Genomic DNA, 54,480 nt, shown 5'->3' on the forward strand with positions numbered 1-54,480 from the left:
GCCTGCGCCTCCTTCAGCGCCTTCGTGTAGGCGATGGTGGCCTTGGCGAAGTCGGCCTGCAAGGCCGCGGCCTCGGCCTGGAGTTGCTCGAGGGAGCGGTTGACGTCGGTGACGGAGGCCGGCGGCGGCTCGGTCGCGGACGGCGACGGATCGGCATGGGCCACCGGCACGGCGACCGCCGCCAGCAGTGTGCCGAGTGCCGCGAGCCGCAGCCCCCGGCGCTTCCCCAGATCCATCCGTCCCCCATGCGAGATCGCCTCACGCGCGTGCCCAGCGTAGGCGTCGTACGGTCCGTACGGAACCCTGGTGCACACAAAGTGACCGTTCGGACGACATGAGGCGGGCCACAGTTGCCGACTCGGCGTCGGATCGGCTGGTCCGACCCACTAAAGTTCACTGCATGGCCTCGCACTTTGACGTTGTTGTCCTCGGCGCCGGTCCCGGCGGGTACGTCGCGGCGATCCGCGCCGCCCAGCTCGGGCTCAAGACCGCCATCATCGAGAAGAAGTACTGGGGCGGTGTCTGCCTGAACGTGGGCTGTATCCCCTCCAAGGCGCTGCTGCGGAACGCCGAGCTGTCGCACATCTTCCGGACGGAGGCGAAGACCTTCGGCATCAGCGGCGAGGTGACCTTCGACTTCCCGACCGCGGTGCAGCGCAGCCGCAAGGTCGCGGACGGCCGGGTCAAGGGCGTGCACTTCCTGATGAAGAAGAACAACATCACCGAGTTCGACGGCTGGGGCTCGTTCACCGACGCCAACACCCTGGACGTGACGCTGAACGACGGCTCCTCGGAGACCGTCACGTTCGGCTCCTGCATCGTGGCGACCGGCGCGACCACCAAGCTGCTGCCGGGCACCCAGCTGAGCGACCGCGTGGTGACCTACGAGGAGCAGATCCTCACCGAGGAGCTGCCGGGCTCGATCGTGATCGCCGGCGCCGGCGCGATCGGCGTCGAGTTCGCGTACGTGCTGGCGAACTACGGCGTCAAGGTGACGATCGTCGAGTTCCTGGACCGGATCGTGCCGCTGGAGGACCCGGAGGTCTCCAAGGAGCTGGCCCGGGCGTACAAGAAGCTCGGCATCGACCTGCTGACCTCGACCCGGGTCGACTCGATCGACGACTCCGGCGAGCAGGTCAAGGTCACGGTCACCGGCAAGGACGGCAACCAGCAGACGATCGAGGCCGACAAGGTCCTGCAGGCGATCGGCTTCCAGCCGCGCGTCGACGGCTACGGCCTGGACAAGATCGGCGTCCAGCTCACCGAGCGCGGCGCGATCGGCATCGACGGCTTCTGCCGGACCAACGTGCCGAACATCTTCGCGATCGGCGACGTCACCGCGAAGCTGATGCTCGCGCACGCCGCCGAGGCGATGGGCGTGATCGCGGCCGAGACGATCGCGGGTCACGAGACCATGGAGCTCGACTACGCGATGATCCCGCGGGCGACGTTCTGCCAGCCGCAGATCGCCAGCTTCGGGTACACCGAGGAAGAGGCGCGGAAGCTCGGCCACGAGGTCAAGGTCGCCAAGTTCCCGTTCACCGCGAACGGCAAGGCCCACGGCCTCGGTGACGCCAGCGGCTTCGTGAAGGTGATCAGCGACACCAAGTACGGCGAACTGCTCGGCGCGCACCTGATCGGCCCCGAGGTCACCGAGCTGCTGCCGGAGCTGACCCTGGCGCAGAAGTGGGACCTGACCACCAAGGAACTGGCCCGCAACGTGCACGCCCACCCGACGCTGAGCGAGGCCCTCCAGGAGGCCTTCCACGGCCTCGAAGGGCACATGATCAACTTCTGAGCTGGTCAACGGCTGCTCGTGCCTGGTCGGCGCGAGCAGCCGTTTTCTTGTGTCAGGCGACGGCGGTTGCCTCGAGTTCGATCAGTTGGCCGGGGATCGCGAGGCGGGTGACGCCGAGCATGGTGGTGACGGGCGCGACGCCGGCGGCAGCCAGGCGGGACGCCAGAACGCCGTAGTGCGGGAACAGCTGGTCGACGTCTGTCGTGTAGACGTTCAGGCGGACGAGGTTCGCGAGCGTCATGCCGGCTTCGGTGAGCACGGCCTCCAGGTTGTCGAGGCTGAGCGCGAGTTGCGCGGGCAGGTCGCCGTCGTGCTCGGGTTTGCCGTCGGCGTTCGTCGCGGTCTGGCCGGAGCAGTACAGGGTTCGGGTCTGGCCGGACACCAGTTCGCCCTGGTTGAAGCCCAGCTCCAGGGACCACGGGACCGGGTTGATGGCGGTTCGTTCGATCGTCATGCAGGCGAGCTTTCCGGCAAATCACGACATCCTCCGTCAGGTAATCTTCCGGGGTGCGTGCGGACCGGTTGGTCTCGCTGGTCCTGCTGTTGCGTCAGCGGGGCCGGCTGACGGCGGACGTGCTCGCCCGCGAGCTGGAGGTGTCGACGCGGACTGTGCTGCGCGACATCGAGGCGCTGTCCGCGGCGGGTGTCCCGGTGTACGCCGAACGCGGCCGTCACGGCGGATTCGCGTTGCTGCCCGGGTTCCGCACCGAGCTCACGGGGCTGAATCACGACGAGGCGCTCGCCCTGCTGACGGCTGCTGGTTCCGGGCAGGTTTTCGGTCTGAGCCAGGCGCTCGCCTCGGCCACCCGCAAGGTCGTCGACGCGCTGCCCGAAAGCCATCGCACCACCGCGAGCGAGGCGGCCCAGCGGATCCTCGTCGACCCGGAGACCGACCTGCTGTCGCGCCCGCTGGTCATCAAGGAGGTGCCGGACGCGACGATGCTCGCGGTGCGGCGCGCGGTCCTGGCCGGCCACCGGCTCCGGATCCACTACGCGGCGACCGGTCAGGACCCGCAGTGGCGGACGGTCGACCCGATCGGCCTGGTCACTGTGCGGGACAAGGGCTACCTTCTGGCTCGGCGGTCCGGGGAGGACCGCACGTACCGCCTGTCCCGGCTGCTCGCCGCCGAGGAACTCCCCGAACCGGCAGAGCGCCCGAGCAAGGTCGATCTGGACCGCGTCTGGCGCGACCGCCGCGCGCAGTTCCTGGTCGACGGACACATCACTGTTGGCGCCAGAGTCCACCCGTCGCGTCGTGAGGACCTGCTGAACGCCGCGGTTGCGGTCCGAGCCGAGGAGGCCGACCCAGACGGCTGGCTGCGCCTCGAGGTCACCTTTCAGGACTCCTGGCACGCCGAATGGGCTTTCTGGCAGCTCGGCGCCGCCGCCGAAGCCCTGGCCCCACAGTCCGTGCGCACCGCCCTGCACCGCCGGGCGACCACCATGGCCGACCTCTACAGCGGACAGTCGTCAGAGAACCCGGGACAGGCCGGGGATCCGGGTGATGAGTAGCCAGGCCAGCCCGAAGCACAGAATGACGCCTCCCGTCGCGACAGCCAGGGCCTTGAGTTCAGCCGGCAGCGGTACGGGGCGCAGAGCGATGGCAAGCATGACCAGCACGAACTGCTGCAGGACGAACGCTCCGAAGCAGGCCCGGATGACCGCCGGCCGGATCCACGGGACCGGTCGCGCGAGGCGTCGCTGCGCCAGGCCGAGCATCCAGATCGGGCCGAAGACCACCAGTGGACTCTCGATCACGGGGAACATCACTGCCGACCAGTCCCAGCCGCCGGCCCACGCCTCCTCGCCGATCCCGCTCTCGCTGACCCCGACGAGCACGAAGCCGCCGAAAGCCGCCAGGGCGACAAGCGTCACGACGCCGCTGATCCGCCGCAGCCGGTCGGGGACCGCGGTGAGCCAGTCGGCGCGCGACGCCACGATGCCGACGGCGAAGATCGCTATGCACGCCGGCCACTGGTAGAAGTTCAGGTCGAGATACCTGTTCTCGCTGTTGAACGGGAACACCAGGCGGACCAGGAAGGTGGTCACGGCAACGATCACGGACACCAGGGCGAGCTGCCGCGCGGTGATCTCGTGGACGGTGGAGCGGGTGGCGACGTGACGCCGTACGACGGTCCAGGCGGTGTAGGCGAGCGTGAAGAGGAGCAGGTCGCCGACGAACCAGAGCGTGCCGGTGTCGAGGGTCTGCTCGGCGCCGAAGTACGACGACCAGTACGAGCCGGTGTCGGTGCCGATCCAGTACTCGAGCACGTACATCGTCAGCGGCAGCAGCACCAGCACGTAGGCGGCGAAGACGACGCCGAGGCGGAGCAGGCGGTCGCGGACGTACGGGCCGGGGTGCTTGCGGGCCAGCGATGGGGGTGTCATCAGCCCGGCGACGAGGAACAGCACCGGGATCAGCAGCATCGCGAACGGCCCGCCGACCGCGAGGACGATCGCCTGGGTGATGGGGGACAGCGTCGTCTCGCGCTGGTCCGCGTACGCCCACCAGTCCAGCTCGCCGTATCCGCTGACGGCGTGGCCGATGATGATCGCGGCGATCAGGATCACCTTGAGGTTGTCGACGTACCGCAGGCGCGCGCCCGCCCAGCGCGTGACCTCCGCGTCGTGGCTGCCGGTCACGCGGCTGCTCGCCGTGCCGCGCACCTTCCTCACACCCTGAGCGTCTGGCGAGACCTGCCCGGCCACCAGTGCCGAACGTCCGCCGTACAGCCGGTCGACCTGCTCTGATCGCGGCTACCGTTCGGTGATGTCGCCGAGGACGGGTTTGACGTCGACGATCGGGGTGCCGTCGAGGGCTTCGAGGTTGCGCACCTGCAGGCGGAGCTCCTCGCGGACCAGCACAGTGACGCGGTGCAGGCCGAGCGGGTTGGGCCGGTCGGGCGAGCGCGTGCTGAAGACGCCGGTCGACGGACGGGAGGTGTCGCCGCGCGGGTGCACCTTCTGTACGTCGCGGTCGGCGCGGTCGAACCAGGTGATCAGGATGAGCTCGTCGCCGACCCCCACATCTGCCAGCGCATCTCGAACCGACGCGTCGAACACCACCCACGCATCAGGCGCCCCCTCGTCACCCTGCCGCGGCGCATCCTCCCGAGCCCGCAAGCTCGACTCCACCTGTGCGATCGGACGGAGCAGCATCTCGCCGGTCACCTCGGGTACCTGTAGACGGTCTGAAGAGGTTCGCCGGGGGTGTGGATGTGGAAGGCGAGGCCGGGGTGGGCGGTGGGGTCCACGACCGAGTCGGTGTGGGGTTCGAACGGCAGGGGAACGCTGGAGCGGATGCCAGGAGCGCCGAGGACGGGGTGGCCGGCGAAGGTAGTGACGATGGCGTTGTGGACGTGGCCCGTGAGGATCGCGGTGACGGGCTTGCCGGTGAGAACCTCGGCGAGGGCGCCGGACTCCATGAGCTTCCACTGGTCCATGACCGCATGGTGCAGCTCGAGCGGCGGGTGATGCATCGCGACGAAGAGCGGCCCGTCGAACGATTCCCGCAGTACGCCGTCCAGCCACGCGAGTGAGTCCGCGGAAAGCAGACCGTGGTCCGCGCCCGGGACGCTGCTGTCGACGAGGACGAAACGGGCGCCACCGATGTCGCGCACCTGATGAACCGGATGCCCTCCGCCGGCCGACGACACGAATGCGCCGAGTCCGGCCCGCAGCGGCGCGCTGACGTCGTGGTTGCCGGGCAGCACCAGCACCGGCACTTCGAAGTCCAGCTCACCGGCGAGTTCGGCGTACTCGGCCTCCAGCCCGTGATCGGCCAGGTCTCCGGTCACCAGCACGACGTCCACCGACGAGGACCGGATGTACGACGTCACCCGGCGCAGTCGCGACCGAGGCTCCTCGGAGCCGTCGAGATGCGGGTCACTGAGGTGCGCGATCACAAACATGGCAGCACATTAGCGGCAGAACCCCGGCGCGCGGTTCTGCCGCGGTCGGGACGCCGGTGGCCGGTGGTGAACGGGTCCTTACGCTGCGATGACGTGCCGGGTGGCGACTTGGCCGGTCAAGGCCGGTCTGGGAGATTGGGGCGCATGGCTGAACAGGTTGATGTCGTGGTGGTGGGGCTCGGGGTCGGCGGCGAGGAGACGGCCGGGCGGCTGGCGCAGGCGGGGCTGCGGGTGGTGGGCATCGAGTCCCGGCTCGTCGGCGGTGAGTGCCCGTACTACGGCTGCATCCCGAGCAAGATGATGATCCGGGCCGCGAACCTGATCGCCGAGACCCGGCGCGTCGACGGCATGGCCGGTACGTCGAGCGTGACGCCGGACTGGACGCCGGTGGCGAAGCGGATCCGTGAGGAGGCGACCGACACCTGGAACGACCAGGTCGCCGTCGACCGCCTGGTGAACAAGGGCGCGACCGTGATCAAGGACGTCGCCACGATCACCGGCCCGACCACGGTCGGCGCCGGCGGCACGGAGTACGAGGCGTCCCGCGGCATCGTGATCGCGACCGGAACGGTGCCGTCCGTCCCGCCGATCGAGGGCCTCGCCGGCACGCCGTACTGGACGAACCGCGAGGCGATCGAGGTCGAGACGCTGCCGGAGTCGATGGTCGTCCTGGGCGGCGGCGCGATCGGCATGGAGCTCACCCAGGTGTTCGCCCGGTTCGGCGTCCGGATGACGGTCGTCGAGGGCGCGCCCGAGGTGCTGTCGATGGAGGAGCCGGAGTCGGGTGTGCTGGCCCGCGAGGCGCTGGAGCGCGACGGCGTGACGTTCCTGCTCGGCGCGCAGGCCCAACAGGTCGCGTACGCCGACGGCACGTTCACCGTGACGCTAGCGGACGGCAGGACGGCGTCGGGCGAGAAGTTGCTGGTGGCAACCGGCCGGCGGGTGGCGACCGCGGGGCTCGGGCTGGACAAGCTCGGCCTGGACCCGACGGCCCGCCGGATCGAGGTCGACGAGCACGTCCGCGCGGGCGACAAGGTCTGGGCGATCGGCGACGTCACCGGTGTCGGCGTCTTCACCCACAACGCGATGTACCAGGCCGACATCGCGGTCCGCGACATCCTGCGGGAGGAGAACGCGCCGACCGCGAGCTACCACGCGATGCCGCGGGTGACCTTCACCGACCCGGAGATCGGCGCGGTCGGGATGACCGAGAAGCAGGCCCGCGACGCAGGGCTGAACGTGCGCACCGGGTCGACGCCGATCCCGGCCTCGACCCGCGGCTGGATCCACAAGGCCGGCAACGAGGGCTTCATCAAGGTCGTCATGGACGCGGACCGGGGCGTGCTGGTCGGCGCGACGAGCGCGGGCCCGACGGGCGGCGAGGTGCTGAGCGCGCTCGCGGTCGCGGTGCACGCCGCCGTACCGGTGAGCACGCTGCGTCAGATGATCCTTGCGTACCCGACGTTCCACCGTGCGATCGGGGAAGCTCTCAAGTTCTAGTTGCGAATCGGTCGCAACTGGATCAAGAATGTCGGAGTGCATGTACCTGACGGGTTCTTCGACGCGCCAACGTCCGTCGCCACCGGCCTGATCGCTGCCGGGGCGGTCGGTTTCAGCCTGCAGCGCGCGAACCGCGAGCTCCGGGAGACCGGTCCGGCGCTGGCCGGGCTGACCGCTGCGTTCGTGTTCGCGGTGCAGATGGTGAACTTTCCGGTCGGCGCCGGCACCAGCGGTCACTTGCTCGGGGGAGCGCTGGCCGCCGCGCTGGTCGGGCCGTGGACCGCCGTACTGGTGATGTCCACGGTCCTGCTCGTCCAGGGGCTGTTGTTCGCGGACGGCGGGCTGACCGCGTTGGGTACGAACATCACGTTGATGGGGCTGATCACGGTCCTGATCGGGTACTTCCTGACGAAGGCGCTGCTGAAGGTGATGCCGCGCCGGGCCGGCAGCGTCGTACCCGCGGCGACCGTCGGCGCATTGGTGTCGGTGCCCGTCGCGGCGCTGGCGTTCACCGGGCTGTACGCGATCGGCGGTGCGGTCGACATCCCGCTCGGCAAACTCGCGACCGCGATGGTCGGGTGGCACATCCTGGTCGGGATCGGCGAGGCGGTGATCACCGCCGCCGTGCTGAGCGCCGTCGTCGCGACCCGGCCGGACCTGGTGTACGCCGCCCGGCACCTGCGGCAGGACCTGGTCCTGGTCGATGCCGACGGCAACACGTCGACCGTCTCCCCGGACCGCCCGATCGCGGCGAGGCCCGCGGGCCGGTCGCTCGGCGTCGGCATCGCGGTGACGCTGGTGGTCGCCGGCGGTCTGAGTCTGTTCGCGAGCGCGCACCCGGACGGCCTGGAGTTCGTCGGGGCGAAGCTCGGGTTCGACAACGCGGCCAAGAACTCGGCAGCCGCGAGCAGCCCGCTGGCCGATTACGGCGTGCACGGGATCGGCAACGCCCAGGTCTCCGGGGCGCTGGCCGGCATCATCGGCGTGCTGGTGACGATCGTCGTCGGCCTGGCGATCGCGAAACTGGCGTCGCTGCGAGCGAACAAGGCCTCATGAGCGGAGACGGCCTGCTCGTCGCGGTGGACAGCCCGGTCCACCGTATCCCCGCGCAGGTGAAGCTGGTCGCGCTGTTCGTCTTCGTGCTCGCGGTCGTCTCCACGCCGGCGGCGATCTTCTGGGCTTTCGGCCTGTACGCCGCGATGCTCGTGGCGGCCGTGGTGGTGGCGAAGCTGCCGGTCCCGGTCGTGTCTCGGCGGCTCGCGGTGGAGACACCGTTCATCGTGTTCGCGTTGCTGCTGCCGTTCGTCGCCACCGGCCCGCGGATCGACGTCCTCGGGCTGCACCTGTCGCAGTCGGGTGTGCTCGGCGCCTGGAACGTGCTCGCGAAGGGCACGCTCGGGGTGATCGCGGCGATCCTGCTGTCGGCGACGACAGCGCCGCGCGACCTGCTCGCCGGGCTCGAGCGCCTGCGACTGCCGGCGACGCTGGTGGCGATCCTGTCGTTCATGGTCCGCTACCTGAGCGTCGTGTCCGACGATCTGCACCGGATGCGGGTCGCCCGGGAATCCCGCGGTTACACGGGCGGCCGCGCCGGGCACCTGAAGGCGGTCGCCGGGGGAGTGGGCGCCCTGTTCGTCCGGAGCTTCGAGCGCGGCGAGCGCGTCCATCTGGCGATGCGGTCGCGCGGCTACACCGGACGGATGCCGCTGCTGAGCGTCGAAGGCGCGACCAGGAGCCAGTGGCTCGAGGGGCTGACGATCTCCCTGGCAGCAGTGGCGATCGCGGTCGCGGCTAGGGTGGTGGCCTTGTGAGCGGTCCAGCGATCCAGGTCGAGCAGCTGGTCTTCGCCTATCCCGACGGGCGGCAGGCGCTGTTCGGCGTCGACTTCACCGTGGAGCCTGGCGAGCGGGTCGCGCTGCTCGGCCCGAACGGCGCCGGCAAGACCACGCTCGTGCTGCATCTCAACGGCATCCTCGGGTCGGTCGCCGGCGGCACCGGCAGCGGCCGCATCCGGATCGGCGGCACCGGCGTCCATCGCGAGCACCTGACTGCGATCCGGCGCAAGGTCGGTCTGGTCTTCCAGGACCCGGACGACCAGTTGTTCATGCCGACGGTCCGCGACGACGTCGCCTTCGGCCCGGCGAATCTGGGTCTGCGCGGTTCCGAGCTCGACGATCGCGTCCAGGAAGCCCTGGTCCAGGTCGGCATGCAAGACCACGCCGACCTTGCTCCGCACCACCTGTCGTTCGGTCAGCGTCGGCGGGTCGCGGTTGCGACGGTGCTCGCGATGCGTCCCGAAGTACTGGTGCTGGACGAGCCGTCGAGCAACCTCGATCCGGCGGCCCGGCGCGAGCTCGCCGACATCCTCGCCGGGCTCGACGTCACCTTGCTGATGATCACCCACGACCTCCCGTACGCGCTCCAGCTGTGCGAGCGAAGCCTGCTGATGGACGGCGGCCGGATCGTCGCGGACGGCAAGACCCGCGACCTGCTCGGCGACGCCGGCCTGCTGGCCGCGCACCGCCTCGAGCTGCCGTACGGTTTCAACCCCCTCTCCGTCCCCGGTCCGGAGCGTTCATGAAGATCACCGCGGTCACCGTCGAGGTCACGTCCGAGCCGAAGGCGCATCCGGTCCGCGACGCGATCCAGCTGCTCGACCGCGACGGTCTCACCCGGGTCCGGATCGACACCGACGAGGGCGTCAGCGGCGTGAGTACGACGTACTTCGGTCGCGTCGAGAGCTCACCGGCCGTGCTCGCCAAGATCGTCACCGACCAGCTGGCGCCGGCGATCATCGGAGCGGACCCGACCGTGATCCGGGGCATCCGGCAGACGCTGCAGACCCTGACCGACTACCAGGGCACAGCGGGCCTCTCGTCGTACGGGATCTCGGCGATCGACCAGGCGTTGTGGGACCTGCTCGGCAAGTCGCTCGACGTCCCGGTGTGGAAGTTGCTCGGCGCGCAGCGGACCGCGATCCCGGCGTACGCGATGGTCGGCTAGCTCGAGCTCGACGAAGCCGGTCTGGAGCGGGTATCCGCACAGGCGATGGAGCAGGGGTTCCAGGGCGTGAAGATGAAGGTGGGCGGCGGCCCGCTGACCGAGGACGTGCAGCGGATCACCGCGGTCCGGAACGTGATCGGCCCGGACGCGCCGCTGATGGTCGACGCGAACCAGGCCTTCGGGTACGCCGAGGCGCTGCGGCGCGGCCGGGTGTACGAGGAGCTGGACTGCCGGTGGTTCGAGGAGCCGCTGCCGGCCGGGGACACCGACGGTCATGTCCGGCTGGCCGAGAAGCTCGACATCCCGATCGCGACGGGTGAGAACCGCTACGGGCAAGCCGCGTTCAGGGACCTGATCGCGCGCGGCGGCGTCGGCGTCGTACAGCCCGATCTGCGGCGGGCCGGCGGGCTGACGGACTGTCTCGAGATCGGGTTGCTGGCGGCCGGCTTCGGAGTGCCGTACGCGTCGCACGGCGGCGGGGCGCACATCCATGTTCTGGCGGCGCTGCCGAACACGATCTATATGGAGAGCGGGCTGCTGCCTCCAGAGGTGCAGCTGGTCGACGGGTGCTACCCGCTGCCGGCCGGAGCGGGCCTGTCGAGCTGGTGACGGTCACCGGGAATCCACGGTGAATTTGTTACCAAGCCCTTGTGTGTTACTCGCGGGTCAGTAACAGTGACGTTGAGTACTACTGTCGCCACTTCCCGCTCATGCAAAGGCGGTCCGCCCCCATGAAGTCAGTCGTCAGTCTGCTGTCCGCCGCGGCCCTCGGCGCGGCGATGCTCCTCAGCCCGGGTGTCGCGCACGCCGCGGCGCCGAACTACGTCGCGCTCGGCGACTCGTACGCCTCCGGTGTCGGGACCCGCACCTACATCGAGAGCAGCGGCTCCTGTCAGCGCTCGACGAAGGCGTACGCCTACATCGACGCCGGCCGGCTCGGCGCGAACCTGACATTCGTCGCCTGCTCCGGCGCCAAGGTCGCCAACGTCACCTCGAGCCAATTGCCGTCGGTCACCAGCTCGACCGACATCGTCTCAGTCCAGGTCGGCGGCAACGATGCCGGGTTCTCGTCGGTGATCACCGAATGCGCGAAACCCTCCTGGCTCGGTGACTGCAACAGCGCCGTGGCGAACGCGCAGTCGATCATCAACAACACCCTGCCCGGCCGGCTGAACACGCTGTACTCGTCGATCCGGAGCCGGGCGTCGGCGGCCAAGGTCGTCGTGGTCGGGTATCCGCGGCTGTTCAACGGCACCGACTGCAACGCCGGAACCTGGTTCAGCCCCGACGAGATGACCAAGCTGAACGCGACCGCCGACCTGCTGAACTCGCGGATCTCGTCGGCGGCCGGCGCGGCCGGTTTCACGTTCGTGAACCCGACCTCGAAGTTCATCGGCCACTCGGTGTGCGGCAGTCCGGAGTGGATCAACGGCCTGTCGAACCCGGTCAGCGAGTCCTACCACCCGAACGTCACCGGCCAGGCGGCCTACGCCGACCTCGTCCAGCCCGCCCTCTGACCAGCTCCGACGTTTCCCTGGCTGACCAGGCAAATGCGGGGTTCTTCACCCTGATCCAGGGTGAAGAACCCCGCATTTCGCGGGTGAGCCAGGCAAATTGCCCTTCGAGATGCGGACACGGCCGGTTCGTGGTGTCATGCTGGGGTGGTGCGGAGGTCTGTGGACTGGCTACTGGCGGCCAGGATGCAGGCCAACTGCCTTGCGCGTCCGGTGAACGAGGCCGGCCCCGGAGGGGTGGCCGACGTCGTGCGCCGGACGGGGGGACTCCAGGCCCAGACCTGGCGGGGAGCGACGTACGCCGTCCGCGCCCGTTCGACGGCCACCACGCTCGCCGATGTGGTCCACGCTCAGGAGACCGAGCGCTCCGTGCTGCGCAGCTGGTTCATGCGCGGCACCATCCAGCTCGTGGCGACCGAGGACGCCGGCCCGTTGCTCGGTCTGCTCGGCCCGAAACTGATCAAGGACACCGAACGCCGGTTCGGCGAGCTCGGGCTGCCGGAGCGCGTCCGCGCGGAGGCGGCCGACGTACTGGAGGAGTGGCTGCTCGCCCACGGACCGAGCAACCGCGCCGAACTGGCCGACGTACTGCTGCGGGCCGGGCTGATCGCGGAGCCGAAAGGGCAGGCGGTGTATGCCCTGATCCGCTACACCGGCCTGCTCGGGCGGCTCTGCTACGGACCTGGCGAGACCTGGGTCGCGGTCCGTGACTGGCTCGGCAAACCGCTGGTCCTCGAAGGTGATCCCGAGGACCTCGCCCGCCGGTACCTGACCGCGTACGGCCCAGCCACGGCACGCGACTTCGCGACCTGGTCGGGTCTGTCGGTGCCGCTCGCCCGTCGAGCCGTCGAGGCGGTAGCCACGACCTCTTTCGAGGTCGGGACCACCCAGCTCAAAGGCCTCGACGACCTGCCCGGCTGTCAGGACGTGCGGCTGCTGGGAGAGTTCGACGCGTATCTTCTCGGCTACCAGGACCGCCATGTCGACCTGCCGAAGTCCATCTTCCCGGGCGGCGGCATGCTCCGCCCGGCCGTGCTGAAGGCCGGCCGGCCGATCGGCACCTGGGAGCACGCCACGCTCCGGACAGACCTCTTCGAACCGGCCGACCTGACGCACGAACTCGCGGACGTCGCCCGGTTCTCAGGCACCTGACACGTACCTGCGCAGGTGTTCGGCGGTCGTCGTCGGGCTGCTCTCGACCAGGTCCGCGGGCGTGCCGGTGAAGACCACCCGGCCGCCGTCGTGTCCGGCGCCGGGGCCGATGTCGATCAGCCAGTCGGCGTGCGCCATCACCGCCTGGTGGTGCTCGATGACGATGACCGTGTTGCCCTGGTCCACCAGGGTGTCGAGCATCCCCAGCAGCTTGTCCACGTCCGCGAGATGCAGCCCGGTCGTCGGCTCGTCGAGGATGTAGATCGACCCCGTCTTGGCTGTATTGGAGACGTTTCCCACCCCACCGCCCCAGTCGTTGATCGCCAGCTTCAGCCGCTGACGTTCGCCGCCGGACAGTGTCGTCAGCGGCTGCCCGAGCCCGATGTACCCGAGCCCGACCGTGGCGAGCCGGTCCAGGATCGTCCGCGCCGTACCGCTCGTGAAGAACTCCCGCGCCTCGGCGACCGTCATCCGCAGGACTTCGCTGATGTTCTTCCCGCGCAAGCGGTACTCGAGCACCTCGGCGGTGAACCGGGCGCCGTTGCAGTCCTCGCACACCGACGCGACCTCGGCCATCATCGCGAGATCGGTGTACACCAGCCCGATGCCTTTGCAGGTCGGGCAGGCGCCGACGGAGTTCGCGCTGAACAGCCCGGGCTTCACCTTGTTCGCCTTGGCGAAGGCCGAGCGGATGGGATCCAGCAGCCCCGTGTACGTCGCCGGATTGCTCCGCTTCGACCCGCGGATCGGTTCCTGCCCGGCGATGATCACACCGTCCCGCCCGGCCAGCGAGCCGTGGACGAGCGAGCTCTTCCCGGATCCCGCGACACCGGTCACCACGGTGAGGACGCCGAGCGGGATATCCACACTCACATCGCGGAGATTGTGCAGTGTCGCGTGCGCGATCGAGAGCTTTCCGGTCGGCTGTCGTACGTCGTCGCGCACGTTCACCCGATGGTCGAGATACTGTCCGGTCAGCGTGCCGGACGCGGTCAGGCCGGTCACGTCACCGGCGTAGCAGAGCCGCCCGCCGGCCAGGCCCGCGCCCGGGCCGAGGTCGACGACGTGGTCGGCGATCCGGATCGTCTCCGGTTTGTGCTCGACGACCAGCACCGTGTTGCCCTTGTCCCGCAACTGCAGCAGCAGGTCGTTCATCTGCTGGATGTCGTGCGGATGCAGGCCGACCGTCGGCTCGTCGAAGACGTACGTGACGTCGCTCAGGCTCGACCCGAGATGCCGCACCAGCTTCACCCGCTGCGCCTCGCCGCCCGACAGCGTGGACGACTCGCGGTTCAGGCTCAGGTACCCCAGGCCGATCGTCACGAAGGACTCGAGCAACTCCCGCAGCCCCTCCAGCATCGGGCCGACTCCGGAATGCTTGATGCCGGCAACGAAATCGGCGAGATCGCTGATCTGCATCGCCGAGCACTCGCCGATCGTCCGCCCGTCGACGGTCACGCTCCGGGCCGCCGCGTTCAGCCGGACGCCGCCGCACTCGCCGCACGTCTCCTGCCGGATCGCGCGTTCGGCGAACGCCCGCGCGTGGCTCTGCATCGACTGCGGGTCCTTGCTGAGATACTGCCGTTTCAGCTTGGTGACGAGCCCCTCGAAGGTCAGATTGCTCTTCCCGACGCGGATCTTCATCGGCTCCTGGTAGAGGAACTGGTGCCACGCCTCGGGCGGGTAGTCCTTGAGCGGCAGGTCCGGGTCGAACAGACCCGACTGCGCCATCAGTTGCCAGTGCCAACTGTCGACCGAGAAGCCGGGCGCCCTGATCGGGCCCTGGTTGAGGCTCTTCTCGCGGTCGACCAGTTCGTCGAGGGTGAACTCGGTGGTCCGGCCGAGCCCTTCACAGACCGGGCACATGCCTTCGGCCCGGTTGAAGCTGAACACCGACGGGGGACCGGCGTACGGCGTCACGGCGCGGCTGAAGAGCACGCGCAGCATCGTGTGGGCGTCGGTCGCTGTACCGACGGTGGAGCGGGCGTTGGCGCCGATCCGTTCCTGGTCGACGATGATCGCCGCGGACAGGTTCCGCAGCGCGTCCACGTCCGGCCGGCCGAGGCTCGGCATGAAGTTCTGCACGAACGCGGTGTAGGTCTCGTTGATCAGCCGCTGGGACTCGGCGGCGATGGTGTCGAAGACGAGTGAGGACTTGCCGGAACCGGAGACCCCGGTGAAGACGGTGAGCCGGCGTTTGGGGATGTCGAGCGAGACGCCGCTGAGGTTGTTCTCGCGGGCGCCGCGCACCTGGATGACGTCATGACTGTCAGCAGGAAGCATCCTTCAATGGTCTCATTGAACCGCCTGTACGAACTTGGAGCCGATCCCTCCGCGGGAGCCTTGGAGAAAGTCTCAACGTCGCAGCGAAGGTTGGCGGGCCACCCGGGCGACCTCGTCGAGGAGTTCCTGGAGCTGGGCCGCGAGCCGGGCGCGGGCGGTGGGGGACAGGGACGCGACCAGTTCGGACTCCCGCGTGAGGACCTGGTCGACGGTCCGCTCGATCAGGTCGTGGCCGGCTGCGGTGAGGGTGACGACGACGGCACGACTCCCGTCGTCCGCGGTCCGCCGGGTGACCAGGCCGGCGTCCTCGGCGCGCGCGACCCGCTGTGAGATCGCCCCGGCGGTGACGAGCGTCCGGCGGGCCAGCTCACGCGTGCTCAGCTCGTACGGCGTGCCGGCGCGCCGCAGCACGCTGAGCAGATCGAGCGTCGCCGGGTCCACACCGGCGTCCGCCAGCACGCGGCGGCGGTCGTCGGCGAACAGCTTGGCCAGCCGCCACAGCGGGGTGACGATCTCGATCGAGTCGGTCGGCGTACCGGGACGCTCGCGCTGCCAGGCACGTGCGATCTCGGCGGCGGGATACGCGCTGGGCGCGTCGAGAGGGTAGTTGTCGGCCACGAGACCCATGCTACGTTTAGGTCTAAACATTTAGAGCTAAACGTGAGGATTGTGTGATGAGGACGATCGTGGTGACCGGGGGAGCGACCGGGATCGGGCGGGCGACCGCGGAGCGGTTCCGGGCCGACGGCGACGACGTGGTGATCACCGGCCGGCGGGCCGACGTACTCGAGAAGACCGCCACGGATCTCGGCGCGCGGGCCGTGGTGTGCGACGCGACCGATCCGGCCCAGGTGCAGCGGCTGCTGGACGAACTGCCCGAGCGGGTCGACGTCCTGGTCAACAACGCCGGCGGCAACACCGTCTTCGGCGGCGCCGACGGCGATCTCGCCCGGCTGAAGGCCGACTGGCTCGGCAACCTGGAGGCGAACCTGATCAGCGCAGTGCTCACGACGGCCGCGCTCGGGCCGCGACTGACCACCGCTGCCGTCCACCTGGGCTCGATCGCGGGTGCGCGCGGCGCGGGTTCGTACGGCGCCTCGAAGGCGGCACTGGCGATCTGGAACGCCGACGTCGCGGCCGAGCTCGGGCCGCGGGGGGTCACCTCGAACGTCGTCGCGCCGGGTTTCACCGCCGGGACCGAGTTCTTCAAGGGCCGGCTGACCGGCGAGCGTCGCGAGACGTTGCTGCAGGCAACGTTGACCAAGCGCGAGGGCGAGGTCGCCGACATCGCCGGCACCATCCACTTCCTCGCCTCACCCGCCGCCCGCCACATCACCGCCCAGGTGTTGCACGTCAACGGCGGCGCGTACATCACCCGCTAACCCGCTCCCTGCGTGTCTCACCAGCACAGACAGCGCCGACCGCAACAAGAGCGGATATCCGGTCTTGTTGCGGGTTCTCCGCTGTCGTACCAGCGGAGAACCCCCAAGAGCAGTGGATATCCGCTCTTGTGTCGGGAGGGATGGACGAGGGGTGCAGAGCGGTGCGGAGTGACAACGTGCGCCAGATGTGACAATGGGCGACATGCGTCCCACCGTCAAAGATGTCGCCAAGCTCGCCGGGGTGTCGCCGAAGACGGTGTCGAACGTGATCAACGGCGTCGTCTTCGTGCGCCCCGAGACCCGGGCGCGGGTGGAGAGTGCGCTGGCCGAGCTCGACTACGTGCCGAACATGAGCGCCCGCGGCCTGCGCAACGGCCGCTCCGGCATGATCGCGCTGGCACTGCCCGACCTGCTCCGGCCGTACTCGGCGGAGATCGTCCACCTGGTCGTCGAGCTCGCCCACGAGCGCGGCTGGGGCGTGCAGATCGAGCAGACCGCGGCCGAGCCGAACCGTGAGTTCGAGCTGCTGTCGAAGGCCCGCGCGTACCTCGTGGACGGCCTGATCCTGAACCCGGTGAACCTCGACGACAGCGCGGTGACGTCCGCCGGTCCGCTGCCGCCGCTGGTCCTGATCGGCGACGTCGACCAGGACGTCGTCAGCCAGGTCGCGATCGACAACATCGCGGCCGCGCGGGACATGACGAACCACCTGCTGGCGCAGGGATGCCGGCGGATCGTCGCCGTCGGTACGCCGGAGATCCCGCGCGGCTCGAGCGGCGCCGGCATGCTGGGCGGATCGGCCCAGTCGCCGGGGACGGCGGCTTCGCGGCTGCGGACCACGGGTTATCGCGAGGCGCTCGAGCAGGCCGGCGTACCGCTCGATCCGGGGCTCGAGATCAGCCTCGACCGCTGGCGGCCCGAGGGCGCCGCGACCGTGGTGGGGAAGTACCTGACCGAGCACGAGTTGCCCGACGCGTTCTTCTGCTTCACCGACACTTTGGCGTCGGGGACCCTGGCGGCGCTGTGGAGCGCGGGCATCGACGTACCGAGGCAGACGCTCGTCGCCGGGTTCGACAACATCCTCGACAGCCAGTTCATGATCCCGCCGCTGACCACGATCGACTTCGACCGGCGGGCGTTCGTCGCCGCGGCCCTCGACCTGCTCGCCGAACGGATGGCGGACAAGACCGCACCGCCACGCAGGGTGATGATCCCGCACCGCATTGTCGAGCGCGCCAGTACCGCACGATAACGGATACATTTCCACAAAATCGCACATCGGAGTCTTGTGCCGGCCATTCTAACGATGTAATCATCGGTCCCGCCCCCGAAGGAGACCGAATGACTGCAGATTTCTCCCGGCGCAGCCTGCTGAAGACAGCGGCCGCGCTGGCCGGTGGCGGGTTGCTCGTCGGCTGCGCGCCCGGCGCGTCCCGCTCGACGGCCAACCTGAACTACTGGCACCTCTTGACCGGTGGTGACGGCACGGTGATGGCAGGTCTGGTGGCTGCCGTCAACGCCGCGAACCTCGGCTTTCACACCACCCAGACCGTGCTGGCCTGGGGACCGCCGTACTACACGAAACTCGCGATGGCCTCCGCCGGCGGCCGCGCTCCGGACGTAGCGATCATGCACGCGTCCCGGATCGCGGGTTACGCGCCGGGCGGCCTGCTCGAGCCGTGGGACCTGGACCTGCTCGCCGAGGCCGGCCTGCGCGAGAGCGACTTCCCGGCCCGCGTCTGGGAGAAGTGCCAGTACGACGGGAAGCTGTACGCGATCGCGCTCGACACCCACCCGTTCGTGCTCTACTACAACACCGAGCACGCCGAGAAGGCCGGTGTCACCGAGGCTCTGCACACGCTGAAGAGCCCGGAGGAGTTCACCGAGGTCGCGACCAAGCTGCAGCAGGTCACCGGCAAGCACGGCCTGTCGTACGGCTACCTCGGTGACGGCGCCCAGATGTGGCGGCTCTGGTACACGCTCTACAAGCAGACCGGCGCCGACATGACGCTGGTGCCCGGTCAGCCGGCCAAGGTGGACAAGGACGCCGCGGTCAAGACGCTCAGCTTCGTGCAGTCGTTGCTCAACGACACGATCGCCTCGCGCAGCGGCGACGGCGGCACGGCGACCAGCGAGTTCCTGCACGGCGAGAGCGGCATGTTCTTCGGCGGCGTCTGGGAGCTCCCGGTGCTGAAGGAGGCCAAGCTGCCCGTCGACGCGGTGCCGATCCCGACGATGTTCGGGACCCAGGCCGCGTACGCCGACTCGCACACGTTCGTGCTGCCGCGGCAGTCGAAGGTGTCGCCGGAACGCCGCAAGCACGTGTACACGATGGTGGCCGAACTGCTGAAGCGGTCGGTGAAGTGGGCCGGCGGCGGCCACATCCCGGCGTACCAGCCGGTCGCGACGAGCGCGGAGTACCAGGCGCTGAAGCCGCAGTCGAACTACGCGGGGATCCCGGGCTACGTGAACTACGACCCGGACGTGTGGTTCAGCGGTGCGGGCAGCGACTTCCAGAACTACTTCGCCGAGAACGTGCAGAACGTGTTCCTCGGCAGTGGTGACCCGGCGGCCGGGTTCGACGGTTTCGTCGCCCGGCTGAACAAGCTGCTCGACCGTCCGCAGCCGGTGTGAGAGGAGAGGCACAGATGTCTACTGTCATCGACACTCCGACTGCTGCGGCGGAAGAGGTCACAGCGCAGGGCAGGGCGCGGGCGAAGCGGGGCGAGACCTTCGCCGGCTGGGCCTTCGCGGCGCCGTTCGCCGTACTGTTCGGGCTCTTTCTCGTCGTACCGGCGCTGTACGGCCTGTACCTGAGCTTCACCGGCGAGACGCTGACCGGTGCGGGCAGCGGACTGGTCGGCTTCTCGAACTACGCCGACGCGTTGCGCGACCCGGACCTGTGGAAGTCGCTCGGGAACACGCTGTGGTTCACGGTGCTGAGCACGGCCCCGCTCATCGTCTTGTCACTCGCGCTCGCACTGCTCGTGAACCTCGGTCTGCCGGGGCGTTGGTTGTGGCGGCTGTCGTTCTTCCTGCCGTACCTGCTGGCATCGACCGTCGTGGTGATGTTCTGGAGCTGGATGTACAACCCGAAGCTCGGGCTGATCAACGCCGTGCTGGACAAGTTCGGCGCCGGACCCGTGGCGTGGCTGCAGGATCCGAAGGTGGCGATGATCTCGGTCGTGATCACCACGCTGTGGTGGACGATCGGGTTCAACTTCCTGCTCTACCTGGCGGCGCTGCAGAACATCCCGGAGCAGCAGTTCGAGGCCGCGGCGCTCGACGGCGCGGGCAAGTGGCGGCAGCTCTTCTCGATCGTGATCCCGCAACTTGCGCCGACCACGGCACTGCTGGTGACGTTGCAGATCCTCGCGTCGCTGAAGGTGTTCGACCAGATCTACATGCTGACCAACGGCGGTCCGGCCGGGACGACGCGGTCGATCGTGCAGTACATCTACGAGTCCGGCTTCACCGGCTACCGGTTCGGTTACTCGTCGGCCATCTCGTACCTGTTCTTCGCGCTCATCGTCCTGGTGTCGCTGGCGCAGTACAAGCTGATCAACCGCAGGAGCGCGTCGTGAGCACCTACACCTTGAGTCGTGGGATCAAACAAACGCACAAGCCGGGCGAAAATCCCTGGAGCGTGTCCAGAATGGCCGCGCTGCTGGTGCTTGCGGTGCTGGCCGTAACCTGGCTGGTCCCGTTCGGCTGGGCCGTGCTCACGTCGCTGAAGAGCGAGGCGGACGCCGGTGCGTCGCAGATCACGCTGAACCCGCCGGACGGGTTCAGCTTCGAGGCCTACCGCAAGGTGCTGTCGGCCGGCGACATCCCGTCCTGGGCGTGGAACAGCCTGATCACGTCGGTGGCGATCACGCTCATCACGGTCGCGACGTCGGCGCTGGCCGGCTACGCGTTCTCGCGGGTGAACTTCAAGGGCAAGCGATTGTTGTACGCCGCGATCATCGCAGCGATCATCATTCCGCCGCAGCTGCTGATCGTGCCGTTGTTCCGGCAGATGCTGGCGTTCAACCTGGTCGACACCTACTGGGGCATCATCCTGCCGCAGGCCTTCGCGCCCGCGATGGTGCTGATCCTCAAGCGCTTCTTCGACCAGATCCCGGTGGAACTGGAGGATGCGGCCCGGGTTGACGGCGCGGGCAGGCTGCGGGTGTTCTGGTCCGTCGTGCTGCCGTTGTCGCGGCCGATCCTCGCGGCGGTGGCGATCTTCGTATTCATCGGTGCCTGGAACAACTTCCTCTGGCCGTTCATCGTGACCACGGACGCGGACCTGATGACGCTGCCCGTCGGCCTGCAAACCGTCAAGAGCGCCTACGGCTTGCAGTACGCGCAGAACATGGCGTCCGCGATCCTGGCCGCGCTGCCGCTGGTCGTGGTGTTCCTGTTCTTCCAGCGACAGATCATCAAGGGCATCGCGACCACCGGCTTCGGTGGTCAGTAGAGCTTTCCTGGACAGGAATTCCGGCACTCGGGATTCCGGTCACGATCCCTTGAAAACGTCGTCACTCTCAGCGAGGGTTGCCTGATCACTTCCGCGTCGTTTCCGGGTGCGGGGAGGACGGGGGAGTGTGCGGTCGTGTGACGTGAACACGGCCGTATCCGCCGTCACTCGGGGTCAGTACACGATGAGAAGGGGGAAGTGTGTCAGCGATGACAAGGCTCGCCGAGCAGCGCCGTGATGTGAGGAGTCACGGCGACGCAGGTCTCGGACGGGCCGCGGTCCAACCAGCGGTGTGTACCGGCATCCACGAGGTGACCTCGTCGATCCCGTCGGTGCGGCCGCGACGCGTGGCGATGCTCAGGCTGAGCAACGGAATGACGACCACGCTGCGACTCGGCGACGGTGCGCAGGCGCCGGCGCCCGGCGCGACCGTACTCGTCCAGGGTGGCCGGGGCATGGGCGATCAGCCTGCCTCAGGTGGGGTCATCCTCGCGCCGAGGTGACCCGTCGGACGTGAACGGTCAGAGTCAGTGACTCGCCGGTCTCAGGTGTCAACGCCCAGCTGAGGCCGGCAAGTCCCTGGACGGTCAGCTCTCCGCCGGATCGGTGAACTCCCGGATCTCGATGGGGGAGTAGGGCGCCTCCGGCAGCCGCCCGGCGATCTCGGTCGCGCGCTCCAGGCTGCAGTCCACGACGTAGTAGCCGGCCAGCACTTCCTTGGCCTCGGTGAACGGCCCGTCCGTCACCGTCGGTACGCCGTCCCGGACCCGGACCACCCGCGAGTTCGCGGTGGTCAGCGGCCGGTCGTCGATGTGCTCACCGCACGCCTTCAGTTCGTCGATGAGCTTGCCGTGCTGTTGCATCACCTGGTCGATGCCCACGGCCTGCAACGTGTCCCAGGTCTGTTCGTTCCCGTAGATCAGCAACATGTATTTCATCTGCTTGCCTCCATTCACCCGGGTACGTCGGAGCCCCGGACATCATCTCGACATCCGGGGCCCACGGTAGCGACTACCAGGTCGCACCGGCAGGAGCCCGCACGGTGGTGTTCAGGCGGTTGAAGAGGTTGGTGAGGCCGATCATCAGGATGATCGCCGACAGTTCCTTCTCGTCGAAGTGGTCGGCGGCCGCGTTCCAGATCTCGTCGGTGACCGCGGTCGGGTTGTCGGCCAGCCGGGTCGCGGCCTCGGCCATCTCGAGCGCGGCCCGCTCGGCGTCGGTGAACAGGTCGGAGTCGCGCCACGCGGCGACCTGGTGCAGCCGCTCGTCGGTCTCGCCGTTCTTCAGCGCCGACTTGACGCCGCCGAACACGCAGGGCGAGCAGCCGTTGATCTGGCTGGCCCGCAGGTGCACGAGTTCGAGCGTCTTGCCGTCGGCGCCGGACTGCCCGATCGCCTTGTAGATGTTCTGGATGCCCTTGGTGGCGTCGGGCAGGACCATTGCGGGGTTGGTCATCCGTGCGTGCATGATCGCTTCTCCATCAGTTGGTTGCTTTCACTCCCTTGACGGATGCTGCGCGGCGGATGTGACAGCGAACCGCAGATCTCTTTCCAGCCGGGTCTCCACCGGTACGGCGGGATCGGAGTACTGACCTGTCAGGCAGATCGGTCCGCTGTAGCGGAGCTGGCGGAGCGTCGCGAACACGGCCGCCCAGTCGGACAGCCCGTCCTCGGCCTCGACGAAGTTCGTCTTCCAGGCCCCGTCGGTGCGGACGTAGCGGACGTTCTTCAGGTTCACGATCCCGAGCCGATCCGCACCGAGTTCGAGGGTGACCGCGGGATGGTCGCCGGCGAGCGCGTCGTGCGCCGCGTCCCATACCAGCTTGAACCGTTCGGGCAGCCCGTCGAGCAACTGCAGCACGCCCAGGGTCGACGACACGTACCGTCCGTGGTGCGGTTGCACACCGACCTGTACGTCGTACCGCTCGGTCAGGGCGACGGCCTGCTCGAGCAGTGCGCGGTTGCGGCGTACGGAGGCGGCGTACCCGTCGGGGCCGAGGTCGGCCATGATCCGGATCATCGGCACGCCGGCCTCCGCGCAGGCGGCGAACACCGGCTCGGACAGGTCGCTCGCGACGCTGATCGGTTCGATGCCCTCGGCCCGTAACTGGGCGGTGAACTTCGGCAGCTCCGCCTCGGCGCTCGCCGGCGTGACGTACGCGGCGTCCCGGACCGGAACCTCGGCGCCGGCGAACCCGAGGCTGGAGACCAGCCGGCCGAGGTCGTCACCGGGCAGCCCGATCCAGGGCTTTGTGAAGACGGACCACAGGTACGACATCAACGGCCTCCCAGGCCACTCATGGTGATTCCACGGACGAACCAGCGTTGGGTGAGGAAGAACAGAACGATCAGGGGGATGGTGGTGACGGTGGCGGCCATCAGCAGCAGGTTCCACTGGGTCCCGTTGGTGTCCTGGAACACCTGCAGGCCGACCGACGCGGTCCGGGTGGCGTCGCTGTTGGAGATCACCAACGGCCAGAGAAGGTTGTTCCACTGCCCGATGAACTTGAACACCGCCAGGGTCGCGATCGCCGGCACCGCGAGCGGCACGATCACACGCACGAACGCCTGCCACCGGTTCGCGCCGTCCAGCCGGGCGGCCTCCTCGTAGTCGCGCGGGATGCCGAGGAAGAACTGCCGGAGCAGGAACACCCCGATCGCGGTGAACGCGTGCGGCAGGATCATGCCCGGCCAGGTGTCGATGCCGTGCAGCTTCGCGACCAGCACGAACTGCGGGATCAGCGTCACCTGCGACGGGATCATCAGCGTCGCGAGATAGATGCCGAACAGCCAGCTGCGGCCGGGGAAGTCGAGGCGTGCGAACGCGTACGCCGCGAGCGCCGCAGTGACCGTTTCGAGCAGCGTCGTACCGGCGGCGAAGTAGATGGTGTTCAGCAGGTACTTGCCGAGCGGGACCAGGTCGAACGCGCGAGTCAGGTTCTCCGGGTGCCAGCTGCTCGGCCAGAACGACGGCTTCGCGGCCATCGACTCGCCGTCGGACTGGAACGCGACGAGCACCATCATCACGACCGGGATCAGCGTGACGCCGGTGATCAGGAAGCAGGTGAAGACGACCAACTTACGCCGGATCTCAGTTGTCATAGTGCACCAGCCTCTGCTGGAACAGGAACTGGCCCGCGGTGATGATCACGATGAACGCGAACAGGACGAGCGACTGCGCCGCGGCGTAGCCCTGGTCGTAGTTCTCGAAGCCGGTCCGGTAGATGTACATGACGAGGGTGGTGGTGCGGGTGCCCGGGCCGCCGTTCGTCATGATCAGCGCCTGGTCGAAGACCTGGAACGAGCCGATGACGGACGTGACGACGACGAAGAACAGGGCGGGGGAGAGCATCGGCAGCGTGATGTGCCGCAAGCTCTTCCACGGCGACGTACCGTCGACACGGCCCGCCTCGTAGAGCTGTTGCGGGATCGCCTGCAGGCCGGCCAGGAACACGACCATGCCGAAGCCGAAGCTCTTCCAGACGCTCATCAGGATCAGCGCCGGCATCGCCCAGGTGTCGGAGATCAGCCACGCAGGGCCGTTGATGCCGAACCATCCGAGCACGGCGTTCACCAGGCCGTCGTGCGGGATGTAGAGCCAGATCCAGACGAACGCGACCGCTACCGTGATCGTTGCGTACGGCAAGAGCAGGAGGCTCCGGAAGACGGCGATCCGCTGCAGGCCCTGGTTCAGCAGGAGTGCGAGCAGCAGGCTGACGAGGATGGTCAGCGGGACGCTGACCAGGGTGAAGTACGCCGTACTGCCGAGAGCGGACCAGAACGTCGGGTCGGGTCCGAGCCGGGCGAAGTTGTGCAGGCCGGCCCAGGTCGGTGCGCTGAACAGGTTCCAGTTCAGCAGCGAGATGACGCCGGCGGCGACGACCGGTCCGGCGGTGAAGATCAGGAAGCCGATCAGGCTGGGCAGGATGAACAGCCAGGCAGTGAGCGCTTCCCTGCTGCGCCATCGTGGCGTGGGTGCCTGCCGGGCCGGTGTCGGAGTGGCGGTGACAGGTGCGGTGTCTGCCGTGGAGATGGCCATGGTGATCACCCCTTCCTGGCAGTGGCTTGGCGGACGGTGTCGAGATGCTGACGCATCAGTACGTCGAGCCGCGGCGTCAGACCGGTGATGGCGTCCGGGACGGTGACCTGGCCGAGGAACGTCCGTGGAAGATCCTGACCGAGCAGCTGTTTGACCTGATTCCAGTTCGTGGTGACGTCGAACGCGTGCCCGCCCGCGACCTTGCCCGCCAGGATGTCCTGGACGATCCCGAGGTTGTCGGGCGGTGGCTGGAACGCGCTGCCGGCACTGAGCCGGGCCGGGTTGTTGCGGCCGGCTTTCGCGTAGATGTCGAGCGCGCCGGTACTGGTGAGCGTCTTGAGCAGCTTCCACGCGAGGTCGAGCTCGGCGCCCTCGCGCACCCCCGATGGAATCGCGAAGCTGGAACCCGAGACCCGCGGTGTGCTGCCGTTGGCGCCGGCCGGGAACGGGATGATGTCCCAGTCGAACTTCGCCTTCCGGGCGTTCACGACCTGCCACGGCCCGTTCTGCATGAATGCGACGTTGCCCTGCATGAAGTTGGACAGTGAGCTCTCGGTGACCAGGTTCTTGATCGGCGGCGTCACCTTGTCCTTCACGAACAGGTCGATGACGAACTGCAGCGCCTCCATCGCCTCGGGGTCGCCGAGAGCGCTGCGGTTCGAGTCGGCGCTCATCACATTGCCCCCGGCGCAGTAGATCCAGGACACCAGGTCGTCGATGGCCGGCGCGCAGGTGAAGCCGTACTGCTCACCGGGTTTCGTCAGCTGCTTGGTGAGGTCGCGGAACGTGGCCCAGGACATCGGCTCGGTCCGGGACGGTAGCGGGATGCCCTGCTTGTTCAGCAGGTCCTTGTTGTAGTACATGACGGTCGGCGCGACGTCGAAGCCGATCGCGTAGGTCTTGCCGTTGAAGCTGGAGATCTTCCGACTGGTGTCGTAGAAGTCGTCGAGCTCGAAGTCCGGGTCGGCGGCGATCAGGTCGTCGAGCTGCCGGTGCGCGCCGCGGGCGGCGTACGTCGGGATCAGCGTGCCGTTGAGCGCGGTGACCAGGCTCGCGGTGCCGCTGACGAGTTGCAGGTCGAGCTTGGTCGGGTAGCCGCTGGACGGGGTCAGCGTGGCGACCGACTGCACGCCGAGCTGGTGCTCGACGTACGTGCCGAAGTCCTCCCACACCTTCTTCTCGGCGGCGCTGCTCGACCACATCGCCCAGGTCGCCGTACCGGACGGCGGGCCGGACGAGCAGCCGGCCGCGAGCCCGAGGCCGGCCAGGCCGCTGACTTGCAGGAAGCCGCGGCGGGACAGCTTGTTCATGGTTCTCCTCACCGGTAGAGCAGGTCGATCGACTCGGCGCGGATGCGCTCCTCGTCGACCTCGACGCCCAGTCCAGGGGCGGTGGGGACCGTCGCGACGGCCTTGGTGATGTTCAGCCCCTCGACGTACAGATCGGTCAGCAGCTCCGGCCCGTTGAGCTCGGCGGGCAGGGCGAGCTCGAGCTGACTGAACACGTGCAGGGCGGCGGCGAACGCGACGCCGCAGTCGGTCAGGCCGCTAGCGAGCAGTTCCACGCCGCCGGCCAGCGCGGTCTGGGCGGTCTTCAGCGCGTTCCGCAGACCGCCCGACTTGCAGATCTTGATCACCACGAGGTCCGCGGCGTCGAGGCGGATCGCCCGGGCCAGGTCCGGAGCGGAGAAGCTCCCTTCGTCGATGGCGACCGGCAGGTCGATCAGCTCACGGAGGCGTTGCATCGCGAGTGTGTCGGTGCTCGGCACGGGCTGCTCGACGCAGTGGATCGTCCGGATGTGCTTGATCCGGCCGTGCAGCTGCTTGAGGGCGCTCGGGCGGTACGACTGGTTGGCGTCGAGCCACAGCGGTTTGCCGTCGGCAACTTCCGCCACGGTCTCGATCGCCGCGGTGTCGGCGTCCAGGTCACCACCGATCTTGACCTTGTACGCCGCATAGTCCGATGACTCGACGGCGTGCTCGCGGACCGCGTCCTGGTCGCCGACCCCGATCGCCGAGCAGAGCGGGATCTCGTCGTACACCTTGCCGCCGAGCAGCGCGTGCACGGGGACGCCGGCGAGCTTGCCGGCCGCGTCGTGCATGGCGACGTCAACGGCCGCGCGGGCGAACGGAAAGCCGTTCGAGACGGCGGGGCTGAGGCGCTTGGCGGCACGCTGGTGGAACAGCTCGACGTCGAACGGGGTGAGCTCGCTCAGGATCGGCGCGAGGTGGCGGCGGATGACGACCGCCATCGTCTCGGCGGTCTCGTAGCTCCAGCTGGGCAGCGCGCGCTGCTCGCCCCAGCCGACCACACCGTCCTCGGTGGTCAGCTTCACGAAGATCACCGCGCCGGCCTGGTCCGGGGCCGCGTCCGGCGCGCCGACTGCGCCGCTGCCGAGCACGAACCGGCGGGCGAACGGCACGGCGACCGGGAACACCTCGACCTGGGTGATGCGGGACATGGGCAGTCCTTTCAGGCGGCGATCGACCAGAGCGTGGGGTCGACGAAGCTCGGCCCGCGGCTGCCGTCTTCGAGCCACTTGAGGGCGTCGCGGATCACGTAGCCCGCGAGAGCGAGGTGGCCCTCCGCGGTGTCGCCCGCGATATGCGGGGTGAGCAGCAGGTTCGGGGACGCCAGCGTTTCCGCGTCGAACGACGGCGGCTCGGGGTCGTAGACGTCCAGGGCCGCGGAGATCCGCCCGGCGAGCGCGTGGTCGAGCAGGGCCTGCTGGTCGACTGCCGGACCGCGCGACGAATTGACCACGACCGCGCCGTCGGGCAGGTTCTCGATCAGCTCGCGGGAGATCATGCCTTGCGTCTCGGGCACGTTCGGGACGTGGATCGACACGAAGGTGCTCGCTGCCGCCTCGGGGAGGTCGGCCAGGCGTACGCCGAGGTCGGCGGCGCGCTCGGCGCTCAGGTACGGGTCGTAGACGACGACGTCGCAGCCGAACGGCGCGAGCAAGGTGATCAGCGCTCGCGCCGTACTGCTCGCGCCGATGATGCCGACCGTCGCGCCGGCCAGTTCGTGCCCGCGGAATGTGGTCTGTTTCCAGCCGCCGCTGCGGATCGCTCCGTCGAACCTCGGCAGCCGCCGGGCGAGGGTGAGCATCGACGCCAGGCAGTACTCGCCGACCGACCAGGCGATCCGGGGACCCGCCGAGAACACCCCGATGCCCTGGTCGAGGATGACGGGATCGATGAGGTTCTTCACCGTGCCGGCCGCGTGCGCCACCACCTTCGGGCCGTTGCCGTCGGCCCACAGCTCCTTGCCCAGGTGCGGCGTACCCCAACTGGTCAGCAGTACGTCGGCGCCTTCGGCGAGGGCCGGTACGGCGTCCGGGGCGAGCGCCGGAGGCTTCGCGGGCGACCCGGGCCCGGCGGTGTGGTCGGCAGTCGCCCAGACCACCTCGAACCGCTCTTCCAGCAGCTGTCGAGTGCTCGCGTCGACGACATCCGTCGCACGGTCCGGGGACATCAGGGCGGCAAGTCTGGGCGCAGGATTCGGCACCGTAAGGACTCCTTCAACTCGAGGTAGCCACGACGGTAGGCGCTTTCCGTTATGCAGGTCCAAACCCATTTACGTATGGACCGATACCGTGCTTGCATGGCGGCCATGGACTTGTCGCTGCAACAGCTCCGCGGGTTCGTCGCGGTCGCCGAGGAGCTGCACTACGGGCGCGCGGCGCAGCGCCTCAACCTGACCCAGCCGCCGCTGACCCGGCAGATTCAGGGCCTCGAACGCACGCTCGACGTCCGCCTGTTCGACCGCACCGGCCGCGGCGTCCGCCTGACCGCGGCCGGGGGAGTCTTCCTCGAGCACGCCCGCCGAGTGCTGGCGCTGCTGGAGGTCGCGCCCGAGGCGACCCGCCGCGCCGCGGACGGCACCAGCGGGACGCTGCGGCTCGCGTTCACCGCGATCGGCGCGTACGCCGTACTCGCCGACTTCCTGACCATGGTCGGGAAACGGACGCCCGGGGTGACGGCGGAGCTCACCGAGCTGGTGAGTCCGGCCCAGTTCGAGGCGCTGGCGAACCTGGAGATCGACCTCGGGCTGGTGCGGCCGCCGATCCCGGCGCAGTTCGAGTCGCTGCTGGTGCACTCCGAGGACCTGGTGCTCGCCGTACCGGCCGCGCATCCGCTGGCCGGCGGCGACGGTCCGGTGTCGCTGGTGGACGTGACCGACGACTACATCGGGTACAGCCCGGAGGGATCGCAGTACCTGCACGACATCTGCGCGGCGATGATCGGGATGGACCGGTACGCCGTCAGCCAGCTCGCGTCGCAGGTGCCGACGATGCTCGCCCTGGTCCGCGCCGGCCTGGGGTGTGCGTTGATCCCGCGCTCGATCATGGCGATGGGCGTCGACGGCGTCCGGTACCGGGAGCTGGACGCGGCCGACGCGCACTCGGTGACGCTGCACGCCTGCTGGAGCCCGGACAACCCGAACCCGGCGCTGCAGCGGCTCGCGGAGTCGTTGCGCGCCGATCCGCACTTGACTTAGAGCGAGCTCTAATTCGTAGGCTCGAACCCATGAGTGGACAACACAAGATCGGCTCGGGTTTCGGGCACGACAGCACTGCGGACGAGGTCCTCGCCGGGATCGACCTGACCGGCAAGCTGGCGGTCGTCACCGGCGGGTATTCCGGCCTCGGCCTGGAGACCACCAAGGCGCTCGCAGGCGCGGGCGCACACGTCGTCGTTCCGGCGCGTCGGCCGGACGCGGCGCGCGAGGTCCTCGGCGACCTCGCGGAGGTCGACGAGATGGACCTCGGCTCCCTGGACAGTGTCGAGGCGTTCGCCGAGCGGTTCCTGGCGTCCGGACGTCCGGTCGACATCGTGATCGACAACGCGGCGATCATGGCCAGCCCGGAGACCCGGGTCGGGCCGGGCTGGGAGGCGCAGTTCGCGACCAACCACCTCGGGCACTTCGCGCTGGTGAACCGGCTCTGGCCGGCGATCGCCGCGGACGGCGGCGGCCGCGTCGTGTCGGTGTCGTCGACCGGGCACCGGCGGTCGGACATCCGGTGGGACGACCTGGAGTTCCGGCTCGGGTACGACAAGTGGGAGGCGTACGGCCAGGCGAAGACCGCGAACGTGCTGTTCGCCGTCCAGCTCGATGCCCTCGGCAAGGACTTCGGTGTCCGGGCGTTCGCGCTGCACCCGGGCGGCATCCTCACGCCGCTGCAGCGGCACCTGACCCGCGAGGAGATGGTCGGCTACGGCTGGATCGACGAGGACGGCAACCCGCTGAACCCCGGCTTCAAGAGTCCGGAGCAGGGCGCGGCGACGCAGGTGTGGGCGGCGACGTCACCCCAGCTCGACGGGATCGGCGGCGTGTTCCTGGAGGACTGCGAGGTCGCCGAGGTGTCGACCGACGACACCCCCGGCGTGCGGCCGTACGCGATCGATCCCCGGTCGGCCGAGCGGCTCTGGACCGTCTCGGCGGAGCTCACCGGAGTGAACGCGTTCGGCTAGTCTGTGGTCGTCGAAGGGGATCGGTGGCTGTTTCTTCATTCGAGCTCGACGGGATCGTCGAGCGGTTGCGGGCGTCCGGGTGCGTGTTCGCCGAGGACGAGGCGGCGTTGATCGCCGGGTCCGCACGGGACGCGGCCGAGCTGGACGCGATGGTCGAGCAGCGGGTCGGCGGGGAGCCGTTGGAGTACGTCGTGGGCTGGGCGTCGTTCCGCGGGCTGCGGATCGCCGTCGATCCCGGCGTGTTCATCCCGCGCCGGCGGACCGAGTTCCTGGTCGGTGAGGCGCTGCGGGTGACTGTCGCGGGTTCGGTCGTGGTGGACCTGTGCTGTGGCGCCGGGGCATTGGGCGCGGCGGTGGCGGCTGAGCGTGAGGTGTCGCTGTACGCCGCCGACATCGAGCCGGCCGCGGTGCAGTGCGCTCGGCGGAACCTGTCGCCTGAGTCCGTCTATGAGGGTGATCTGTTCGACGCGCTGCCGGTGCAGTTGCGCGGGCAGGTCGACGTACTGCTGGCGAACGTTCCGTATGTGCCGACCGACGAGATCAGGTTGCTGCCGTCGGAGGCGCGGCTTTATGAGCCGCACGTGACGCTGGACGGTGGTGCGGACGGTCTGGCTGTCCTGCGTCGGGTGGCTGCGGGCGCCGCGGAGTGGTTGATACCCGGCGGCCACCTCTTCGTCGAGGTGAGTGAGAGTCAGGCTCCGACGGCGCGTGCGGTGATGGTTTCGGCGGGGCTCGTCGCCGAGGTCGTCACGGACGACGACCTCGGCGCGAACGTCGTACACGGGATCAGACCCGCCGCTGGACGTGCAGGAGATACTCCCGGCGGTTGAGCGGGTCGTGGTCGGTGCGCGGGCGCTCCGGGATCGGACCGGTCACCGGCTGGTAGCGCTCGAACGCCGACTCCAGGACGCCCTCGCCGCGGGTGAGAGCGGGGAGCTGCTGCTCGAGCTCGTACACCGCGGCCGCGGGGATTTCTCCCTCCAGGGTTGAGGTTTCCGCGGCCAGCGCCGGCACCTGGGGGATCGCCCGGAGCCGGGCGAGTGCCGCCAGTACGGCGCGGGTCGTGTCGGTCGGGATGTCCAGCCGGAACCGGTGCATCGGCTCCTGCACCGTCGTACCGGCCTGCTGGAGTGCGGTCATCAGCACCAGCGGCGTGAGGAACCGGAAGTCACCGGACGTGCTGGACATGGTCTTGTCGAACACGGCGTGGGCGTGACTCTGGCGGGCGGAGTATCCCGAGTGCGTCATCACGACGCGGGCGTCGGGGATCTGCCAGCCGTGGATCCCCTGGTGCAGGGTTTCGCGGACGGTTTCCTCGACGGCCTTGATGAACGCGTACGGCATCGAGCCGAGTTCGACGTCGAGTTCGAAGCTGACGCCGGCGTTCACGGGCGCCGGTTCGACGCGGAGCCCGACGGTGGCGAGGAACGGGTTCGCGTCCTTCTTGTTGAACTCGACCGCCGCGCCCGTCCCGTCGACCCGCTCGACGCAGATCGTCGTGGTCTCCCGGAAGTCCACTTCGATGCCGAAGTCGGTGGCCAGCGTGGATTCGATGACCTCCTTCTGCACCTCGCCGTACAGCGAGACGTAGGTTTCCTGCCGCAGGTCGTCCTGGCGGAGGTTGATCAGCGGGTCCTGCTCGGCGAGCTGGGTGAGCGCGACGCGCAGATTGCCCTTGTCGGACAGCCTGCGCGGCGTGACGACCGTTTCGAGCGTCGGCGGGGCGAACGCGTGGGCGTTGCGTCGCTCCGTTGTGGACGTGGTCCGCGGATCGGTCACGGCGTCGCCGATCCGGATCTCGGCGAGCCCCCAGAAACGCCCGATCCGGCCGGCGCGGATCGTGCTCGCGGGGCCTTCGCCGACGACCTCGAGCGCGGTGATCTTGCCGTCGGTGTCGCCGTACCGGACGCGCTCGCGGACGTGGGCGGCGCCCGAGAACATCCGCACGTAGGCGATCTTCTCGCCGGCCGGTCCGCGCTCGACCTTGAACACGGTGCCGTCGAGCGGCTCGCCGTCGGTGCGGGCGCGGGGGAGCAGCTCCCGGATCCCGTCGGTGAGGTCCTCCGTGCCGGCGCCGGTGATCGCCGACCCGAAGTACACCGGGTGGACGATCGCACGGTGTGTCTGCGCGGCGAGAGCCTCGTCCAGGGACAGCGGCTCGTCGTCGACGTACCGCGCGAGGAGCTCGTCGTCGTGCCGGGTGAGGACCTCCAGGAGCGCGTCCTCCTGGACGATGGGCTTGAACGTCGCCTCGGGGGTGCCGAGGTGTGCCGCTTCGCCCATCGGGACGATCTCGCGGGTGAGCTTGGCAGCGATCTGCCGCAGTACGCCGTCGTACTGCGCGCCGGGCCGGTCGAGCTTGTTCACGAAGATCAGGGTTGGGATGCGCAGGCGTTGCAGGGTGCGCATGAGGACGCGAGTCTGCGCCTGCACCCCCTCCACCGCGGAGACGACCAGGACTGCGCCGTCGAGCACGCTCAGCGCACGCTCCACCTCGGCGATGAAGTCCGGGTGTCCCGGGGTGTCGATCAGGTTGACGGTGAGACCGCCCAGCGCGAACGAGGCGACAGCCGTCTTGATCGTGATCCCTCGCTGCCGTTCGAGCGCGAGTGAGTCGGTCTGGGTGTTCCCGTCATCGACACTACCGACCTCGTCGATGACTCCGGCGGCGTAGAGCAGCCGCTCGGTCAGGCTGGTCTTCCCGGCGTCAACATGCGCCAGAATCCCAAGGTTCAGTACTTCCACGCAGCTTCATGTCCTTCGAACAGGTGTCAGTGGTCTCCGCGACAGACATGAAGCGAGGTCGCATGACGGACTCCTTAACGTGACACCTGTTCTTCAGTACGCCCCGAGTACACCAACCCCTTCCACCCCCGGACAAACTATTTAGCTCCCACCTACACCTTCTCGCTGCCGCGCGAGTTCTGGGACGCTGGCGGCGTGAGTGAGTTCAGGGCGCAGGATCTGAGTGGGGCTGTGTTTCGCGACGTCGATCTGAGTGGGGCTCGGTTCGAGAATGTGGATCTGAGTGGGGCGACGGTTCGTGGGGCGCGGTTGGTTGACGTGTCGCTCGACGGTGAGATGCGGAATCTGTCGGTGTGGGGTGTGGATGTCGTGCCGCTGGTCGACGCGGAGCTCAACCGGCTGTACCCGGGGCGTGAGCGGATGCGGCCGACGGACGCGGACGGGTATCGCGAGGCGTGGGATCTGCTGGAGCAGTTGTGGGGGGAGACCGTGGCGAAGGCGCGTCGGCTGCCGCCGGAGCTTTTGCACGAGTCGGTGGACGGCGAGTGGTCGTTCATCGAGACGCTGCGCCATCTCGCGTTCGCGACCGATGCCTGGGTACGGCGTGCCGTCCTCGGCGTGCCTGAGCCGTGGGACCCGCTCGACCTGCCCCACGACGAGATGCGCGACACGCCGCCCGTACCGCGGGACCGGAGCGCTCGTCCGTCGCTCGACGAGGTACTCGCGCTGCGCGGCGACCGGGCGGCGACCGTACGGGCGTTGCTCGCCGACCTGACCGACGAGCAACTGACCGAGCACACGGCACCTGTTCCCGGCCCCGGCTACCCGGCGTCCGAGAGTTACGTCGTCGGCGAGTGCCTCGGCACGATCCTCGCCGAGGAGTTCGAGCATCGCCGGTACGCCGAGCGCGATCTCGCGACACTGCAGGCCCGAACTGTCGGTCCCGGGACGTAGCCTCGGGACATGGTGGCGGAGACCGAAGTGGCGGACTGGCGGCGGCTCGCGCAGTCGTTGCACGCGAGATTCCTGATCGACGCCTACGTGGACGGCGCGCGGTTCGTGGCCGCGGTGGGGGAGGCGTGCCAGGACGCCGTACCGGAGGTGCGGCTCGGCGCGTCGTTCGTTGACGTCGCGACCAGGGACGCGGAGCTCGCGGCGCGGATCAGCTCGATCGCGGCCGAGCACGGTCTGACCGCCGACCCGACGGCCGTGTCGCAGCTCGAGGTCGCGTTGGACACGGCGGACCTGGTCGAGCTCGGTCCGTTCTGGGCGGCGGTGCTGACCGGTAGCACGGAAGCCTTCACGGGCAACGACGTCATCGACCCGACGGGACGGGTCGCGAACCTGTGGTTCCAGGGCACGAAGCCGCACGAGGAGCCGCGCCAACGGTTCCACCTCGACCTGTGGGTGCCGCCCGAGGTCGTGCCCGGGCGGATCGAGGCAGCGCTCGCGGCCGGCGGCAAGGTGGTGTACGACGACGAGGCGCCCGCGTTCATCGTGCTCGCCGATCCGCAGGGCAACAAGGTCTGCCTGTGTACGTCGGAGGGCCGCTGACCTCTGTTATCGTCGAGCTGAATCGAGGAGGTGTGTGATGGCTTGGAAGGTTGTCCGGTTCCGCGCCGTTCCCTCCTCGGCTGCTGCCCGCTGACGGGCTGACAGCTTTCTTCTCCGGACCGATCGGTGCGTCGCGGCGTCTGGCCGCGGATCACGTGCGCGCTCAGACAGCCGCGCACTCCGTGCCGATCGAACCGGAGCTTCCGCATGTCCTCCGTGGACACTCACCTTCACGCTGCCCTCGCACGCGCCGTCGCCGGCGTTCCCCAGCACGCACTACGCCGCCGCGTAGCCGCTCTCTCACACCGCTATCGAACCGAACAGGTCGACGACGCGACCCCCGGCCTGAGCGATCCACTCGACGCCCTCGCGTACGCCGTGGTCCGGATGCCGGCGACGTTCCGCGCGCTGCACGCGGCCTTGTCGATGGCCGAGCATCACATCGACGCGGCTTTCACCACGCAGCTGGACCTCGGCGGCGGGACGGGCGCCGCAGCCTGGGCCGCCGCCGCGCTGTGGCCCGCGATCACGACCGAGATCGTCGAGCGTCAGCCACCCGCCGTTGCCCTCGGCAAGCACCTTGCCGAGGGGAACTTCGCGCGGAACTGGCGCTGGACACCAGCTGACCTCCGGCACTGGAGCGCGCCCGGGCCGGTCGACCTGGTCACCATCGGATACGTCCTCAACGAACTCACCGCCGACCGCCGCGACGACCTGATCCTGGCCGCGGCCCAGTCCGCGACCACGATCGTCCTGGTCGAACCAGGCACTCCGGGTGGTCACCGCCGGACGCTCGCTGCTCGCGACCTGCTGATCGCTCAGGGGTTCACGATCGCGGCGCCCTGCCCGCACCAAGGCCCCTGCCCGATCGACTGGTGCCATTTCGCGGCGCGCCTGCCACGCACCGAACTCCACCGGATCCTGAAGGACGGCACCCGCAACTACGAGGACGAGAAGTTCGCGTACCTCGTCGCGACCCGGCGCCCGGTGCGCGCGGCCGAGGCGCGGGTGCTGACCCGGCCGACGCGCCGCAAGGGCCAGGTCGTCCTCGACCTGTGCACCCCGGACGGTACGGCGGAGCGCGTCGTCGTACCGAAGTCGTCGCCGTCGTATCGCCGCGCCCGGGACGCGGCGTGGGGTGCGGCGTGGGGTGCGGGGCTCAGGCGATGACGAGCCGGCTGATGAGTCCGTCCACGAGGGTGAAGGTGAAGTCGAGGTCGACGGTTCCGCCCGAAAAGTTGCCCTCGAGGTGGTGAGTCGCGACGTAGGTGTGCTCGTCGACCTGCCGGGTGCTGGTGAGCTCGGTCGTGTAGCTGTACTCGCTCGCCGACCTCGCCAGCCAGGCCCGGATCTCGTCGCGGCCGCGATAGGTCTTGCCGTCGTCGATGACCTCGGCGTCGTCGGCGTACCAGCGCATCGCCGCCGGCACGTTCCGGGTGACGTGACCGATCAGGTACTTCGTGATGGTGTCAGGTAACACAGGTGCTCCTCAGATGGTGGGGACGGTGCCGGCGTCGATGGTGAAGTCGGCGCCGGTGATCGCGGAGGCGCGGTCGGAGACCAGGAACGCGACGAGGTCGGCGACCTCGCCGGGCTCGGCGGCGCGCTGCAGCGGTACGCCGCCGAGCGACGCGAGGATGTCCTGCCAGGCCTCGTCGCGGGTCAGGCCACGGGCGGCGGCGATGCGGTCGGCCAGGTGGTCGGCGCTCGTGGTCCGGATCGCGCCGGGCGAGACGACGTTGACGCGGATGCCGTGCGCGGCGACCTCGTTCGACAGTCCTTTGCTGTACGTCGTGAGCGCCGCCTTGGCCGCGGCGTACCCGAGCGTTGCCTCGTGCAACGGCATCCGCCGCTGGATCGACGACACGTGCACGATCGCGCCGGCGCCCCGCTCGGTCATCCCGGGGAGCAGCGCCCGGTCGAGCCGGACCGCGGCGAGCAGGTTGAGCCGGAGCTCGGCGTCCCACAGGTCATCGTCGAGTACGGCGTACCCGCCGGCTGGACTGCTCGAGCCACCGAGCGTGTGGACGACGATGTCCGGCGTACCGAACTCGGCGCGGACGGCTTCCGCGACCGCGGCGGTCCCGTCGGGCGTGGTGAGGTCGCCGGTGACGAACAGCCCGGCGTCGGCCGGTGCGGTGCGCGCGACGCCGAGGACGGTGACGCCCTCGGCACGGAGACGGTCGGTGATCGCGGCGCCGGTGCCTTTGCTCGCCCCGGTCACCACCGCCGTGCGGTTGCTGAGATTCATACCGGCGACGGTGCCGTCTCCCGCCGGGGGAGACGCAAGGAGTTGACTCTCTCCCCGGGGGAGGGTGCAGGCTGAACGACGTGCGCAGCGGGTTGACGATCGGCGAGTTCGCGCGGGCGACCCATCTGAGTGTGCGCACGCTGCGGCGGTACCACGAGAGCGGGCTGCTCGAGCCGGCGACGGTCGACGCCTCCAGCGGCTACCGCTACTACACCGTCGACCAGATCCCGTCCGCGCAGGTCATCCACCGGCTGCGCGAGCTCGACGTACCGCTGGCCGAGGTCGCCGCGATCATCGCGACCGACGACCCGGACCGGCGCGCGGATCTCGTCGCCGTCCATCTCGACCGCCTGCAGGAGACGCTCGAGCGGACCCGGGCGGCCGTCACCTCACTGCAGCAGCTGCTCCGCCCCGCTCCGGGGCCTCTCCAGGTCGAGCTCCGCACGGAGCCCGCGCGATTGGTTGCCGGGATCACCGACACCCTGAGCCTGGACGGGGTCCTACAGTGGTACGACGGGGCGATGGCCGAGCTCGACGCCGCCGTCGCCGAGCCGCTCGGTCCGCCCGGCGGGCACTACGACAACGACCTGTTCGCCGAAGGACGCGGGAGGGTCCTGGTCTACTACCCGGTGGCGGACGCGCCGTCGTACGGTCGGGTGCGGCCGGTCGAGCTGCCCGCCGTCGAGCTCGCGGCCACGGTGCACCACGGATCTCACGACGACATCGACGTCACCTACGGCCGGCTCGCGACCTGGGTGCACGAGCACGCGCTGGCCGTGGCCGGCCCGGTGCAGGAGACGTACACGGTCCGCCCGCAGGACGACCCCGACCCGGCGGCCTGGCGCACCGGCATCGCCTGGCCTGTCTTCCGGGTCGGCTGATCAGAGCTCGTAGCCGCCGGACGCCTCGACGGTCTGGGCGGTGATCCAGCCGGCGTCCGGGGAGCCGAGGAACGCGATGACCTTGCCGAGGTCGTCGGACTCGCCGATCCGGCCGAGGGCGGTGCGTTCGGCGATCGGCGGGATCAGCTCGGGATGCTGCGCGAACGCGTCGTCGCCCAGCCGGGTCCGGGTCACGCCGGGCGCGACCGCGTTGACGCGGATCCCGCGGGCGCTCAGCTCCTTGGCGAGGTAGCGGGTCAGGACGATCTGCGCACCCTTGACGCTGGCGTAGACCGAGTAGCCGGGCGTCGGCCGCGCCGACTCGAGGGCCGACGTACTGGTCGTGAAGACGATCGCGCCGTGGTCGGCGATCAACGGCAACAGCGTCTGGGTGAGGAAGTACGGGCCTTTGAGGTGGACGTTCACCATCTGGTCGAACAGCTCCTCGGTGGTGTCGTCGAACATGACCGGCGGCTGTCCGACACCGGCGTTGCTGACGAGGACGTCGAACGAGGTACGGTCCCAGCCCCGCAGTACGTCGGTGAGCGCGGCGCGGAACGCTTCGAACGTTTCCGGGCGGGCGACGTCGAGCGGCAGCGCCACCGCCGTACCGCCGTCCTTCTCGATCCGCTCGACCGTCTCCAGGGCGCGTTCGCGGCCGCCACGGTAGGTGACGACGACGGCCGTGCCGCGCTTCGCGAGCTCGAAGGCCGCGCCCTGGCCGATGCCGGAACTTCCGCCGGTGATGACAGCTACATGCATGATCGTGCACAACTCCTACTGGTCAGGATCAGGTACCTGACCAGTACACGCGTCACGCAAGGGAAGGTGTTAGACCAATGCTCGCGGCGACTTGCCTGATCCTGCTCGGTCGCGACTCGGCGGCATCCCGAACTCCCGCCGGTACTCGCGGCTGAACTGGGACGGGCTGTCGTAACCGACGGCGTACCCGGCGCTGGTCACGTCCTCGCCGAGCCCGACCACGCGCAGCCGTGCCTCCTGCAGCCGGATCTTCTTCTGGAACTGGATCGGGGTCAGCTCGGTCACGGTCCGGAAGTGCCGGTGGAAGGCCGACGTGCTCAGGCCGGCCATCGCGGCGAGGTCCTCGACGCGGAACGGCTCGGTGTAGTGGTCGCGGATCCACCGGATGACGCGGGCGACGTGCGACAGGCCGCTGTCGGCCAGGCCGATGTCGCGGACGGCGGCCCCCTGCGGGCTGCGGAGCAGGCGCCACAGGATCTCGCGTTGTACGAGCGGTGCGAGGACGGGCGCGTCGTCCGGCTCGTCGACCAGGCGGAGCAGACGAATCATCGCGTCGATCACTTCGGCCGATGCGCGGCTCACGGTCAGGCCGCGGACCGGCCCAGGTTTGTCCGCCGCGTCGAGCAGCAGCGCCGCGATCGCCTCGGGACGAAGCTCGAGCCCGACCCCGAGGCACGGCGCGTCCGGCGACGCCTCGACGAAGTGCCCGGTCACCGGCAGGTCGACGGAGACCACGAGGTAGTCACCGGCGCCGTACTCGAAAACCTGCTCGCCGAGCGCCAACCGCTTCCGTCCCTGCGCCACCAGCGCGAAAGTCGGCGTCGCCAGACTCGCCGCCGGCGGGGTGGTTGCCGTCACCACCGACACCAGCAGCCCGTCGACAACCTCTTCACGCCCAGACGCCCGGACGATCAGCTCACGCAGCTCCGCCAGACCCGGCATGGCCGTCACGCATCGAGGAACGTGGTGACCGCGTCGAGGACGAGCGGCGTGCGGGCGAGGCCGGTGAAGTGGGTGGTGCCCGGGAAGATCGCGAGCTGGGAGGCGGGGACGCCGACGAAGTCCCCGTTGACGTCGCCGCCGCGGAGCTGGTGGAAACGGATGACATGCTCGAGCTTCACCGCATCGGCATCGCCGAAGGTGAGCAAGGTCGGGGCCTCGATGCCGCGGATGTCGTCGTCGGACCAGCCGGAGGTGCCGCGGTCGTACGCGCCGAGCTTGTCGAGCAGCGTCTGCAGGTGGTCGTGATCGGGGTGCGGCGACTTCGCGAGGTAGTCGGCCTCCATCGGCGTACCGGCGATCATCTCGACCTTCATCGAGTCGACCGCGGCCGCGTTCTCCTCGCGCTCGCCCGACGGGTTGAAGGAGACCGACGAGATGACGGCCTTGCGTACCAGCTCGGGATACTCGATCGCGAGGTACAGGGCGACCGCGCCGCCGACGCTGAACCCGAACAGGTCGACCCTCGGTACGTCGAGACGTGCCAGCAGCCCTACCACGTCGGACGCCAGTTCCGCCGTACCCAGCGGGCGGTCGATGTCGTTGGTGTACCCGTGCCCCTGGAAGTCGGTCGCGATCACCTGCCGCCGGGCCGACAGCCCGTCGATCAGTTCCCCGAACTGCAGGTCGATGTTGAACAGGCCGCCGTGCAGCAACAGCAACGGTGTACCGCCTTCGCCGTGCACTTCGTAGTACATGCGCAGGCCGTTCACGTCGGCGTACCCAGTCTGCTTGCTCACGGTTCTCCCACCAGTAGACAGAACGGATGCCCCGCCGGATCGGCCAGGACGTACAGCGGTTCGCCCTCGTCGTCGGACCGGTCGTGCAGAACCATGGCACCGAGCTCCTCGGCCCGCTGCCGATGCCGCTCGAGCTCCGGAGCCGACGGTACTGCGTAGTCGATGTGCAACTGCATCGGCACCTCGGATGACGGCCAGGTGGACGGCGTCAGCACGTCGACCTGCTGGATCGCGAGCTGCCGGTTGCCGTCGGCGTCCACCAGCACGAGCCAGTCGGCGTCATCCGGCGTCCCGTCGACCGGCGGCTCGTCGCCCGGCCGGTACTGCAGGCCGAGCAGAGCCCGGTAGAACTCAGCAAGCCCGCGCGCGTCGGTCGTGTCGAGAGCCGTGTGCATGCGGCGCGGATACAGCTCCTCGAGGCTCATGCCGACCGAGCCTACGCGCTGCGGAACGAGCGCCGGTATGTGTTCGGGGGTACGCCGACGACGCGCTGGAAGTGTCGGCGCAGGGTGGTTGCCGTGCCGAGGCCGGTGGCGGTGGCGACCTTTTCGATCGGGTCGTCGGTCGACTCGAGGAGTTGCTGGGCGCGGCGGACCCGTTGGGTGAGCAGCCATTGGAGCGGGGTCTGGCCGGTGACGGCACGGAACTGGCGGCCCAGGTGGCGCGGGCTGGTGTTGGCGCGCTTGGCGAGGTCCGTCACGGTCAACGGCTGGTCCAGCCGCTCCTGCACCCAAGCCAGCAACTGCGCGAGCGAGTGGTCACCGCTGACCTGCACAGGCGTCGCCACGAACTGCGCCTGCCCGCCCGCACGGTGCGGCGGTACGACGAGACGCCGGGCGACCGTGTTCGCGATCGTCGCGCCGTGATCGAGCTGGACGAGGTGCAGGCACAGGTCGACCGCCGCGGCCTTGCCCGCCGCGGTCAGCACCTTCCCGTTGTCCGTGTAGAGCACGTCCGGATCCACCACGACCTCCGGATACCGCGCGCTCAGCACGTCCGTGTGCGCCCAGTGCGTGGTCGCCCGCCGCCCGTCGAGAATGCCGGCCGCACCGAGCACGAACGCGCCGGTGCACAGCGACGCGATCCGCGCACCCGCGTCGTACGCCGTGCGTACCGCGTCCACGAGCTCGCCGGACATCGGCTCGTCGACGTCCGCGAGCGCCGGCACCAGGACCGTGTCGGCCCGCGCGATCGCGTCGAGCGGCTCGGTCGGCTCGACCACGAACGGCCCGACCTGGACCGGCCGCGGCCCGCACAGCCGGACGTCGTACCACTCGTCGGCGCCGACGGGCGGATTGCCGAAGATCTCGTACGCGATCCCGAGCTCGAAGTGGAGCAGGTGACCGGCCGTGGCCAGCGCGACAGTGTGCATGTCCGAAAGTGTACGGATGGTGTCGTTCCGGACTCTCACGCCACCCGGCCCGGACCGGCCAGACTCGACCTCATGAACGCAATCGTGGTGTACGGCGCCACCGGTCACACCGGCCGCTTCGTCGTCGAGGAACTCGTCCGGCAGAACCTTCCCGTCGCGGTCTCGGGCCGCAACCAGGCCGCACTCGCGGCCCAGTGGGGCGACCTCGACATCCGCCCGGCTGCCGTCGACGACCCGCACGCCCTCGACCAGGCCCTGAAGAGCGCGGTGGCTGTCATCAACTGCGCGGGCCCGTTCGCCACCACCGCCGACCCGATCATCGACGCCGCCGCTCGCGCCCGGATCCCGTACGTCGACGTTGCGGCCGAGCTCGAAGCGAACGTCTCGACCCTCGCCCGGCACAGCGACATCCCGGTCGTGCCGGCGATGGCGTTCTACGGCGGACTCGGAGACCTGCTGACGACGGCAGCACTAGGGGAGCTGACGACCGCCGACGAGGTGCACGTCGCGTACGGGCTGAGCAGTTGGCACCCGACGCCCGGGACCCGCGCTGCCGGTCAGGTCTCGCACGACCGGCGGGACGGTCGCCGGGTGCGCTTCTCCGGAGGCAGCCTGCAGTACCACCAGGGCGAGGTGGTCCAGCAGGACTGGACGTTCCCCGGTCCGCTCGGCCGGCGGCGCGTGATCGCCGAGTTCACGATGGCCGACGTCATCACGATCCCGACCCACGTCGCCGTCCCCGAGGTCCGCACGTACATGACGCTCGAGGCCGCCGGTGACCTGGCGGACACCGAGACCCCGGCGCCGACCGCCGTCGACGAGCAGGGCCGGTCCGACCAGACGTTCGTCGTTGACGTCCGCGTGAAGATCGGCGGCGAGGAGCGCCGGGCGACGGCGACCGGTCAGGACATCTACGCGATCTCGGCGCCGCTGGCCGTGGGCGCGGTCCGACGGATCCTGGCCGGCGAGACGCGGACGACCGGCGTGGCGTCGGCCGGTGCGATGTTCGACGCCGTCGACTTCCTCAAGGATTTGCCGCTCACGCTCGACCTGCCGTAAATCGGTTTCCTGCGGGAGAATGGTGGTCGCCTGCTGGACCGCCTCACAGCTGGAGACCCGCCATGCCCGACCTCCGCCCGTCCCGCCGTACGCTCCTCCAACTCACCGCGGCCGGGGCCGTGGCCGGCGCCGTCGGCACGACGCCGGCGTACGCCGACGGGATCGACTACACGGCCCGGAAGACGTTCGACGACTGGGACCGCCTCTTCCAGGAGGGTGGTCCCGGTCAGCCGGACCAGCCGAACGACAACACCAACCGCGACGGCCGATCCGGCATGCTCGCCTGGAGCCAGTCGTACGTCCTGCTCGGCCTGGTCCGTATGTACGAGAAGTACCGCGACACGTACTACCTCGACCGGCTGATCGACAATGTCGACCAGGTCCTCGCGGTCCGCGACAGCGCGCGCGGCGTCACGGACTATCGCGGGCTGTCGCTCCCGGCGTGGCGGGCCGACCACCCGTACACGACCGGGTACGCAACCCTTGCCGACGGCAACGGGCAACCGCTGCTCGATCTCCGCGAGGCGTTGTCGTACGCCGAGGACACCACGGTCACCGTCACCGCCGGGACCCGGCCGGACACGTTCACCGTTCGGCTCGTGAACACCTTCGTGAACCGCACAGTCACGCTCACCGACCTCTCGCTCGACCCGGCCAGCCCCGCCTACGCCGTCAGCCGGATCTACGCGGCCGCGCCCGGACCGCTCCAGCTCACGGCTGCCGATCGGCGGGAGGCGCCGCGCGCCGGCGACGTACCGCGGCTCGGGACGTACGAGATGCGCTGCCGGCCGGTGATCTTCGCCGTCCACACCGGGATGATCACGTACCCGATCGCGAGCTTCGTCCGGATCGTCGCCGGCTCACCCGTCCTGCGCCGCCGGTACGGGCGGAAGGCGGCCGAGTACCTGACCGCGTGCCGCGAGGCAGTCGCCGTCCACGACTGGGAGTACCGGGACGGCGGGCATCTGATCTGGCCGAAGGGCCAGCCGCTCGCGTACGACGGGTGTGAGCAGCCGATCAACCAGTCGGTAGGCCTCGGGCAGACGCTCGTCGAGCTCGCGCTCGCGACCGGCGACAGCAGCTACCGGCAGAAGGTCGCGGCGATGGGGCGGATGCTGGCGGGGCAGCTCGCGGTCGACGCCGGTGGCGCGTACCAGTGGCATTACTGGCCGATGGGCGGACGGATCTACGAGGGGTTCACGAAGACCGGTGACCCGGCGACCGACGTCTCGATCTTCACTCCGTCGGGTGGGCCGGCGCGCCAGTTCGAGGACATCAGCCACGGCGCGATCGACGTCGAGTTCGCCGTCCGGGCGTTCCGGGCCCGGCTCGCGTTCACCGGGCAGGACATGGAGCGGATCGCGCGGACCTTCACCCAGAACGTCGCGACCACCGACGCGGACGGGCTCCCCGCCGTACACACGACCGTCGCCGGCGGCGCGACCGGCGCAGCTTCGGTCGCGCACCAGGCTCCGCGCTGGATGCAGGCCGCCCCCTGGGATCCCCGCATCCACGCCCACTGCCTCGCCCTCTACAACCGCTACCAGCCAACGCCGGAACGCGACGGCCAGCAGGCCATCGGCTTCGGCTGGCTACTGGCCAACGTCGCCTACCTCAACTGGGGCGCCTGATGACCACGACTAAACGGACCTGGGGAGGATCGTGTGCCGGATCGAGCAGGACATCCTCCCCAACCCGTCACGCCGTCGGGATGTGGAGCCTCCGGTGCCCCGCGGTTCAGGCCGCTTGCGGGTTTGGTGGTTCACCCTTCAGATTGCCTGTTCGCCTCTCGGATACGAGCGGGGAAGGGACAACGTCAGCAGTTAACCGGCGAGATACAAGCGCCCGACGAGATCATCGCGCAGCTCGACGGCAGCACCGGCGGCTGACCCCGCCGGCGTGACATCTTGTCGTCGCCGATCCGGAACCAGCTGAAGGGCGCCGATGTCCCAATCGCACGTCGAACCAGGCAACTACCGCAACCCCTCCGACGACGCCTGGTGGCGCCGGGCGCTGGACGCCACCGGTGCGACCATGCAGCTTCGGGCCTTCGAGCAGGACGGCCGCGACGTGCCGTGGTCGGACGCCGTGATGAACGCGAGCGCAGCCGCGGCGATGCGCTGGCGGGCGAGCAGCAACGGGCGCTGGGCCGACCTCCCGAAGGGTCCGCTCGGCGACCTGAGCGACGGGTTCGCCCAGCGGCTCGCCGAGGAATACAACCGGGACGACAACATCGGCTTCCACATCGACAACACCGACTGGTTGCCGAACGTGCGCGCGCAGATGGCCCGCGGCGATGCCGACCGGACGCTCGAGAACGCCGCCCGGAGCATCGTCACCTCCGCCGATCCGGGTCCGAACGGCGAGCGGTGGCACCACCCGGATCCGGACAAGGTCGCCGAGGTACGGAACGCGATGAGCCAGCGCCTGCTCGAGGGACGCTACGATGGTGCGCCCGCGGTGGGCGACCAGGAGCAGAACTTCGCGTACCGCCTCGGGTACGCCACGGCGGACGCCGGCGTGAAGGCGATGAATGCGAGCCTCGCCACGCAGGCGGACCCGGAGTTGGCTCGCAGCGTCCGGCACACCCTGGACGCGCAGCCGGCACCGAGGGCGACGGCACCGGCCGAGCGCACCGATGGTGCGGCAGCGGGAACTGGCACGAGTTCGGGCCAGGTCAAGACCAGCGGCGTCGGCCCGCGGGGCTGACGAGCGGATCGGACCTGCCGTGCCGGCCGGGTGGAGTGACTTCCACTGACTGACATGGCAGGATTCCTACGGTGAGTAGCGGTACGACGGAGGAGCAGCGCCTGCAGGACCTGGCGCGGCTGCGGCGCGTGAAGGACCGGATCGACCGGGAGTACGCGCAGCCGCTGGACGTCGAGGCGCTCGCGCGCGGCGCGCACATGTCGTCGGGACACCTGAGCCGCGAGTTCAAGCGCGCTTACGGAGAGTCGCCGTACGGGTATCTGATGACCCGTCGGATCGAGCGGGCGATGATGCTGCTGCGCCGCGGCGGGATGAGCGTGACCGACGTCTGTTTCGCGGTCGGCTGCCAGTCGCTGGGCACGTTCAGCACCCGGTTCACCGAGCTGGTCGGGATGCCGCCGAGCGTCTACAAGGAGCACGCCGGCGACGCGACGCTCGGGATCCCGTCGTGCGTCGCGAAACAGGTCACGCGACCCATCAGGAATCGAGAAGCAACTCCCACGACCGGCACGTAGCGTACGGTCATGGAGATCAAGATTCACGCCAGCTTCCTGCCGCACACCGACCCCGAGGAGTCGGTGAAGTTCTACCGCGACGTCCTCGGCTTCGAGGTCCGCACCGACGTCGGGTACGAGGGCATGCGCTGGATCACCGTCGGCCCGGCCGGTCAGCCGGACACCGGCATCGTGCTCTACCCGCCGGCCGCCGACCCCGGCGTCACCGACGACGAGCGGCGCACGATCAGCGAGATGATGGCGAAGGGCACCTACGCGACCCTGGTGCTGCAGACCGACGACCTGGACGACCTGTTCGAGCGCCTGCAGGCCACCGACGCCGAGGTCATCCAGGAACCCGTCGACCAGCCGTACGGCATCCGCGACTGCGCGTTCCGCGACCCGGCCGGCAACCACATCCGGATCAACCAGGCATCCTGACACAAACGACTCTCTGGGGAGGACGAACGCATGGCCCGCGAGGAGCATGTTGCCGACAGCCACGACTTGATCCGGGTGACCGGCGCTCGGGTGAACAACCTGAAGGACGTCAGTGTCGAGATCCCGAAGCGCCGGCTGACGGCGTTCACCGGGGTGTCCGGCTCGGGCAAGAGCTCGCTGGTGTTCGGCACCATCGCCGCCGAGTCGCAGCGGCTGATCAACGAGACCTACAGCGCGTTCGTCCAGGGCTTCATGCCGAACCAGGCCCGCCCCGAGGTCGACGTCCTCGACGGCCTGACCACCGCGATCATCGTCGACCAGGAGCGGATGGGCGCCAACCCGCGCTCCACGGTCGGCACGGCGACCGACGCGAACGCGATGCTCCGGATCCTGTTCAGCCGGATCGCGAAACCGCACGCCGGCCCGCCCACGGCGTACTCGTTCAACGTCCCGAAGCGCACCGCGACCGGCTCGATGACGGCCGACAAGGGCGCCGGCGAGAGGAAGGTCGTCCGCGAGCAGGTGTACGCCGGCGGCATGTGCCCGCGCTGCGAGGGCATGGGCTCGGTCACCGACTTCGACCTGACCGCGCTGTACGACGAGAACAAGTCGCTGAACGAGGGCGCGCTGACGATCCCCGGCTACAGCATGGACGGCTGGTACGGGCGGATCTTCCGCGGCTCCGGCTTCTTCAACCCGGACAAGCCGATCAAGAAGTACACCAAGAAGGAACTGCACGACCTGCTGTACCGGGAGCCGACCAAGATCAAGGTCGAGGGCATCAATCTCACCTACAACGGGATCATCCCGGCGATCCAGCGCTCGTTCCTGTCCAAGGACGTCGACGCGATGCAGCCGCACATCCGCGCGTTCGTCGAGCGGGCCGTGACGTTCACGATCTGCCCGGACTGCGACGGGACGCGGCTCGGCGCCGAGGCGCGGGCGTCGAAGATCAGCGGCAAGAACATCGCGGATCTCTGCGCGATGCAGATCACCGACCTGGCCGCCTGGATCCGGGCGCTGAAGGAGCCGTCGGTCGCGCCGCTGCTGAAGGCGCTCGGCGACACCCTCGACTCGTTCGTCGACATCGGCCTGGGGTACCTGTCCCTGGAGCGCCCGGCCGGCACGCTGTCCGGCGGTGAGGCACAGCGCACGAAGATGATCCGCCACCTCGGGTCGTCGCTGACCGACGTCACGTACGTGTTCGACGAGCCGACGATCGGTCTGCACCCGCACGACATCCAGCGGATGAACGAGCTGCTGCTGCAGCTGCGCAACAAGGGCAACACGGTGCTCGTCGTGGAGCACAAGCCGGAGACGATCGCGATCGCCGATCATGTGATCGACCTCGGTCCCGGCGCGGGCTCGGGCGGCGGCGAGGTGGTGTTCGAGGGCACGCTCGCCAAGCTGCGGACCAGCGGGACCCTGACCGGGCGGCACCTGGACGACAAGGCCTCGGTGAAGCCGTCGGTGCGGTCGTCCTCGGACGCGCTGGAGATCCGCGGGGCCTCGACCAACAACCTGCAGGACGTGGATGTCGACGTACCGCTCGGGGTCCTGGTGGTCGTCACCGGCGTCGCCGGATCCGGGAAGAGTTCGCTGATCCAGGGGTCGATCGCCGACCGCGACGGCGTCATCGCGATCGACCAGGGCGCGATCCGCGGCTCCCGGCGGAGCAACCCGGCCACGTACACAGGTCTGCTGGACCCGATCCGGAAGGCGTTCGCCAAGGCGAACGGGGTGAAGCCGGCGCTGTTCAGCGCGAACTCCGAGGGCGCCTGCCCGGCGTGCAAGGGCGCGGGTGTGATCTACACCGAGCTCGGCGTGATGGCGACTGTCGAGGCGCCGTGCGAGGAGTGCGAGGGCCGGCGCTTCCAGGCGGCCGTGCTGGAGTACACGTTCGGCGGGAAGAACATCGCCGAGGTGCTCGCGATGCCGGTGTCGGAGGCGCTGACGTACTTCGCCGAGGGCGAGGCGCGGGTACCGGCCGCGGAGAAGATCCTCGAGCGGCTGAACGACGTCGGCCTCGGGTACCTGTCGCTCGGGCAGCCGCTCACGACGCTGTCCGGCGGCGAGCGGCAGCGGTTGAAGCTGGCCACGCACATGGGGGAGAAGGGCGGTATCTACGTCCTCGACGAGCCGACCACCGGTCTGCACCTGGCCGACGTCGAGCAGCTCCTCGGCCTGCTGGACCGGCTGGTCGACGCCGGCAAGTCGGTGATCGTCATCGAGCACCACCAGGCCGTGATGGCGCACGCCGACTGGATCATCGACCTCGGCCCGGGCGCCGGCCACGACGGCGGCAAGGTCGTGTTCGAGGGCACCCCGGCGGACCTGATCAAGAAGCCGAAGACGCTGACCGGCAAGCACCTCGCGGAGTACGTCGGGCCGAACTGATCAGGAATCGAGAAGCACCGGGAGCGGGTGCAAAATAGCGTTGGAGTCAGTAAACGTCAAGGGCTGCGGCCCACGATTCTGGAGCGACGACATGACCACCACGCTAGGCGTCAACACGATCCTGCACCCCGTCACCGACCTCGAGAAGGCCAAGCCGGTGTACACCGCGCTGCTCGGTGTCGAGCCGATGGCGGACTCGCCGTACTACGTCGGGTACGAGGCCGAAGGGCAGCAGATCGGCCTGGTCCCGAACAGCGACATGACCTCGCCGATCGCGTACTGGCACGTGACCGACATCGAGGCCAAGATCAAGGAGATCACCGCCGCCGGCGGCACCGTCAAGGACGCCCCGAAGGACGTCGGCCAGGGCCGCCTCGTCGCCACCCTCACCGACCCCGACGGCAACGTCCTCGGCATCCTGCAAGACCCGTCCTGACCATGTGCAACGTCCCGCGGGAGGTCCGCGCGGCCCTGTTCGGCGTCCGGCAGGAAGTAGCCGGCGACGTACCGGAGGACGAGAAATCTGTCGGCGCCGACGAGCCGGTCCGGCATCCTGTCCTGCATGAATGAGCGCATCCGGCACGTGTTGTTCGACGCGGACGGCGTCCTGCAGGACCTGCCCGGCGGGTGGTACGCGGCCATGGAGCCGTACCTCGGAGACCGGGCGCGGGACTTCCTGCACGAGACCTGGTCCGACGAGCTGCCGATGCTCGCCGGACGCGGCGACTACCTGCCGGTGCTCGAGGCGTCACTGGTGAAGTACGGCGTGCGCACGCCGGTGACCGAGGTGTACGACGCGGTGTGGAAGAACATCGTGCTGATCGAGGAGTCCCTCGACATCGTGCGGACCCTGAAGCGCAAGGGGTACGGCGTACACCTCGGCACCAACCAGGAGAACTACCGCGGCGCGCACATGCGGGCGGCGCTCGGGTACGACGACCTGTTCGACGTCAGCTGCTACTCGTACGACCTCGGCGTCGCCAAGCCCGACCCGGCGTTCTTCACGCTGGCCGCGGAACGGATCGGGGCGGACGCCGGCGCGATCCTGTTCATCGACGACATGCCCCGCAACATCACCGGCGCCCGCGCCGCCGGTCTGCGCGCCGAGCAGTGGGACTTCACCCAGGGGCACGCGGCTCTGCACGAGCTGTTCGCCACTCACGGCGTGGATGCCCGGGTCACCGGTTGAAGCTCACTCGGCGATGACGTCCACGGAGATGTTGCCGTGGGTGGCGCGGGAGTACGGGCAGGTGGCGTGGGTTGCCTCAAGCAACTTGTCGCCGACCTCGCCGCGCAGGTGGTCGGGCAGTTCGACCCGCAGGACGGCCGCGAGGTCGAGCCTCCCGCCGGCGGGGACGAGGCTGACCTCGGCGGTCACCGCGACGTCCTTGGCGTCGAGGTTCTGACGCTTGGCCAGGATGCCCAGCACGGTCGAGAAGCAGGCCGCCCACCCGGCGGCGAACAGCTGCTCGGGGTTGAGCCCGTCGCCGGTGCCGCCCATCTCCTTCGGCATGGCTAGCTGGATGTCGAGCTGCCCGTCGGCGGTGACGGCGCGGGAGTCACGTCCGGACGCGGTGGCGACGGCGGTGTACGTGGGGTTCACGGTGGTGGGGTTCATGGTGGTGGCCTCCAGGTCGTTGTGCGAACACCGGCAACGATCCCGGGCAGCGGGGGAGCGGCTCAATTACCTCCTTGGTGCAGTTACCTCGCGGGTAATGGCTGCGCGGCGCGCGGCCGCCGTACGCTGAGCTCGTGACCGTGCTGGAGGAGCCACAGATCGTCGGGGAGCTGTTGCGCTTCTGGCGGACGCACCGGCGGATGAGCCAGCTGGACCTGGCGGTCGACGCCGAGGTGTCGACCAAACATCTGAGCTTCGTCGAGACCGGCCGTGCCCAACCGAGCCGGCAGCTGCTGGTCCACCTCGCGAACCATCTCGACCTGCCGCTGGCCGAACAGAACCGGCTGCTGCTCGCGGGCGGGTACGCGCCGCGCTACCTGGACCAGCCGTACGACTCGGCCGCGATGCTCCCGCTCCGCGAACCGTTGCGCGAGCTGATCGACGCGCACATGCCCAACCCGGCACTGATCGTCGACGGCCTCTGGAACCTCGTCGACGCGAACAACGCCGCGGCGTTGCTCTGGGAAGGTGTCGACCCCGAGCTCCTGAAACCTCCGATGAACATGCTCCGCCTGTCCGTCCACCCCGGCGGTCTCCCCAGCATCTCGTCGATGACCGCCGCGTGCAGTCTCGGCCTGATCCACCAACTCAAACGCAAGAGCCGAGACACCGCCGACGAAGCGCTCGCCAGCCTCCTCGACGAGGTCGAGAGCTACCTGCCGGACAAGCTCCCGACGGCGCCCGCCCAGCAACCCATGGTCACGCTCGACCTCAACACCCGCCTGGGCCCGGTCCGCCTGTTCACCCTCATCGCCACCATCGGCGCCCCCTTGGAAGTCACCGCCGCCAGCCTGGCCATCGAAACCTTCCTCCCCGCGAACCCGGACAGCGCCACCCGCCTCCAGCAACTTGCCGGCTGACCACGGTCCCCGCCGCGTTGCTGTTGTTAGGGTCCGGTGGGGTGGATGATCTTCGGTTGGCGTTCGATGCTGTGGATCGTGCGGCGGAGGTTGCTCTCCGGTACTTCGAGGCCGGGGTCGCGGTTTCGCTGAAGGAGGACGGTACGCCGGTCACCGAGGCGGATCGTGCCGTCGAGGAGTTGTTGCGGGGGACGTTGTCGGCGGCTCGGCCGGGGGATGCGTTTCTCGGGGAGGAGTTCGGGCGGCTGGGGGAGTCGGAGCGGCTCTGGATCCTCGATCCGATCGACGGCACGCGGTTCTTCAGCAGACGGGATCCGAACTGGCGGATCCAGATCGCCCTCGAGGTGCGGGGAGTCACCGAGCTGGCGGTCGTTGCCTCTCCCGCGCTGGGGTTGTCGTGGTGGGCGACGCGGGGTGGTGGTGCTTTCGAGTCGTCCTGGCCGCGTGACGAGCCGCGGCGGCTTCAGGTCAGTGCGACGGAAACTACGGAACACGCCGTACTGATTGCCATGGACAACGACTCGCGCGCTCGCCTCGCGCCGGCGGCCACGCCGCAGACCGAGGCGGCGGCCTGTACTCGAACGCCAACCTCCACCCCCAGCTCCTCGCCACCTTGAACTACCCGACCCGCTCCTGACCACGGAATCTCTCCGGCCGGAAATCCGCGAGCAGATCAGCACTGTTTCCGTTGAGGATTTCTGCGGCGAGCAGCCGGCCGAGGACCGGGCCGAGCGTGATGCCGCTGTGGGAAACGGCCTCGTAGTAGCCGGGCACCGACGGCAGCGCACCCACCGATGGGTACCCGTCCGCCGGGATAGGCCGATGCGCGATCCGGGTCGCTGCGATGGTCGCGCCACCGAGCTCGGGTACGACGCGCCGCGCCAAGACTCGCAGCCGACGGGCGAGCTGGGATGCGTCTTCGCCGGCCTCGATCCGCGCGTCGACCTCGCGGCTGTGGAGTACTACCAAACTGTTTCCATCTGGGCGGATCTCGACGTGCGGCGCATGCATCGCCCGCCGCACCGGCACCCCAGCGCAGCTCAGCCGCGTGACGACGCCCGGTTCATGGCGCATCGACAGCTCTCGGCCAACAAGACCCGCGATCTGCGATGCATCCGGCCCTGCGGCGTTCACGACGCAGTCGACCTCGAGGCGGCTCCCGTCCGACAGGACGACCGCCCGGACGCTCCCGTCCGAACCCGTGACGATGTCACGCACCGCGGTACCGAAGCGCCGTTCGGCGCCCAGCGCCACAGCCTCGTCGACCAGTCGACCGACAAGGCGGCGGCCGTGCACCCAGGCCTCGTCCGGACAGAACAGAACCGGAACGTCGTCGGCAATCGCGAGAGCCGGCTCGAGACGACGGCGTACGTCAGCTCCGGTGGACAACTCGACCCGGTAGCCCCAATCAGCCAGGAGGCGAGCGTTCTCCAGGAGTTCAGCCTGATCGTCAGCCCAGCGCAGATGGCCGCTGGGATGCCACCACGAATCCGGCCCGATCGTCCGGGCGAGATCACGGTACGCCGCCATGCCCACGACGTTCAGATCGAAGTACGACCTGCGCGCGGTCTTGTTGCCGGCGTTGACCCACGAGAACGACCAGTTGGTGACGCCTTCGCCCGGCCTGCCCGCGTCGATGAACACCACCTGCGCCCCGCGCCGGGCCAGCTCCCAGCCCACGCAGGCTCCGACGATGCCGGCCCCGATGACGGCGACCCGGCTCATCGACGTGCCTTCCTCTTCCGCAGGACGCGCCGCGCCCAGTCTTCGGCGTCGTCACCGAGGAGTTGGCCGGTGATCAGACCCATCGCGAGGAGAACGACGACGGAGCCGGCTGACAGGAGAACCGCGAGAACCATGTGCTCCATCGTCGAAGCGATCACCGCGTGACGACAGTGGCAAGAATGCCGTCGTCCGATAGATTATCGCCATGCACCGGATCGCAGTCCTCGTCGTGGACGGGATCCACAGTTTCGACCTGTCGATGCCGCTCCAGGTGTTCAGTACGGCGCATTCGCTGGAGAAGAAGGCGGGCGAGCTGTTCGGACCGCGGCTCTACGACCTACGGGTGTGCGGCGAGGCCCGCGAGGTGGTGGTGGCCGGCGTCGGCGGCGTCGAGATGTTCGGGTGCACGCCGCCGTACACGCTCGCCGATGCGCTCGACTCGGACACCATCGTGGTCATCGGCGCCACGTCGGGGCGTGCGTCGTCGGCCCAGATGCTCGACCTGCTGCGTGAGGCGCATCGGCGCGGCGTCAGGATCGCCTCCATCAGCGCGGGGGGTGCACGGGTGATGGCCGAATCCGGCTTGCTGGACGGCCGCCGGATCGCGACGCACTGGTCACGTGCGCGCGACCTCGCCGAGCGGTACCCGCAGGTGCAGGTCGACACCGACGTGCTGTTCATCGACCACGGCGACGTCCTCACCTCGGCCGGGGCGGCGAGCGGGATCGACATGTGCCTGCACATGATCCGGCAGGACTTCGGCTCCGCGGTCGCCGCCGACGTCGCGCGGCACATGGTCGTACCGCTGCAGCGCGACGGCGGCCAGGCGCCGTACGTCGCACACCCCGAACCCGGCGACGACCACGGTTCCCTGGAGCCGGCAATGCGGTGGCTACGGCAACGACTGGGCGAACCGGTCACGTTGGCGGACATCGCGGCGTACGTCGGGACCAGCCCGCGCACCGTCAACCGCAAATTCCGGGAACAGACCGGCACGACGCCGCTGCAATGGCTGCTGCGGCAGCGCGTACATCACGCGCAGGAGCTGCTGGAGACCACCGACCTGTCCGTCGAGGAGATCTCCCGGCACTGCGGCTTCGGCACTTCGGTCGCGATGCGCCAGCACTTCGCCAAGCACATCAGGACTTCACCGATGGCCTACCGACGCAGCTTCCGGGCCCGCTAGACGCGGCTGTCCGGGTATCGCTGCAGGAGCTGACGCGACGACTCGAACCCCAGCCGCTCGTACACCGGCACAGCCTTGCTCCCCGAGTGAACCGTCACGTGCACAGA

General features: G+C 69.2%; 62 protein-coding genes (2 of these 62 running past the window's edge). 35 read left to right on the forward strand and 27 right to left on the reverse strand.

The features are described from left to right. A protein-coding gene (locus AB0I12_RS11645) for a peptidoglycan DD-metalloendopeptidase family protein (RefSeq protein ID WP_359928017.1) crosses the window boundary here: on the reverse strand, nt 1–236 show its 5' end (the start). The gene continues 1,903 nt to the left of window position 1, outside the view; only the first 236 of its 2,139 coding nucleotides appear in the window; it begins with the start codon at nt 234–236; its stop codon lies beyond the left edge, outside the window. Between the two features lie 164 nt (nt 237–400). Here AB0I12_RS11645 and lpdA point away from each other — a divergent pair, with 164 nt between their 5' ends. After that, complete coding sequence (gene lpdA, locus AB0I12_RS11650) at nt 401–1,798, forward strand: dihydrolipoyl dehydrogenase (protein ID WP_359928019.1); 1,398 nt, start codon at nt 401–403, stop codon at nt 1,796–1,798. A gap of 52 nt (nt 1,799–1,850) precedes the next feature. On the opposite strand, the gene AB0I12_RS11655 is transcribed toward lpdA, so the two are convergent. Continuing rightward, nucleotides 1,851–2,246 carry a RidA family protein gene (locus AB0I12_RS11655; RefSeq protein ID WP_359929749.1) on the reverse strand — a complete coding sequence of 132 codons (396 nt, stop codon included), beginning with the start codon at nt 2,244–2,246 and terminating at the stop codon, nt 1,851–1,853. Nucleotides 2,247–2,305: 59 nt separating this feature from the next. Between AB0I12_RS11655 and AB0I12_RS11660 the strand changes: the two genes are divergently transcribed. Further along, complete coding sequence (locus AB0I12_RS11660; protein WP_359928022.1) at nt 2,306–3,310, forward strand: WYL domain-containing protein; 1,005 nt, start codon at nt 2,306–2,308, stop codon at nt 3,308–3,310. On the opposite strand, the gene AB0I12_RS11665 is transcribed toward AB0I12_RS11660, so the two are convergent. From AB0I12_RS11665 to AB0I12_RS11675, 3 genes are all read right to left on the reverse strand, one after another. Next, nucleotides 3,269–4,474: an acyltransferase gene (locus AB0I12_RS11665; protein WP_359928025.1), complete on the reverse strand. Its 1,206-nt coding sequence runs from the start codon at nt 4,472–4,474 to the stop codon at nt 3,269–3,271. The genes AB0I12_RS11660 and AB0I12_RS11665 overlap by 42 nt on opposite strands. Before the next feature lie 81 nt (nt 4,475–4,555). Then, nucleotides 4,556–4,969, reverse strand: coding sequence for a tRNA (N6-threonylcarbamoyladenosine(37)-N6)-methyltransferase TrmO (gene tsaA / locus AB0I12_RS11670; RefSeq protein WP_359928028.1), 414 nt, complete (start codon nt 4,967–4,969; stop codon nt 4,556–4,558). After that, the gene (locus AB0I12_RS11675) at nt 4,966–5,709 is read right to left on the reverse strand and encodes a metallophosphoesterase (protein WP_359928030.1); all 744 of its coding nucleotides are present in this window, start codon (nt 5,707–5,709) and stop codon (nt 4,966–4,968) included. Before AB0I12_RS11675 ends, tsaA begins: the two co-directional genes overlap by 4 nt. A 144-nt stretch (nt 5,710–5,853) precedes the next feature. Here AB0I12_RS11675 and AB0I12_RS11680 point away from each other — a divergent pair, with 144 nt between their 5' ends. The 8 genes from AB0I12_RS11680 (at nt 5,854) to AB0I12_RS11715 (ending at nt 12,878) form a co-directional block, all read left to right on the forward strand. Beyond that, nucleotides 5,854–7,209: an NAD(P)/FAD-dependent oxidoreductase gene (locus tag AB0I12_RS11680; RefSeq protein ID WP_359928033.1), complete on the forward strand. Its 1,356-nt coding sequence runs from the start codon at nt 5,854–5,856 to the stop codon at nt 7,207–7,209. A 36-nt stretch (nt 7,210–7,245) separates the two neighbouring features. Beyond that, on the forward strand, nt 7,246–8,265 hold the full coding sequence (locus AB0I12_RS11685) for an energy-coupling factor ABC transporter permease (RefSeq protein WP_359928036.1): 1,020 nt from the start codon (nt 7,246–7,248) through the stop codon (nt 8,263–8,265). After that, entirely contained in the window at nt 8,262–9,020 is a 759-nt protein-coding gene (cbiQ, locus tag AB0I12_RS11690; protein ID WP_359928038.1) for a cobalt ECF transporter T component CbiQ, read from the forward strand. The genes AB0I12_RS11685 and cbiQ overlap by 4 nt, the downstream gene beginning before the upstream one ends. Beyond that, nucleotides 9,017–9,790 (forward strand): ABC transporter ATP-binding protein, encoded by a 774-nt coding sequence (locus AB0I12_RS11695; RefSeq protein WP_359928041.1) that lies wholly within the window; start codon nt 9,017–9,019, stop codon nt 9,788–9,790. Before cbiQ ends, AB0I12_RS11695 begins: the two co-directional genes overlap by 4 nt. Continuing rightward, nucleotides 9,787–10,212, forward strand: coding sequence for a hypothetical protein (locus tag AB0I12_RS11700; protein WP_359928043.1), 426 nt, complete (start codon nt 9,787–9,789; stop codon nt 10,210–10,212). The genes AB0I12_RS11695 and AB0I12_RS11700 overlap by 4 nt, the downstream gene beginning before the upstream one ends. Nucleotides 10,213–10,257: 45 nt before the next feature. Beyond that, complete coding sequence (locus AB0I12_RS11705) at nt 10,258–10,821, forward strand: mandelate racemase/muconate lactonizing enzyme family protein (RefSeq protein WP_359928044.1); 564 nt, start codon at nt 10,258–10,260, stop codon at nt 10,819–10,821. Nucleotides 10,822–10,943: 122 nt separating this feature from the next. Then, entirely contained in the window at nt 10,944–11,729 is a 786-nt protein-coding gene (locus AB0I12_RS11710; RefSeq protein WP_359928047.1) for an SGNH/GDSL hydrolase family protein, read from the forward strand. A 147-nt stretch (nt 11,730–11,876) separates the two neighbouring features. Further along, entirely contained in the window at nt 11,877–12,878 is a 1,002-nt protein-coding gene (locus AB0I12_RS11715; protein ID WP_359928049.1) for a winged helix DNA-binding domain-containing protein, read from the forward strand. Here the strand turns inward: AB0I12_RS11715 and AB0I12_RS11720 are convergent. After that, nucleotides 12,867–15,161 (reverse strand): excinuclease ABC subunit UvrA, encoded by a 2,295-nt coding sequence (locus AB0I12_RS11720; protein WP_359928051.1) that lies wholly within the window; start codon nt 15,159–15,161, stop codon nt 12,867–12,869. The genes AB0I12_RS11715 and AB0I12_RS11720 overlap by 12 nt on opposite strands. A gap of 72 nt (nt 15,162–15,233) precedes the next feature. Continuing rightward, nucleotides 15,234–15,788, reverse strand: coding sequence for a MarR family transcriptional regulator (locus AB0I12_RS11725; RefSeq protein WP_359928054.1), 555 nt, complete (start codon nt 15,786–15,788; stop codon nt 15,234–15,236). Nucleotides 15,789–15,835: 47 nt separating this feature from the next. Between AB0I12_RS11725 and AB0I12_RS11730 the strand changes: the two genes are divergently transcribed. From AB0I12_RS11730 to AB0I12_RS11755, 6 genes are all read left to right on the forward strand, one after another. Further along, on the forward strand, nt 15,836–16,543 hold the full coding sequence (locus tag AB0I12_RS11730) for an SDR family oxidoreductase (protein WP_359928056.1): 708 nt from the start codon (nt 15,836–15,838) through the stop codon (nt 16,541–16,543). A 202-nt stretch (nt 16,544–16,745) separates the two neighbouring features. After that, entirely contained in the window at nt 16,746–17,795 is a 1,050-nt protein-coding gene (locus tag AB0I12_RS11735) for a LacI family DNA-binding transcriptional regulator (RefSeq protein ID WP_359928059.1), read from the forward strand. Nucleotides 17,796–17,884: 89 nt separating this feature from the next. Beyond that, a complete protein-coding gene (locus AB0I12_RS11740; protein ID WP_359928062.1) occupies nt 17,885–19,177 on the forward strand; it encodes an extracellular solute-binding protein in 1,293 nt (430 codons plus the stop codon). A 14-nt stretch (nt 19,178–19,191) separates the two neighbouring features. Then, a complete protein-coding gene (locus AB0I12_RS11745) occupies nt 19,192–20,127 on the forward strand; it encodes a sugar ABC transporter permease (RefSeq protein ID WP_359928065.1) in 936 nt (311 codons plus the stop codon). Nucleotides 20,128–20,198: 71 nt separating this feature from the next. Next, nucleotides 20,199–21,005 carry a carbohydrate ABC transporter permease gene (locus tag AB0I12_RS11750; RefSeq protein ID WP_359928067.1) on the forward strand — a complete coding sequence of 269 codons (807 nt, stop codon included), beginning with the start codon at nt 20,199–20,201 and terminating at the stop codon, nt 21,003–21,005. Between the two features lie 209 nt (nt 21,006–21,214). After that, on the forward strand, nt 21,215–21,508 hold the full coding sequence (locus tag AB0I12_RS11755; protein WP_359928070.1) for a hypothetical protein: 294 nt from the start codon (nt 21,215–21,217) through the stop codon (nt 21,506–21,508). Nucleotides 21,509–21,592: 84 nt separating this feature from the next. On the opposite strand, the gene AB0I12_RS11760 is transcribed toward AB0I12_RS11755, so the two are convergent. The 8 genes from AB0I12_RS11760 to AB0I12_RS11795 all read right to left on the reverse strand — a co-directional run bounded on the left by AB0I12_RS11760 (nt 21,593) and on the right by AB0I12_RS11795 (nt 28,553). Further along, nucleotides 21,593–21,943 carry a YciI family protein gene (locus AB0I12_RS11760; RefSeq protein WP_359928073.1) on the reverse strand — a complete coding sequence of 117 codons (351 nt, stop codon included), beginning with the start codon at nt 21,941–21,943 and terminating at the stop codon, nt 21,593–21,595. Nucleotides 21,944–22,016: 73 nt separating this feature from the next. Then, nucleotides 22,017–22,472, reverse strand: a complete 456-nt coding sequence (locus AB0I12_RS11765) for a carboxymuconolactone decarboxylase family protein (protein WP_359928076.1) — start codon at nt 22,470–22,472, stop codon at nt 22,017–22,019. Nucleotides 22,473–22,499: 27 nt separating this feature from the next. Further along, on the reverse strand, nt 22,500–23,282 hold the full coding sequence (locus AB0I12_RS11770) for a sugar phosphate isomerase/epimerase family protein (RefSeq protein WP_359928079.1): 783 nt from the start codon (nt 23,280–23,282) through the stop codon (nt 22,500–22,502). Next, entirely contained in the window at nt 23,282–24,106 is an 825-nt protein-coding gene (locus AB0I12_RS11775; RefSeq protein WP_359928082.1) for a carbohydrate ABC transporter permease, read from the reverse strand. Before AB0I12_RS11775 ends, AB0I12_RS11770 begins: the two co-directional genes overlap by 1 nt. Next, complete coding sequence (locus AB0I12_RS11780; protein ID WP_359928085.1) at nt 24,096–25,043, reverse strand: sugar ABC transporter permease; 948 nt, start codon at nt 25,041–25,043, stop codon at nt 24,096–24,098. Before AB0I12_RS11780 ends, AB0I12_RS11775 begins: the two co-directional genes overlap by 11 nt. A gap of 5 nt (nt 25,044–25,048) precedes the next feature. Further along, nucleotides 25,049–26,353 carry a sugar ABC transporter substrate-binding protein gene (locus AB0I12_RS11785; RefSeq protein WP_359928088.1) on the reverse strand — a complete coding sequence of 435 codons (1,305 nt, stop codon included), beginning with the start codon at nt 26,351–26,353 and terminating at the stop codon, nt 25,049–25,051. Between the two features lie 8 nt (nt 26,354–26,361). Next, the gene (locus tag AB0I12_RS11790; RefSeq protein WP_359928090.1) at nt 26,362–27,504 is read right to left on the reverse strand and encodes an enolase C-terminal domain-like protein; all 1,143 of its coding nucleotides are present in this window, start codon (nt 27,502–27,504) and stop codon (nt 26,362–26,364) included. Nucleotides 27,505–27,515: 11 nt separating this feature from the next. Further along, a complete protein-coding gene (locus AB0I12_RS11795) occupies nt 27,516–28,553 on the reverse strand; it encodes a hydroxyacid dehydrogenase (RefSeq protein ID WP_359928093.1) in 1,038 nt (345 codons plus the stop codon). A gap of 96 nt (nt 28,554–28,649) precedes the next feature. Here AB0I12_RS11795 and AB0I12_RS11800 point away from each other — a divergent pair, with 96 nt between their 5' ends. The 3 genes from AB0I12_RS11800 to AB0I12_RS11810 are packed head-to-tail and all read left to right on the forward strand — an operon-like array spanning nt 28,650 to nt 31,350. Then, complete coding sequence (locus AB0I12_RS11800; protein ID WP_359928096.1) at nt 28,650–29,546, forward strand: LysR substrate-binding domain-containing protein; 897 nt, start codon at nt 28,650–28,652, stop codon at nt 29,544–29,546. Between the two features lie 29 nt (nt 29,547–29,575). Then, nucleotides 29,576–30,520 (forward strand): SDR family NAD(P)-dependent oxidoreductase, encoded by a 945-nt coding sequence (locus AB0I12_RS11805; RefSeq protein ID WP_359928099.1) that lies wholly within the window; start codon nt 29,576–29,578, stop codon nt 30,518–30,520. A gap of 23 nt (nt 30,521–30,543) precedes the next feature. After that, nucleotides 30,544–31,350 carry a putative protein N(5)-glutamine methyltransferase gene (locus tag AB0I12_RS11810; RefSeq protein WP_359928101.1) on the forward strand — a complete coding sequence of 269 codons (807 nt, stop codon included), beginning with the start codon at nt 30,544–30,546 and terminating at the stop codon, nt 31,348–31,350. On the opposite strand, the gene AB0I12_RS11815 is transcribed toward AB0I12_RS11810, so the two are convergent. Then, nucleotides 31,307–33,265 carry a translation factor GTPase family protein gene (locus AB0I12_RS11815; protein WP_359928104.1) on the reverse strand — a complete coding sequence of 653 codons (1,959 nt, stop codon included), beginning with the start codon at nt 33,263–33,265 and terminating at the stop codon, nt 31,307–31,309. The genes AB0I12_RS11810 and AB0I12_RS11815 overlap by 44 nt on opposite strands. Nucleotides 33,266–33,460: 195 nt before the next feature. Between AB0I12_RS11815 and AB0I12_RS11820 the strand changes: the two genes are divergently transcribed. From AB0I12_RS11820 to AB0I12_RS11830, 3 genes are all read left to right on the forward strand, one after another. Further along, nucleotides 33,461–34,219 (forward strand): DinB family protein, encoded by a 759-nt coding sequence (locus AB0I12_RS11820; protein WP_359928107.1) that lies wholly within the window; start codon nt 33,461–33,463, stop codon nt 34,217–34,219. Between the two features lie 9 nt (nt 34,220–34,228). Then, nucleotides 34,229–34,819: a VOC family protein gene (locus AB0I12_RS11825; protein ID WP_359928110.1), complete on the forward strand. Its 591-nt coding sequence runs from the start codon at nt 34,229–34,231 to the stop codon at nt 34,817–34,819. A gap of 216 nt (nt 34,820–35,035) precedes the next feature. Further along, a complete protein-coding gene (locus tag AB0I12_RS11830; protein ID WP_359928113.1) occupies nt 35,036–35,989 on the forward strand; it encodes a small ribosomal subunit Rsm22 family protein in 954 nt (317 codons plus the stop codon). Here the strand turns inward: AB0I12_RS11830 and AB0I12_RS11835 are convergent. Both AB0I12_RS11835 and AB0I12_RS11840 read right to left on the reverse strand, forming a co-directional pair. Further along, nucleotides 35,979–36,299 (reverse strand): nuclear transport factor 2 family protein, encoded by a 321-nt coding sequence (locus AB0I12_RS11835; protein ID WP_359928116.1) that lies wholly within the window; start codon nt 36,297–36,299, stop codon nt 35,979–35,981. The genes AB0I12_RS11830 and AB0I12_RS11835 overlap by 11 nt on opposite strands. Nucleotides 36,300–36,308: 9 nt before the next feature. Then, nucleotides 36,309–37,070, reverse strand: coding sequence for an SDR family oxidoreductase (locus AB0I12_RS11840; RefSeq protein ID WP_359928119.1), 762 nt, complete (start codon nt 37,068–37,070; stop codon nt 36,309–36,311). A gap of 80 nt (nt 37,071–37,150) precedes the next feature. Here AB0I12_RS11840 and AB0I12_RS11845 point away from each other — a divergent pair, with 80 nt between their 5' ends. Beyond that, nucleotides 37,151–37,951, forward strand: a complete 801-nt coding sequence (locus tag AB0I12_RS11845) for a MerR family transcriptional regulator (RefSeq protein WP_359928122.1) — start codon at nt 37,151–37,153, stop codon at nt 37,949–37,951. On the opposite strand, the gene AB0I12_RS11850 is transcribed toward AB0I12_RS11845, so the two are convergent. The 5 genes from AB0I12_RS11850 to AB0I12_RS11870 form a co-directional block, all read right to left on the reverse strand. Further along, nucleotides 37,952–38,713, reverse strand: a complete 762-nt coding sequence (locus AB0I12_RS11850) for an SDR family oxidoreductase (RefSeq protein ID WP_359928125.1) — start codon at nt 38,711–38,713, stop codon at nt 37,952–37,954. A 69-nt stretch (nt 38,714–38,782) separates the two neighbouring features. Continuing rightward, nucleotides 38,783–39,655, reverse strand: coding sequence for an AraC family transcriptional regulator (locus AB0I12_RS11855; protein ID WP_359929751.1), 873 nt, complete (start codon nt 39,653–39,655; stop codon nt 38,783–38,785). Nucleotides 39,656–39,660: 5 nt separating this feature from the next. Further along, entirely contained in the window at nt 39,661–40,452 is a 792-nt protein-coding gene (locus tag AB0I12_RS11860) for an alpha/beta hydrolase (RefSeq protein WP_359928128.1), read from the reverse strand. Continuing rightward, nucleotides 40,449–40,877, reverse strand: a complete 429-nt coding sequence (locus AB0I12_RS11865; protein WP_359928130.1) for a VOC family protein — start codon at nt 40,875–40,877, stop codon at nt 40,449–40,451. Before AB0I12_RS11865 ends, AB0I12_RS11860 begins: the two co-directional genes overlap by 4 nt. Nucleotides 40,878–40,888: 11 nt before the next feature. Beyond that, nucleotides 40,889–41,824: a helix-turn-helix domain-containing protein gene (locus AB0I12_RS11870; protein WP_359928133.1), complete on the reverse strand. Its 936-nt coding sequence runs from the start codon at nt 41,822–41,824 to the stop codon at nt 40,889–40,891. A 72-nt stretch (nt 41,825–41,896) separates the two neighbouring features. Between AB0I12_RS11870 and AB0I12_RS11875 the strand changes: the two genes are divergently transcribed. From AB0I12_RS11875 to AB0I12_RS11915, 9 genes are all read left to right on the forward strand, one after another. After that, a complete protein-coding gene (locus AB0I12_RS11875) occupies nt 41,897–42,883 on the forward strand; it encodes a saccharopine dehydrogenase NADP-binding domain-containing protein (protein ID WP_359928136.1) in 987 nt (328 codons plus the stop codon). 62 nt (nt 42,884–42,945) lie between these two features. Continuing rightward, nucleotides 42,946–44,514: a hypothetical protein gene (locus tag AB0I12_RS11880; RefSeq protein WP_359928139.1), complete on the forward strand. Its 1,569-nt coding sequence runs from the start codon at nt 42,946–42,948 to the stop codon at nt 44,512–44,514. Nucleotides 44,515–44,827: 313 nt separating this feature from the next. Then, nucleotides 44,828–45,592, forward strand: coding sequence for a hypothetical protein (locus tag AB0I12_RS11885; RefSeq protein WP_359928142.1), 765 nt, complete (start codon nt 44,828–44,830; stop codon nt 45,590–45,592). Between the two features lie 71 nt (nt 45,593–45,663). After that, a complete protein-coding gene (locus AB0I12_RS11890) occupies nt 45,664–46,107 on the forward strand; it encodes an AraC family transcriptional regulator (RefSeq protein ID WP_359928145.1) in 444 nt (147 codons plus the stop codon). 9 nt (nt 46,108–46,116) lie between these two features. Beyond that, complete coding sequence (locus AB0I12_RS11895; RefSeq protein ID WP_359928147.1) at nt 46,117–46,527, forward strand: VOC family protein; 411 nt, start codon at nt 46,117–46,119, stop codon at nt 46,525–46,527. 30 nt (nt 46,528–46,557) lie between these two features. Next, nucleotides 46,558–48,924, forward strand: a complete 2,367-nt coding sequence (locus AB0I12_RS11900; RefSeq protein ID WP_359928150.1) for an excinuclease ABC subunit UvrA — start codon at nt 46,558–46,560, stop codon at nt 48,922–48,924. Nucleotides 48,925–49,015: 91 nt separating this feature from the next. Beyond that, nucleotides 49,016–49,360 carry a VOC family protein gene (locus AB0I12_RS11905; RefSeq protein ID WP_359928152.1) on the forward strand — a complete coding sequence of 115 codons (345 nt, stop codon included), beginning with the start codon at nt 49,016–49,018 and terminating at the stop codon, nt 49,358–49,360. A gap of 2 nt (nt 49,361–49,362) precedes the next feature. Then, nucleotides 49,363–49,494 carry a hypothetical protein gene (locus tag AB0I12_RS11910; protein WP_359928155.1) on the forward strand — a complete coding sequence of 44 codons (132 nt, stop codon included), beginning with the start codon at nt 49,363–49,365 and terminating at the stop codon, nt 49,492–49,494. Then, nucleotides 49,487–50,113, forward strand: coding sequence for an HAD-IA family hydrolase (locus tag AB0I12_RS11915; RefSeq protein WP_359928158.1), 627 nt, complete (start codon nt 49,487–49,489; stop codon nt 50,111–50,113). The genes AB0I12_RS11910 and AB0I12_RS11915 overlap by 8 nt, the downstream gene beginning before the upstream one ends. 3 nt (nt 50,114–50,116) lie before the next feature. On the opposite strand, the gene AB0I12_RS11920 is transcribed toward AB0I12_RS11915, so the two are convergent. After that, the gene (locus tag AB0I12_RS11920; RefSeq protein ID WP_359928161.1) at nt 50,117–50,542 is read right to left on the reverse strand and encodes an Ohr family peroxiredoxin; all 426 of its coding nucleotides are present in this window, start codon (nt 50,540–50,542) and stop codon (nt 50,117–50,119) included. Nucleotides 50,543–50,676: 134 nt separating this feature from the next. Here AB0I12_RS11920 and AB0I12_RS11925 point away from each other — a divergent pair, with 134 nt between their 5' ends. Together AB0I12_RS11925 and AB0I12_RS11930 are read left to right on the forward strand one after the other, a co-directional pair. Next, nucleotides 50,677–51,462 carry a helix-turn-helix transcriptional regulator gene (locus tag AB0I12_RS11925; protein ID WP_359928164.1) on the forward strand — a complete coding sequence of 262 codons (786 nt, stop codon included), beginning with the start codon at nt 50,677–50,679 and terminating at the stop codon, nt 51,460–51,462. Nucleotides 51,463–51,503: 41 nt separating this feature from the next. Then, complete coding sequence (locus AB0I12_RS11930; protein ID WP_359928167.1) at nt 51,504–52,079, forward strand: inositol monophosphatase family protein; 576 nt, start codon at nt 51,504–51,506, stop codon at nt 52,077–52,079. Nucleotide 52,080: 1 nt separating this feature from the next. Here the strand turns inward: AB0I12_RS11930 and AB0I12_RS11935 are convergent, their stop codons facing one another. Then, nucleotides 52,081–53,187 (reverse strand): FAD-binding oxidoreductase, encoded by a 1,107-nt coding sequence (locus AB0I12_RS11935; protein ID WP_359928169.1) that lies wholly within the window; start codon nt 53,185–53,187, stop codon nt 52,081–52,083. After that, nucleotides 53,184–53,321, reverse strand: a complete 138-nt coding sequence (locus AB0I12_RS11940) for a hypothetical protein (RefSeq protein ID WP_359928171.1) — start codon at nt 53,319–53,321, stop codon at nt 53,184–53,186. Before AB0I12_RS11940 ends, AB0I12_RS11935 begins: the two co-directional genes overlap by 4 nt. Nucleotides 53,322–53,392: 71 nt before the next feature. Here AB0I12_RS11940 and AB0I12_RS11945 point away from each other — a divergent pair, with 71 nt between their 5' ends. Further along, nucleotides 53,393–54,373: a helix-turn-helix domain-containing protein gene (locus AB0I12_RS11945; protein ID WP_359928174.1), complete on the forward strand. Its 981-nt coding sequence runs from the start codon at nt 53,393–53,395 to the stop codon at nt 54,371–54,373. Here AB0I12_RS11945 and AB0I12_RS11950 read toward each other — a convergent pair. Then, nucleotides 54,370–54,480: the end of a GNAT family N-acetyltransferase gene (locus AB0I12_RS11950; protein WP_359928176.1), read on the reverse strand. The gene runs 351 nt beyond the window's last position; the window shows 111 of its 462 coding nt (coding positions 352–462); its start codon lies off the right edge, out of view; the stop codon is at nt 54,370–54,372. The two genes, AB0I12_RS11945 and AB0I12_RS11950, sit on opposite strands and share 4 nt — an antisense overlap.

Origin of the sequence: Kribbella sp. NPDC050459, from assembly GCF_040655315.1 — a bacterium.
Taxonomy (GTDB): Bacteria; Actinomycetota; Actinomycetes; order Propionibacteriales; family Kribbellaceae; genus Kribbella.

Excerpts from the sequence above, each read along its gene's own strand:
- lpdA (WP_359928019.1), top strand. The coding sequence starts at position 401 with ATGGCCTCGCACTTTGACGTTGTTGTCCTCGGCGCCGGTCCCGGCGGG.
- AB0I12_RS11675 (WP_359928030.1), bottom strand. The coding sequence starts at position 5,709 with ATGTTTGTGATCGCGCACCTCAGTGACCCGCATCTCGACGGCTCCGAG.
- AB0I12_RS11680 (WP_359928033.1), top strand. The coding sequence starts at position 5,854 with ATGGCTGAACAGGTTGATGTCGTGGTGGTGGGGCTCGGGGTCGGCGGC.
- cbiQ (WP_359928038.1), top strand. The coding sequence starts at position 8,262 with ATGAGCGGAGACGGCCTGCTCGTCGCGGTGGACAGCCCGGTCCACCGT.
- AB0I12_RS11700 (WP_359928043.1), top strand. The coding sequence starts at position 9,787 with ATGAAGATCACCGCGGTCACCGTCGAGGTCACGTCCGAGCCGAAGGCG.
- AB0I12_RS11705 (WP_359928044.1), top strand. The coding sequence starts at position 10,258 with ATGGAGCAGGGGTTCCAGGGCGTGAAGATGAAGGTGGGCGGCGGCCCG.
- AB0I12_RS11710 (WP_359928047.1), top strand. The coding sequence starts at position 10,944 with ATGAAGTCAGTCGTCAGTCTGCTGTCCGCCGCGGCCCTCGGCGCGGCG.
- AB0I12_RS11720 (WP_359928051.1), bottom strand. The coding sequence starts at position 15,161 with ATGCTTCCTGCTGACAGTCATGACGTCATCCAGGTGCGCGGCGCCCGC.
- AB0I12_RS11725 (WP_359928054.1), bottom strand. The coding sequence starts at position 15,788 with ATGGGTCTCGTGGCCGACAACTACCCTCTCGACGCGCCCAGCGCGTAT.
- AB0I12_RS11730 (WP_359928056.1), top strand. The coding sequence starts at position 15,836 with ATGAGGACGATCGTGGTGACCGGGGGAGCGACCGGGATCGGGCGGGCG.
- AB0I12_RS11735 (WP_359928059.1), top strand. The coding sequence starts at position 16,746 with ATGCGTCCCACCGTCAAAGATGTCGCCAAGCTCGCCGGGGTGTCGCCG.
- AB0I12_RS11740 (WP_359928062.1), top strand. The coding sequence starts at position 17,885 with ATGACTGCAGATTTCTCCCGGCGCAGCCTGCTGAAGACAGCGGCCGCG.
- AB0I12_RS11745 (WP_359928065.1), top strand. The coding sequence starts at position 19,192 with ATGTCTACTGTCATCGACACTCCGACTGCTGCGGCGGAAGAGGTCACA.
- AB0I12_RS11750 (WP_359928067.1), top strand. The coding sequence starts at position 20,199 with ATGGCCGCGCTGCTGGTGCTTGCGGTGCTGGCCGTAACCTGGCTGGTC.
- AB0I12_RS11755 (WP_359928070.1), top strand. The coding sequence starts at position 21,215 with ATGACAAGGCTCGCCGAGCAGCGCCGTGATGTGAGGAGTCACGGCGAC.
- AB0I12_RS11760 (WP_359928073.1), bottom strand. The coding sequence starts at position 21,943 with ATGAAATACATGTTGCTGATCTACGGGAACGAACAGACCTGGGACACG.
- AB0I12_RS11765 (WP_359928076.1), bottom strand. The coding sequence starts at position 22,472 with ATGCACGCACGGATGACCAACCCCGCAATGGTCCTGCCCGACGCCACC.
- AB0I12_RS11770 (WP_359928079.1), bottom strand. The coding sequence starts at position 23,282 with ATGTCGTACCTGTGGTCCGTCTTCACAAAGCCCTGGATCGGGCTGCCC.
- AB0I12_RS11775 (WP_359928082.1), bottom strand. The coding sequence starts at position 24,106 with ATGACAACTGAGATCCGGCGTAAGTTGGTCGTCTTCACCTGCTTCCTG.
- AB0I12_RS11780 (WP_359928085.1), bottom strand. The coding sequence starts at position 25,043 with ATGGCCATCTCCACGGCAGACACCGCACCTGTCACCGCCACTCCGACA.
- AB0I12_RS11785 (WP_359928088.1), bottom strand. The coding sequence starts at position 26,353 with ATGAACAAGCTGTCCCGCCGCGGCTTCCTGCAAGTCAGCGGCCTGGCC.
- AB0I12_RS11790 (WP_359928090.1), bottom strand. The coding sequence starts at position 27,504 with ATGTCCCGCATCACCCAGGTCGAGGTGTTCCCGGTCGCCGTGCCGTTC.
- AB0I12_RS11800 (WP_359928096.1), top strand. The coding sequence starts at position 28,650 with ATGGCGGCCATGGACTTGTCGCTGCAACAGCTCCGCGGGTTCGTCGCG.
- AB0I12_RS11805 (WP_359928099.1), top strand. The coding sequence starts at position 29,576 with ATGAGTGGACAACACAAGATCGGCTCGGGTTTCGGGCACGACAGCACT.
- AB0I12_RS11825 (WP_359928110.1), top strand. The coding sequence starts at position 34,229 with ATGGTGGCGGAGACCGAAGTGGCGGACTGGCGGCGGCTCGCGCAGTCG.
- AB0I12_RS11840 (WP_359928119.1), bottom strand. The coding sequence starts at position 37,070 with ATGAATCTCAGCAACCGCACGGCGGTGGTGACCGGGGCGAGCAAAGGC.
- AB0I12_RS11850 (WP_359928125.1), bottom strand. The coding sequence starts at position 38,713 with ATGCATGTAGCTGTCATCACCGGCGGAAGTTCCGGCATCGGCCAGGGC.
- AB0I12_RS11855 (WP_359929751.1), bottom strand. The coding sequence starts at position 39,655 with ATGCCGGGTCTGGCGGAGCTGCGTGAGCTGATCGTCCGGGCGTCTGGG.
- AB0I12_RS11865 (WP_359928130.1), bottom strand. The coding sequence starts at position 40,877 with ATGAGCCTCGAGGAGCTGTATCCGCGCCGCATGCACACGGCTCTCGAC.
- AB0I12_RS11870 (WP_359928133.1), bottom strand. The coding sequence starts at position 41,824 with ATGCACACTGTCGCGCTGGCCACGGCCGGTCACCTGCTCCACTTCGAG.
- AB0I12_RS11875 (WP_359928136.1), top strand. The coding sequence starts at position 41,897 with ATGAACGCAATCGTGGTGTACGGCGCCACCGGTCACACCGGCCGCTTC.
- AB0I12_RS11880 (WP_359928139.1), top strand. The coding sequence starts at position 42,946 with ATGCCCGACCTCCGCCCGTCCCGCCGTACGCTCCTCCAACTCACCGCG.
- AB0I12_RS11885 (WP_359928142.1), top strand. The coding sequence starts at position 44,828 with ATGTCCCAATCGCACGTCGAACCAGGCAACTACCGCAACCCCTCCGAC.
- AB0I12_RS11895 (WP_359928147.1), top strand. The coding sequence starts at position 46,117 with ATGGAGATCAAGATTCACGCCAGCTTCCTGCCGCACACCGACCCCGAG.
- AB0I12_RS11900 (WP_359928150.1), top strand. The coding sequence starts at position 46,558 with ATGGCCCGCGAGGAGCATGTTGCCGACAGCCACGACTTGATCCGGGTG.
- AB0I12_RS11905 (WP_359928152.1), top strand. The coding sequence starts at position 49,016 with ATGACCACCACGCTAGGCGTCAACACGATCCTGCACCCCGTCACCGAC.
- AB0I12_RS11910 (WP_359928155.1), top strand. The coding sequence starts at position 49,363 with ATGTGCAACGTCCCGCGGGAGGTCCGCGCGGCCCTGTTCGGCGTCCGG.
- AB0I12_RS11915 (WP_359928158.1), top strand. The coding sequence starts at position 49,487 with ATGAATGAGCGCATCCGGCACGTGTTGTTCGACGCGGACGGCGTCCTG.
- AB0I12_RS11920 (WP_359928161.1), bottom strand. The coding sequence starts at position 50,542 with ATGAACCCCACCACCGTGAACCCCACGTACACCGCCGTCGCCACCGCG.
- AB0I12_RS11935 (WP_359928169.1), bottom strand. The coding sequence starts at position 53,187 with ATGAGCCGGGTCGCCGTCATCGGGGCCGGCATCGTCGGAGCCTGCGTG.
- AB0I12_RS11940 (WP_359928171.1), bottom strand. The coding sequence starts at position 53,321 with ATGGTTCTCGCGGTTCTCCTGTCAGCCGGCTCCGTCGTCGTTCTCCTC.
- AB0I12_RS11945 (WP_359928174.1), top strand. The coding sequence starts at position 53,393 with ATGCACCGGATCGCAGTCCTCGTCGTGGACGGGATCCACAGTTTCGAC.